Source organism: Pseudaquabacterium terrae, assembly GCF_013266755.1.
Lineage (GTDB): Bacteria > Pseudomonadota > Gammaproteobacteria > Burkholderiales > Burkholderiaceae_C > Pseudaquabacterium > Pseudaquabacterium terrae.
Map to the genome: position 1 here is coordinate 55,735 of NZ_JABRWJ010000002.1, position 56,196 is coordinate 111,930.

The 56,196-nt window shown below is 69.4% G+C and carries 53 protein-coding genes (2 of these 53 cut by a window edge); 25 read left to right on the forward strand and 28 right to left on the reverse strand.

The features are described from left to right. The 24 genes from rplN to tagF form a co-directional block, all read left to right on the forward strand. Nucleotides 1–31, forward strand: the 3' portion of a protein-coding gene (rplN, locus tag HLB44_RS05395; RefSeq protein WP_137945232.1) for a 50S ribosomal protein L14. Its footprint begins 338 nt before the window's first position; only the last 31 of its 369 coding nucleotides appear in the window; its start codon lies beyond the left edge, outside the window; its stop codon occupies nt 29–31. A gap of 23 nt (nt 32–54) precedes the next feature. Continuing rightward, on the forward strand, nt 55–372 hold the full coding sequence (gene rplX / locus HLB44_RS05400) for a 50S ribosomal protein L24 (protein ID WP_173121466.1): 318 nt from the start codon (nt 55–57) through the stop codon (nt 370–372). Between the two features lie 9 nt (nt 373–381). Then, nucleotides 382–921 carry a 50S ribosomal protein L5 gene (gene rplE, locus HLB44_RS05405; RefSeq protein ID WP_173121468.1) on the forward strand — a complete coding sequence of 180 codons (540 nt, stop codon included), beginning with the start codon at nt 382–384 and terminating at the stop codon, nt 919–921. Nucleotides 922–932: 11 nt separating this feature from the next. After that, nucleotides 933–1,238, forward strand: coding sequence for a 30S ribosomal protein S14 (gene rpsN, locus HLB44_RS05410; RefSeq protein WP_173121470.1), 306 nt, complete (start codon nt 933–935; stop codon nt 1,236–1,238). Nucleotides 1,239–1,265: 27 nt separating this feature from the next. Continuing rightward, the gene (gene rpsH / locus HLB44_RS05415) at nt 1,266–1,661 is read left to right on the forward strand and encodes a 30S ribosomal protein S8 (protein WP_173121472.1); all 396 of its coding nucleotides are present in this window, start codon (nt 1,266–1,268) and stop codon (nt 1,659–1,661) included. Nucleotides 1,662–1,676: 15 nt separating this feature from the next. Beyond that, nucleotides 1,677–2,210 carry a 50S ribosomal protein L6 gene (gene rplF, locus HLB44_RS05420; protein WP_173121474.1) on the forward strand — a complete coding sequence of 178 codons (534 nt, stop codon included), beginning with the start codon at nt 1,677–1,679 and terminating at the stop codon, nt 2,208–2,210. Nucleotides 2,211–2,220: 10 nt separating this feature from the next. After that, nucleotides 2,221–2,583: a 50S ribosomal protein L18 gene (rplR, locus tag HLB44_RS05425; RefSeq protein ID WP_173121476.1), complete on the forward strand. Its 363-nt coding sequence runs from the start codon at nt 2,221–2,223 to the stop codon at nt 2,581–2,583. An 11-nt stretch (nt 2,584–2,594) separates the two neighbouring features. Further along, complete coding sequence (gene rpsE / locus HLB44_RS05430; RefSeq protein WP_173121478.1) at nt 2,595–3,113, forward strand: 30S ribosomal protein S5; 519 nt, start codon at nt 2,595–2,597, stop codon at nt 3,111–3,113. Nucleotides 3,114–3,136: 23 nt separating this feature from the next. After that, entirely contained in the window at nt 3,137–3,319 is a 183-nt protein-coding gene (gene rpmD / locus HLB44_RS05435; protein WP_173121480.1) for a 50S ribosomal protein L30, read from the forward strand. Nucleotides 3,320–3,346: 27 nt separating this feature from the next. Next, on the forward strand, nt 3,347–3,778 hold the full coding sequence (gene rplO, locus HLB44_RS05440) for a 50S ribosomal protein L15 (RefSeq protein WP_173121482.1): 432 nt from the start codon (nt 3,347–3,349) through the stop codon (nt 3,776–3,778). A gap of 39 nt (nt 3,779–3,817) precedes the next feature. Then, the gene (gene secY, locus HLB44_RS05445) at nt 3,818–5,128 is read left to right on the forward strand and encodes a preprotein translocase subunit SecY (RefSeq protein ID WP_173121485.1); all 1,311 of its coding nucleotides are present in this window, start codon (nt 3,818–3,820) and stop codon (nt 5,126–5,128) included. 2 nt (nt 5,129–5,130) lie between these two features. Continuing rightward, on the forward strand, nt 5,131–5,349 hold the full coding sequence (gene infA / locus HLB44_RS05450) for a translation initiation factor IF-1 (protein WP_011830996.1): 219 nt from the start codon (nt 5,131–5,133) through the stop codon (nt 5,347–5,349). Nucleotides 5,350–5,368: 19 nt separating this feature from the next. Continuing rightward, nucleotides 5,369–5,482 carry a 50S ribosomal protein L36 gene (rpmJ, locus tag HLB44_RS05455; protein ID WP_035036301.1) on the forward strand — a complete coding sequence of 38 codons (114 nt, stop codon included), beginning with the start codon at nt 5,369–5,371 and terminating at the stop codon, nt 5,480–5,482. A 17-nt stretch (nt 5,483–5,499) separates the two neighbouring features. Next, nucleotides 5,500–5,865 (forward strand): 30S ribosomal protein S13, encoded by a 366-nt coding sequence (gene rpsM / locus HLB44_RS05460; protein ID WP_173121487.1) that lies wholly within the window; start codon nt 5,500–5,502, stop codon nt 5,863–5,865. A gap of 27 nt (nt 5,866–5,892) precedes the next feature. After that, on the forward strand, nt 5,893–6,297 hold the full coding sequence (gene rpsK / locus HLB44_RS05465) for a 30S ribosomal protein S11 (RefSeq protein WP_173121489.1): 405 nt from the start codon (nt 5,893–5,895) through the stop codon (nt 6,295–6,297). A gap of 208 nt (nt 6,298–6,505) precedes the next feature. Beyond that, nucleotides 6,506–7,129: a 30S ribosomal protein S4 gene (gene rpsD, locus HLB44_RS05470; RefSeq protein WP_173121491.1), complete on the forward strand. Its 624-nt coding sequence runs from the start codon at nt 6,506–6,508 to the stop codon at nt 7,127–7,129. A 152-nt stretch (nt 7,130–7,281) separates the two neighbouring features. After that, nucleotides 7,282–8,268 carry a DNA-directed RNA polymerase subunit alpha gene (locus HLB44_RS05475; RefSeq protein WP_173121493.1) on the forward strand — a complete coding sequence of 329 codons (987 nt, stop codon included), beginning with the start codon at nt 7,282–7,284 and terminating at the stop codon, nt 8,266–8,268. 74 nt (nt 8,269–8,342) lie between these two features. Then, on the forward strand, nt 8,343–8,741 hold the full coding sequence (rplQ, locus tag HLB44_RS05480) for a 50S ribosomal protein L17 (protein WP_173121496.1): 399 nt from the start codon (nt 8,343–8,345) through the stop codon (nt 8,739–8,741). Between the two features lie 106 nt (nt 8,742–8,847). Beyond that, nucleotides 8,848–10,626, forward strand: coding sequence for a protein-disulfide reductase DsbD (dsbD, locus tag HLB44_RS05485; protein ID WP_173121498.1), 1,779 nt, complete (start codon nt 8,848–8,850; stop codon nt 10,624–10,626). A 78-nt stretch (nt 10,627–10,704) separates the two neighbouring features. Next, nucleotides 10,705–11,199, forward strand: coding sequence for a type VI secretion system lipoprotein TssJ (gene tssJ, locus HLB44_RS05490; protein WP_173121500.1), 495 nt, complete (start codon nt 10,705–10,707; stop codon nt 11,197–11,199). Nucleotides 11,200–11,209: 10 nt separating this feature from the next. After that, nucleotides 11,210–12,547: a type VI secretion system baseplate subunit TssK gene (gene tssK / locus HLB44_RS05495; RefSeq protein ID WP_173121502.1), complete on the forward strand. Its 1,338-nt coding sequence runs from the start codon at nt 11,210–11,212 to the stop codon at nt 12,545–12,547. Nucleotides 12,548–12,580: 33 nt separating this feature from the next. Next, the gene (locus HLB44_RS05500) at nt 12,581–13,948 is read left to right on the forward strand and encodes a DotU family type VI secretion system protein (protein WP_173121504.1); all 1,368 of its coding nucleotides are present in this window, start codon (nt 12,581–12,583) and stop codon (nt 13,946–13,948) included. Next, complete coding sequence (tssM, locus tag HLB44_RS05505; protein ID WP_173121506.1) at nt 13,945–17,517, forward strand: type VI secretion system membrane subunit TssM; 3,573 nt, start codon at nt 13,945–13,947, stop codon at nt 17,515–17,517. The genes HLB44_RS05500 and tssM overlap by 4 nt, the downstream gene beginning before the upstream one ends. Before the next feature lie 25 nt (nt 17,518–17,542). Then, on the forward strand, nt 17,543–18,235 hold the full coding sequence (gene tagF / locus HLB44_RS05510) for a type VI secretion system-associated protein TagF (RefSeq protein ID WP_173121508.1): 693 nt from the start codon (nt 17,543–17,545) through the stop codon (nt 18,233–18,235). 9 nt (nt 18,236–18,244) lie between these two features. Here the strand turns inward: tagF and HLB44_RS05515 are convergent, their stop codons facing one another. Continuing rightward, entirely contained in the window at nt 18,245–19,042 is a 798-nt protein-coding gene (locus tag HLB44_RS05515) for a protein phosphatase 2C domain-containing protein (RefSeq protein WP_173121510.1), read from the reverse strand. A gap of 10 nt (nt 19,043–19,052) precedes the next feature. Beyond that, the gene (tagH, locus tag HLB44_RS05520) at nt 19,053–21,071 is read right to left on the reverse strand and encodes a type VI secretion system-associated FHA domain protein TagH (RefSeq protein WP_173121512.1); all 2,019 of its coding nucleotides are present in this window, start codon (nt 21,069–21,071) and stop codon (nt 19,053–19,055) included. A 317-nt stretch (nt 21,072–21,388) separates the two neighbouring features. Between tagH and HLB44_RS05525 the strand changes: the two genes are divergently transcribed. After that, nucleotides 21,389–22,249, forward strand: a complete 861-nt coding sequence (locus HLB44_RS05525; protein WP_173121514.1) for a LysM peptidoglycan-binding domain-containing protein — start codon at nt 21,389–21,391, stop codon at nt 22,247–22,249. Here HLB44_RS05525 and HLB44_RS05530 read toward each other — a convergent pair. The 26 genes from HLB44_RS05530 to tssE form a co-directional block, all read right to left on the reverse strand. Next, nucleotides 22,233–23,129 (reverse strand): tetratricopeptide repeat protein, encoded by an 897-nt coding sequence (locus HLB44_RS05530; protein WP_173121516.1) that lies wholly within the window; start codon nt 23,127–23,129, stop codon nt 22,233–22,235. The two genes, HLB44_RS05525 and HLB44_RS05530, sit on opposite strands and share 17 nt — an antisense overlap. Continuing rightward, a complete protein-coding gene (locus HLB44_RS05535) occupies nt 23,126–24,211 on the reverse strand; it encodes a polysaccharide deacetylase family protein (protein WP_173121518.1) in 1,086 nt (361 codons plus the stop codon). The genes HLB44_RS05530 and HLB44_RS05535 overlap by 4 nt, the downstream gene beginning before the upstream one ends. Nucleotides 24,212–24,222: 11 nt before the next feature. Beyond that, a complete protein-coding gene (locus HLB44_RS05540) occupies nt 24,223–26,094 on the reverse strand; it encodes a protein kinase domain-containing protein (RefSeq protein ID WP_173121520.1) in 1,872 nt (623 codons plus the stop codon). A gap of 105 nt (nt 26,095–26,199) precedes the next feature. Then, entirely contained in the window at nt 26,200–28,842 is a 2,643-nt protein-coding gene (locus HLB44_RS36720) for a serine/threonine-protein kinase (protein WP_217283549.1), read from the reverse strand. A gap of 154 nt (nt 28,843–28,996) precedes the next feature. Then, complete coding sequence (locus tag HLB44_RS05550) at nt 28,997–31,321, reverse strand: serine/threonine-protein kinase (RefSeq protein ID WP_173121522.1); 2,325 nt, start codon at nt 31,319–31,321, stop codon at nt 28,997–28,999. Nucleotides 31,322–31,528: 207 nt separating this feature from the next. Continuing rightward, nucleotides 31,529–31,708 (reverse strand): hypothetical protein, encoded by a 180-nt coding sequence (locus HLB44_RS05555; RefSeq protein WP_173121524.1) that lies wholly within the window; start codon nt 31,706–31,708, stop codon nt 31,529–31,531. 42 nt (nt 31,709–31,750) lie between these two features. Then, nucleotides 31,751–33,082 carry a hypothetical protein gene (locus HLB44_RS05560; protein ID WP_173121526.1) on the reverse strand — a complete coding sequence of 444 codons (1,332 nt, stop codon included), beginning with the start codon at nt 33,080–33,082 and terminating at the stop codon, nt 31,751–31,753. Further along, nucleotides 33,079–34,119, reverse strand: coding sequence for a DUF2169 family type VI secretion system accessory protein (locus tag HLB44_RS05565; RefSeq protein ID WP_173121528.1), 1,041 nt, complete (start codon nt 34,117–34,119; stop codon nt 33,079–33,081). Before HLB44_RS05565 ends, HLB44_RS05560 begins: the two co-directional genes overlap by 4 nt. A 5-nt stretch (nt 34,120–34,124) precedes the next feature. Further along, a complete protein-coding gene (locus HLB44_RS05570) occupies nt 34,125–34,895 on the reverse strand; it encodes an Imm49 family immunity protein (protein ID WP_173121530.1) in 771 nt (256 codons plus the stop codon). Between the two features lie 19 nt (nt 34,896–34,914). Beyond that, nucleotides 34,915–35,496, reverse strand: coding sequence for an imm11 family protein (locus HLB44_RS05575; protein ID WP_173121532.1), 582 nt, complete (start codon nt 35,494–35,496; stop codon nt 34,915–34,917). A 3-nt stretch (nt 35,497–35,499) separates the two neighbouring features. Beyond that, nucleotides 35,500–36,276, reverse strand: a complete 777-nt coding sequence (locus HLB44_RS05580) for a hypothetical protein (RefSeq protein ID WP_173121534.1) — start codon at nt 36,274–36,276, stop codon at nt 35,500–35,502. Between the two features lie 14 nt (nt 36,277–36,290). Next, nucleotides 36,291–37,475, reverse strand: a complete 1,185-nt coding sequence (locus tag HLB44_RS05585; RefSeq protein ID WP_173121536.1) for a hypothetical protein — start codon at nt 37,473–37,475, stop codon at nt 36,291–36,293. Further along, on the reverse strand, nt 37,432–37,893 hold the full coding sequence (locus HLB44_RS05590) for a DUF4150 domain-containing protein (protein WP_173121538.1): 462 nt from the start codon (nt 37,891–37,893) through the stop codon (nt 37,432–37,434). The genes HLB44_RS05585 and HLB44_RS05590 overlap by 44 nt, the downstream gene beginning before the upstream one ends. A gap of 18 nt (nt 37,894–37,911) precedes the next feature. Next, the gene (locus HLB44_RS05595; RefSeq protein WP_173121540.1) at nt 37,912–38,388 is read right to left on the reverse strand and encodes a DUF6484 domain-containing protein; all 477 of its coding nucleotides are present in this window, start codon (nt 38,386–38,388) and stop codon (nt 37,912–37,914) included. A gap of 2 nt (nt 38,389–38,390) precedes the next feature. After that, a complete protein-coding gene (locus tag HLB44_RS05600; protein ID WP_217283550.1) occupies nt 38,391–40,682 on the reverse strand; it encodes a type VI secretion system Vgr family protein in 2,292 nt (763 codons plus the stop codon). A 72-nt stretch (nt 40,683–40,754) separates the two neighbouring features. After that, complete coding sequence (locus HLB44_RS05605; RefSeq protein ID WP_173121542.1) at nt 40,755–41,192, reverse strand: hypothetical protein; 438 nt, start codon at nt 41,190–41,192, stop codon at nt 40,755–40,757. After that, on the reverse strand, nt 41,189–41,581 hold the full coding sequence (locus tag HLB44_RS05610; protein WP_173121544.1) for a DUF4150 domain-containing protein: 393 nt from the start codon (nt 41,579–41,581) through the stop codon (nt 41,189–41,191). Before HLB44_RS05610 ends, HLB44_RS05605 begins: the two co-directional genes overlap by 4 nt. Nucleotides 41,582–41,599: 18 nt before the next feature. Next, complete coding sequence (locus HLB44_RS05615) at nt 41,600–42,235, reverse strand: DUF3540 domain-containing protein (RefSeq protein ID WP_173121546.1); 636 nt, start codon at nt 42,233–42,235, stop codon at nt 41,600–41,602. A 30-nt stretch (nt 42,236–42,265) separates the two neighbouring features. Then, nucleotides 42,266–43,339: a pentapeptide repeat-containing protein gene (locus HLB44_RS05620; RefSeq protein ID WP_173121548.1), complete on the reverse strand. Its 1,074-nt coding sequence runs from the start codon at nt 43,337–43,339 to the stop codon at nt 42,266–42,268. Beyond that, nucleotides 43,336–45,948, reverse strand: a complete 2,613-nt coding sequence (locus HLB44_RS05625; protein ID WP_173121550.1) for a DUF2169 family type VI secretion system accessory protein — start codon at nt 45,946–45,948, stop codon at nt 43,336–43,338. The genes HLB44_RS05620 and HLB44_RS05625 overlap by 4 nt, the downstream gene beginning before the upstream one ends. Before the next feature lie 8 nt (nt 45,949–45,956). After that, a complete protein-coding gene (locus HLB44_RS05630) occupies nt 45,957–48,611 on the reverse strand; it encodes a type VI secretion system Vgr family protein (RefSeq protein WP_173121552.1) in 2,655 nt (884 codons plus the stop codon). Nucleotides 48,612–48,699: 88 nt separating this feature from the next. After that, nucleotides 48,700–50,031: a tetratricopeptide repeat protein gene (locus tag HLB44_RS05635; protein WP_173121554.1), complete on the reverse strand. Its 1,332-nt coding sequence runs from the start codon at nt 50,029–50,031 to the stop codon at nt 48,700–48,702. Further along, on the reverse strand, nt 50,018–52,756 hold the full coding sequence (tssH, locus tag HLB44_RS05640) for a type VI secretion system ATPase TssH (RefSeq protein WP_173121556.1): 2,739 nt from the start codon (nt 52,754–52,756) through the stop codon (nt 50,018–50,020). Before tssH ends, HLB44_RS05635 begins: the two co-directional genes overlap by 14 nt. Nucleotides 52,757–52,772: 16 nt before the next feature. Next, nucleotides 52,773–53,843, reverse strand: a complete 1,071-nt coding sequence (gene tssG / locus HLB44_RS05645; RefSeq protein ID WP_173121558.1) for a type VI secretion system baseplate subunit TssG — start codon at nt 53,841–53,843, stop codon at nt 52,773–52,775. Nucleotides 53,844–53,961: 118 nt separating this feature from the next. Continuing rightward, nucleotides 53,962–55,854, reverse strand: a complete 1,893-nt coding sequence (tssF, locus tag HLB44_RS05650; RefSeq protein WP_173121560.1) for a type VI secretion system baseplate subunit TssF — start codon at nt 55,852–55,854, stop codon at nt 53,962–53,964. A gap of 18 nt (nt 55,855–55,872) precedes the next feature. Continuing rightward, nucleotides 55,873–56,196: the 3' portion of a type VI secretion system baseplate subunit TssE gene (gene tssE, locus HLB44_RS05655; protein ID WP_173121562.1), read on the reverse strand. Its footprint extends 204 nt past the window's final position; 324 of the gene's 528 nt are visible here — the last part of the coding sequence; its start codon lies beyond the right edge, outside the window — the gene reads right to left on this strand; it ends in the stop codon at nt 55,873–55,875.

Consider the following 56,196-nt stretch of genomic DNA (forward strand, 5'->3'; position numbering starts at 1 on the left):
GATCGTGTCGCTGGCGCCCGAAGTGCTGTAAGCGCCCAGATCGAAGGACAGGCCATGAACAAGATTCGCAAGGGCGACCAGGTCATCGTGTTGACCGGCCGCGACAAGGGCAAGCGCGGCACCGTGTCGCTGCGCGTCGACGAGGACCATGTCGTCGTCGATGGCATCAACGTGGTGAAGAAGCACGTCAAGCCGAACCCGATGAAGGGCACGACCGGCGGCGTGGTCGACAAGACGATGCCGATCAACCAATCCAACGTCGCGATCTTCAATCCCGCGACGGCCAAGGCTGACCGTGTCGGCGTCAAGACCCTTGCCGATGGCAAGCGGGTCCGCGTCTACAAGTCCAGCGGCGAAGAGATCAAGGCGTAAGAGGTCGACATGGCTCGTCTGCAACAGTTCTACCGCGAAAAGGTCGTGCCCGACCTGGTCGCCAAGTTCGGCTACAAGTCGGTGATGCAAGCGCCTCGCCTGACGAAGATCACGCTCAACATGGGCGTTAGCGAGGCCGTCGCCGACAAGAAGGTGATGGACCACGCCGTCGGCGACCTGACCAAGATCGCCGGTCAGAAGCCGGTGATCACCAAGTCGCGCAAGGCCATCGCCGGTTTCAAGATCCGCGAGGACCTGCCCATCGGCTGCATGGTCACGCTGCGCGGCGTCCAGATGTACGAATTCCTGGACCGCTTCGTGACGATCGCGCTGCCGCGCGTGCGCGATTTCCGCGGCATCTCGGGTCGTTCGTTCGATGGCCGCGGCAACTACAACGTCGGCGTCAAGGAACAGATCATCTTCCCCGAGATCGAGTACGACAAGATCGACGCGATCCGCGGTCTGAACATCAGCTTCACGACCACCGCGAAGTCCGACGACGAGTGCAAGGCACTGCTCGCCGCCTTCCGCTTCCCGTTCAAGAACTGATAGGCGTCACCATGGCCAAACTGTCCCTGAAGCAACGTGAAGCCAAGCGCGAGAAGCTGGTCGCCAAGTTCTCGAAGAAGCACGCCGAACTGAAGGCCGTCGCCAACGACGCGCAGAAGTCCGACGAAGAACGCTACCTGGCCCGCCTGGAGCTGCAGAAGCTGCCGCGCAATGCCAACCCGACCCGTCTGCGCAATCGTTGCGAGCTGACCGGTCGTCCGCGCGGCACGTTCCGCAAGTTCGGCCTCGGCCGCAGCAAGATCCGCGAGCTCGCCTTCAAGGGCGACATCCCGGGCGTGGTCAAGGCCAGCTGGTAATCAGCGGCAGCCCGAAGGAGATACACAATGAGCATGAGTGATCCCATCGCCGACATGCTGACGCGTATTCGTAACGCGCAGATGATCGAGAAGGCGGTCGTCGTGATGCCGTCGTCGAAGCTGAAGGTGGCGATTGCCCAGGTCCTGAAGGACGAGGGCTACATCGACGGTTTCGCGGTCAAGGCCGAGGGCGCCAAGAGCGAACTCGAAATCGCGCTGAAGTACTACGCCGGTCGCCCGGTGATCGAGCGCATCGAGCGTGTCAGCCGTCCCGGCCTGCGCATCTACAAGGGTCGCGACGCGATCCCACAGGTGATGAACGGCCTCGGTGTGGCGATCGTCACGACGCCCAAGGGCGTGATGACCGATCGCAAGGCGCGCCAGTCCGGTGTCGGCGGCGAAGTCCTTTGCTACGTGGCCTGACGAGGAGAGACGAACATGTCCCGCGTAGGAAAGATGCCGATCACCGTCCCGAAGGGCGTGGACGTGCAGATCAAGGAAGACCAGATCACGGTCAAGGGTGCCAACGGCACGTTGGTGCGGGCGGCGCACGGCCTGGTCACCGTCACGCTGGACGGTGATCAGGTGAAGATCGCCCCGGCCAATGACAGCGTCGAAGCCAATGCGATGAGCGGCACGATGCGTGCGCTGCTCAACAACATGGTCAACGGCGTGAGCAAGGGCTTCGAGAAGAAGCTCAACCTGGTCGGCGTGGGCTTCCGGGCCCAGGCGCAAGGCACCAAGCTGAACCTGCAGATCGGGTTCTCGCATCCGGTGGCCAAGGAAATGCCCGCCGGCATCAAGGTCGAGTGCCCGACACAGACCGAGATCCTGATCAAGGGGGCGGACCGCCAGGTCGTCGGCCAGGTGGCTGCCGAAGTGCGCGCAATCCGTCCGCCCGAGCCCTACAAGGGCAAGGGCATCCGCTACGCCGATGAGCGCGTGGTGCTGAAGGAAACGAAGAAGAAGTAAGGAGCCGATCATGCTGACCAAGAAAGAACAGCGCCTGCGTCGCTCCCGCCAGACCCGTGCCCGCATCGCCATCCAGGGCGCGGTGCGACTGACGGTCTTCCGTTCCAACCTGCACATCTACGCCAGCGTCATTTCCGACGACGGCCAGCGCGTGCTGGCATCGGCCTCGACGGCCGAGAAGGAAGTGCGCGAGCAGATTGGCAAGGACAAGGGCGGCAACGCCACTGCAGCCGCCCTGGTGGGCAAGCGCATCGCCGAGAAGGCCAAGGCCGCCGGCGTCGAGAAGGTGGCGTTCGATCGCTCGGGCTTTGCCTACCACGGCCGCGTCAAGGCGCTCGCCGAGGCGGCGCGTGAAGCCGGCCTGCAGTTCTAAGGACCAAGCAAATGGCAAAGTTTCAACCCCGCGCCCAGACCGAAGGCAATGACGACGGTCTGAAGGAAAAGATGATCGCGGTCAACCGCGTCACCAAGGTCGTCAAGGGCGGCCGCACGCTGAGCTTCGCGGCGCTGACCGTGGTCGGCGACGGCGATGGCCGCATCGGCATGGGCAAGGGCAAGGCCAAGGAAGTGCCGGTGTCGGTGCAGAAGGCCATGGAAGGCGCCCGCCGCAACATGATCAAGGTGCAACTGCGCAATGGCACGGTGCATCACAACGTGCGCGGCGAGCACGGTGCGGCCAAGGTCCTGCTGGCGCCCGCGCCGGCCGGTACCGGCATCATCGCCGGCGGCCCGATGCGTGCCGTCTTCGAAGTGATGGGCGTGACCGACATCGTGGCCAAGAGCCTCGGTTCGAGCAACCCGTACAACATGGTGCGCGCGACGCTGAATGCGCTGAAGCGCTCGACCACTGCCGCCGAAGTGGCGGCCAAGCGCGGCAAGACGGTCGAAGAGATCTTCAACTGATCGGGCGGCGACGGAGTATTCCCATGTCGGACAAGAAAACCCTCAAGGTCAAGCTCGTCAGGAGCCCGATCGGCTGCAAGCAGTCGCATCGCGACACCGTGCGCGGCCTCGGCCTGCGCGGCGTGAACAGCGAGCGCGTGCTCGAAGACACGCCGGCTGTGCGCGGCATGATCAACAAGATCGCCTACCTGGTGCTGGTGCTGTAAGCACGGATTGCACAAGGACTGTCAACCATGCAACTCAACACGATCAAGCCCGCCGCGGGCGCCAAGCATGCCAAGCGCCGGGTCGGCCGCGGTATGGGCTCGGGCCTGGGCAAGACCGCGGGCCGCGGCCACAACGGCCAGCACTCGCGCGCCGGCGGTTACCACAAGGTCGGCTTCGAAGGCGGCCAGATGCCGCTGCAGCGCCGTTTGCCGAAGCGCGGCTTCAAGTCGAAGACGCTGAAGTACAACGGCGAGATCACGCTGGCCGATCTGCAGCGCTTGGGACTTGACGAAGTGGATCTGCTGACGCTGAAGGCCGCCGGCCTGGTCGGCGAGCTGATCAAGCACGTCAAGGTCATCAAGTCCGGCGAGCTGTCGCGCAAGGTGGCCCTGAAGGGCCTCGGCGCGACCGCGGGTGCCAAGGCGGCGATCGAAGCCGCCGGCGGCAGCCTGGCCTGATTGCCGTTGCGCTTAAGCTGACTGCGTAAGGCATCCACTTTGGCAACTTCGGCAAACCAGCTGGCCAAGAGCGGCAAGTTCGGCGACCTGCGTCGCCGGCTCGTCTTCTTGCTGCTCGCGTTGGTGGTCTACCGCGTCGGGGCGCACATCCCGGTGCCGGGCATCGATCCCAACCAGATGCAGCAGCTCTTCAGCGGCCAGCAGGGCGGCATCCTGAACCTGTTCAACATGTTCTCCGGCGGCGCCTTGGAGCGCTTCACGGTGTTCGCGTTGGGCATCATGCCGTACATCTCCGCGTCGATCATCATGCAGCTGATGACCTACGTGATCCCGACGCTGGAGTCGTTGAAGAAGGAAGGCGAAGCGGGTCGCCGCAAGATCACGCAGTACACGCGCTACGGCACGCTCGGCCTGGCGATCTTCCAATCGCTCGGCATCGCGCTGGCGTTGGAGGGCTCGCAAGGCCTGGTGATCTCGCCCGGGTTCGGTTTCCGCATCACCACGGTGGTCAGTCTGACCGCCGGCACGATGTTCCTGATGTGGCTCGGCGAGCAGATCACCGAGCGCGGCCTGGGCAACGGCATCTCGATCCTGATCTTCGGCGGTATCGCGGCCGGCTTGCCGGGTGCGATCGGCGGCCTCTTCGAACTGGTGCGTACCGGCGCGATGAGTCCGATTGCGATGATCTTCATCATCACCCTCGTGGTGTTGGTGACATTCGCGGTGGTGTTCGTTGAGCGTGGCCAGCGCAAGATCCTCGTCAACTACGCGAAGCGCCAGGTCGGCAACAAGGTCTACGGTGGCCAGTCGTCGCACCTGCCGCTGAAGCTGAACATGTCGGGCGTGATCCCGCCGATCTTCGCGTCGTCGATCATCCTGCTGCCGGCGACGATCGTCGGGTGGTTCGCCACGGGTGATGGCCTGCGCTGGCTGAAGGACATCTCGGCGGCGCTGTCGCCGGGGCAGCCGATCTACGTGCTGCTGTACGCAGCGATGATCGTGTTCTTCTGCTTCTTCTACACGGCGCTCGTCTTCAACAGCCGCGAGACCGCGGACAACCTGAAGAAGAGCGGCGCGTTCATCCCGGGCATCCGGCCGGGCGAGCAGACGGCACGCCACATCGACAAGATCCTGTCGCGCCTGACGCTGGCCGGCGCGATCTACATCACCGGCGTCTGCCTGCTGCCGGAGTTCCTGGTTCTGAAGTACAACGTGCCGTTCTATTTCGGCGGCACATCCCTGCTGATCATCGTGGTGGTCACGATGGACTTCTGGGCGCAGGTTCAGTCCTACGTGATGAGCCAGCAATACGAGTCGCTGTTGAAGAAAGCCAATTTCAAGGCAGGCTGAGGATGTCCAAGGACGACGTCATCCAGATGCAGGGTGAGATCCTCGAGAACCTGCCCAATGCCACCTTTCGCGTGAAACTGGAAAACGGGCATGTGGTGCTCGGCCATATCTCGGGAAAGATGCGCATGCATTACATCCGCATCCTGCCGGGCGACAAGGTGACGGTTGAATTGACGCCCTACGATTTGAGTCGCGCTCGCATCGTGTTCCGCGCGAAGTGAGTGCTTGAAGGAGAAGACGATGAAAGTCTCTGCATCGGTCAAGAAGATGTGCCGCAACTGCAAGATCATCCGCCGCAAGGGTGTGGTGCGCGTGATCTGCACTGATCCGCGCCACAAGCAGCGTCAAGGTTGAGATAAGAGGTTCAGAACATGGCACGCATTGCTGGCATCAATATTCCGCCGCACAAGCACGCCGAGATCGGCCTGACGTCGATCTACGGCATCGGCCGGACCACCGCGCAGAAGATCTGCGAGTCGGTGGGCATCGCCTACTCCAAGAAGATCAAGGATCTGACGGATTCCGACCTCGAGCGCATTCGCGAAGAGGTGGGCAAACTGACGATCGAGGGCGACCTGCGCCGCGAGCTGTCGATGAACATCAAGCGCTTGATGGACCTCGGCTGCTACCGTGGCCTGCGGCACCGCCGCGGCCTGCCGCTGCGCGGCCAGCGCACGCGCACCAACGCCCGCACCCGCAAGGGTCCGCGCAAGGGTGCCGCGGCGCTGAAGAAGTAAGCCCCCCGCATCTGATCGAGACATCACATGGCCAAAGCACCTGCCAATACCGCGGCGCGCCGCGTGAGCAAGAAGATCCGCAAGAACGTTGCGGACGGCATCGCTCACGTGCACGCCTCGTTCAACAACACCATCATCACGATCACCGATCGCCAGGGCAGCTCGCTGGCCTGGGCGTCGTCGGGCGGCCAGGGCTTCAAGGGCTCGCGCAAGTCGACGCCGTTCGCGGCGCAGGTCGCGGCTGAAGTCGCCGGTCGCGCGGCCCAGGAACAGGGCATCAAGAACCTCGACGTCAAGATCAAGGGCCCCGGTCCGGGTCGCGAGTCGTCGGTGCGCGCACTGGCTGCGCTCGGCATCCGCATCAACTCGATCAGCGACGTGACGCCGGTGCCGCACAACGGCTGCCGGCCGCAGAAGCGCCGCCGCATCTAAGGCAGCGTCATGACAGCGGCAGCGATGCCGCTATAATGAGCAGTTTTCCGTTCGCCGGCGGCGCCGAGTGTGCCTGCCGGCAATTTCGTTGACGGGCCCCGTTTCTCTGGTGCCCGCTGCGATCAAGCCCACCGTCTGAGCGTCTTTCACAACACCCGCCAGACTCGCGCGACTCTAGCCTCGCGTCAGATTCACCTAAGGAAGCAACGTGGCACGTTACCTCGGACCCAAGGCCAAGCTGGCCCGCCGTGAAGGCACCGACCTGTACCTGAAGAGCGCCCGCCGCGCCATCAGCGACAAGGCGAAGTTCGATACCAAGCCCGGCCAGCACGGCCGCACCTCCGGCGCCCGCACCTCCGACTTCGGTCTGCAGCTGCGCGAGAAGCAGAAGGTCAAGCGCATGTACGGCGTGCTCGAGCGCCAGTTCCGCCGTTATTTCGCCGAAGCCGAGCGCCGCCGGGGCAACACCGGCGCGAACCTGCTGTTCATCCTCGAGTCGCGCCTGGACAACGTCGTCTACCGCATGGGCTTCGGCTCGACGCGCGCCGAAGCGCGCCAGCTGGTGTCGCACCAGGCGCTGATGGTCAACGGCAAGGTCGTCAACATCCCGTCGTACCTGGTCAAGGCCGGCGACGTGATCACGCTGCGCGACAAGGCCAAGAAGCAGCTGCGCGTGACCGACGCGGTCAAGCTCGCCGAATCGATCGGCATGCCGGGCTGGGTCCAGGTCGACGCGGCCAAGCTCGAAGGCGTCTTCAAGAAGGTGCCCGACCGCGACGAGTTCGGCGCCGACATCAACGAATCGCTGATCGTCGAGTTGTATTCGCGATAAGACGAAGTCGCAGGCTGCCGCCCATTGGTCGGCAGCCCTTGCAGGTGATGCTCCGCGTGCCGGGCACGGAGCAATCACACACCCCAGCCCGGCAGGGTCCGTCAGCCTTATCGGTGTAACGAGCCGAGGGTATTGAGAGGAACTGAGACCAGATGCAAACCAACCTGCTGAAACCCAAAGCCATCCAGGTGGAGCCGCTCGGCGGCCACCGCGCCAAGGTCACGCTCGAGCCGTTCGAGCGGGGCTACGGTCACACGCTCGGCAATGCGCTGCGTCGCGTTCTGCTGTCGTCGATGGTGGGTTACGCGCCGACGGAAGTGACGATCGCCGGCGTGCTGCATGAGTACTCGACGGTCGACGGCGTTGCCGAAGACGTCGTGCACATCATGCTGAACCTCAAGGGCGTCGTCTTCCGCCTGCACAACCGCGACGAAGTGACGCTGGTGCTGCGCAAGGAAGGCGAGGGCGCGGTGACCGCGGCCGACATCCAGACGCCGCACGACGTCGAGATCATCAATCCCGATCACGTCATTGCGCACCTGGCGCAAGGCGGCAAGCTCGACATGCAGATCAAGGTCGAGAAGGGCCGCGGCTATGTGCCGGGCAACCTGCGCCGCTACGGCGACGAGCCGACCAAGTCGATCGGCCGCATCGTGCTGGATGCGTCGTTCTCGCCGGTGCGTCGCGTGTCCTACGCGGTCGAGAACGCCCGCGTCGAGCAGCGTACCGACCTCGACAAGCTGGTGATGGAGATCGAGACCAACGGCGCGATCTCGCCCGAGGAAGCGATCCGCGCGTCGGCCAAGATCCTGGTCGACCAGCTGGTCGTGTTCACCGGCCTGGAAGGCACCGAGCCGCTGACCTTCGACCGCGAGCAGCCGCGCAAGGACAACTTCGATCCGATCCTGCTGCGCCCGGTCGACGAGCTCGAGCTGACGGTGCGCTCGGCCAACTGCCTGAAGGCCGAGAACATCTACTACATCGGCGACCTGATCCAGCGTACCGAGACCGAGCTGCTGAAGACGCCGAACCTCGGCCGCAAGTCGCTGAACGAGATCAAGGAAGTGCTGGCTTCGCGCGGGCTCACGCTCGGCGCGCGGCTGGAAAACTGGCCCCCGCAGGGCCTCGACAAACGCTGAGCAACAGCTCAGCGCACGCGTGCACCCTCCGGTACCTGACACGGCCGGAGGTCTCATAAAGAAAGGCAAGCACCATGCGTCACGGACACGGACTCCGCAAACTCAACCGCACCAGCGAGCATCGCCAGGCGATGCTGCGCAACATGTGCGTCTCGCTGCTGCAGCACGAGGCGATCAAGACCACGGTTCCGAAAGCCAAGGAACTGCGTCGCGTCGTCGAGCCGCTGATCACGCTGGCGAAGACGCCGTCGCTGGCCAACCGCCGCCTGGCCTTCAACCGCCTGCGCGACCGCGACATCGTCACCAAGCTGTTCGCCGAGCTGGGCCCGCGCTACCAGACCCGTCCGGGCGGCTACACGCGGATCCTGAAGATGGGCTTCCGCGTCGGCGACAACGCGCCGATGGCCTTCGTCGAGCTGGTCGACCGCCCCGAGCCCGTCGCGCCGGAAGCCGTCGAGGCCAGCGCCGAGTAAGTTTTCAGCACCGCCAACGACCGATCAGGGCCAGCTTTCACGCTGGCCCTTTTTGTTCCAAGCCCCGCTCCGCGCACGAGACAACGTCGTGCGCGAAAATCCCGCGATGAGTTTCCGCGTCCACCGTCCGTTCCAGGCACTCGCCGCCCTGCTGTTGATCGGGTTGCTGCTGCTGACCGGCATGGCGCGCGCGGCCGACGACTTCCTCGAACCGGAAAAGGCGTTCCGCTTCACGGCACGCGCCTTGAGCGCCACCGAGGCCGAGCTCAGCTTCCAGGTCGCGCCGGGCTACTACCTCTACCGCGAGCGCTTTGCCTTCGCCGCTGACGGTGCGACGCTCGGTGAGCCGAACATTCCGGCCGGCAAGGTCAAGTACGACGAGAACTTCCAGAAGAACGTCGAGACCTTGCGCGGCGAGCTGCGCATCGTGCTGCCGCTGACAGCGGCCGGTCCGTACACGCTGCGCATCACCTCGCAAGGCTGCGCCGACGCCGGCCTGTGTTACCCGCCGATGATCAGCCAGGCGCGGCTCGACACGGCAGCGGTCACGGCAGCCACCTCGACGTCACCCGGCACCACGGCTGCCAGTTCGTGGGGCGACGGCTCGATGGTCGAGTCGGCGCTGCAGTCCGGGCACTTCTGGCGCATCGTCGGCGTCTTCCTGCTGGTCGGCGTGCTGCTGTCGCTGACGCCCTGCGTGCTGCCGATGCTGCCGATCCTGTCGTCGATCATCGTCGGCACGCAGCGCGCCCCGAGCCGAGGCCGGGGCCTGATGCTCGCCGCCAGTTATTCGCTCGGCATGGCGCTGGTCTACACCGCGCTCGGCGTCGCCGCCGGGCTGGCCGGCGAGGGCTTTGCCGCGGCGCTGCAGACGCCGTGGGCGATCGGCGCCTTCGCCGCGCTGCTGGCGGTTTTCTCGCTGGCGATGTTCGATGTCTACGAGCTGCGTTTGCCGGCCCGCTTCACGTCGCGGGTCTCGCACCAGTGCAACCGCCTGAAGGCCGGCCAGCTGGCCGGCGTCTTCATGATGGGCGGGCTGTCGGCGCTGATCGTCAGCCCGTGCGTCAGCGCGCCGCTGGCCGGGGCGCTGTTGTTCATCAGCCAGAGCCGCGATCTGGTCCTCGGCGGCGGGGCGCTGTTTGCGCTGGCGATGGGCATGAGCGTTCCGCTGCTGGTGCTCGGTGGTTCGTCGGGGCGCTGGATGCCGAAGTCGGGGCCGTGGATGTTCGGCGTCAAGCGCCTGTGCGGTGCGCTGATGCTGGCGGTGGCGATCTGGATCGCGCAGCCGGTGCTGCCGGCAGCGGCGGTGCTCGCGCTGTGGGGCGTGCTGCTGGTCGTCGTCGGCGTGCTGCTGGTGCGGCCCTTGGCTGCCGCGCCCGGCGGGGCTTCCCGGACCTGGCCTCGTCGCGGGCTCGGCGCCGCCGCGCTCGCGCTGGGTGCCCTGCAGCTGATCGCCGCGGCAACCGGCGGCCGCGATCCGCTGCAGCCGTGGGCGCACTGGACGGAAGCCGGCGCGCAGAGCCGAGAAGCCCTGCGCTTCGTCCGCGTGCGCAGCGTGGCCGAGCTGGATGCCGCGCTGGCCGGGGCCCAGCGCCCGGTGATGCTCGACTTCTATGCCGACTGGTGCGTCTCGTGCAAGGAGATGGAGCGCTTCACCTTCCGCAATGCCGAGGTCGCACGCCGCCTCGGGCCGGCGCTGCTGCTGAAGGCCGACGTCACCGGCAACACCGCCGAGGACCGCGCGCTGCTGCGCCGTTTCCGGCTGTTCGGCCCGCCCGGAACGCTGTTCTTCGACGCCGGCGGCCGCGAGATAGGTTCCGCGCGCGTGGTCGGGTTCCAGAGCGCCGGCCGTTTCCAGCGCTCGCTCGAACAAGCCGGACTTTGAACACGACACGGATTACCTAAGTCACCCCGGCCCCGACCGGGTGCTGCTTATCCTTGTCTTCGCTGACAGGAGTGAGCAGTGAACTTTGGTGTTCTCGCGGGTCTGCCCCGCAGCGTGTCGGTTGCTGCCGGCGCGCTCGCTTTGCTGATCGCGGCTGGCTGCTCGAGCCCGCCGAAGCCGCCGCCCCCGACGACCGTCGACGGCGCCATCCAGGCGTCGCCGCAATTGAACCTGAGCGTCAATCAGCGGCCGTCGCCCCTGCTGGTGCGCGTCTATGAGCTGAAGACAGCGTCCAGCTTCAACAGCGCCGACTTCATGGCGCTGTACCAGGGTGACCAGGCGGCGCTCGCCGCCGACATGGTCGCGCGCGAGGAGATCATGCTGCAGCCGGGCGAGAACCGGCCGTACAAGAAGACGCTGGGGGCCGAGACGAAATTCATCGGCGTCTTCGGTGCCTATCGCAACCTCGAGAAGTCGACCTGGCGCGTGGTCGTGCCGGTGCAGCCGAACAAGGCACAGAAGTTGTCGATCCGCGCCGGCGACCTCGCGCTGGCGGTCGAGGTCAAGCCGTGATCGCAGCCGTATGAGCTGGCGCAATCGGGTGGTCTGGTCGCAGGGCATGTTCCTGCAGCCGCATCATTTCCAGCAGGAATCGCGCTTCGTCGAACACCTGGTCGACAGCCGCACGCGTGCTTCGCATCCGTATGCCTGGGGCTTCTCGGAACTCGTGCTCGACGAGGCGCAGCTCGCGCTCGGCCGGCTCGGCCTGGTGCGCGGCAGCGGCATCCTGCCCGACGGCACGCCGTTCTCGTTCCCCGATGTCGATGCGATGCCGGTGCCGTGCGACGTCGCCGACGACATGAAGGGTGAGCTCGTCTGCCTCGCCGCACCGCTGGCGCGCGCCGGCGTCACCGAGGTCGACTTCGGCGATGGCCATGGCGACGACCTGTGCCGGCTGCGCGCGATCGACACCGAGCTGCGCGACCACACCAACGCCGGCGACGATCCCGAGCCGATCCAGACCGGCGCGCTGAACCTGCGGCTGCTGCGCGCGCGAGACGCCGGTGATGCCTACGCCGTGCTCGGCGTCGCGCGGGTGGTCGAGAAACGCAGCGATGGCCAGCTGGTGCTCGACCGCGGCTACTTCGCGCCGCAGACCCGTATCGAAGCCAGCGGCCAGCTGTCGGCGATGGCCGGCCTGCTGCACGGCCTGGTGCAGCAGCGCGCCCGCCTGCTCGCCAGCCGCATGGGCCAGCTCGGCAAGGGCGTCTCGGAAGTCGCCGACTTCCTGATGCTGCTGTCGCTGAACCGCGCCGAGCCGGTGTTCCGCCAGTACGCGGGCGCGCCGAGCGTGCACCCCTGGGACTTCTACCTCGGCTGCGTCGAGCTGGCCGGCGACTTGTCGACCTTCCAGCCGCCGCGCCGCCACCCGCCCGACTATCCGGTCTACAAGCACGACGACCTGCAGAGCGTGTTCGCGCCGGTGATCGAGCACCTGCGCGAGCTGTTGTCGGCCGAGCTGCAGCGCCATGCCGTGCAGATCGAGCTGACCGACCGCAGCCACGGCGTGCGCACCGCGGTGATCAGCGACGGCGAGCTGCTGCGCTCGGCCGGCTTCGTGCTGGCGGTCAATGCGCAGGTGCCGGCCGAGCAGCTGCGCCAGCGCTTCCCGGCGCAATCGAAGCTCGGTCCGGTCGAGCGCATCCGCGACCTGGTCAACCTGCAGTTGCCGGGCATCGTGCTGAACAGCCTGCCGGTCGCGCCGCGGCAACTGCCGTACCACGCCGGCTTCCACTACTTCGAGGTCGAACGCCAGGGCGAGATGTGGAAGCAGCTCGAACGCACCGGCAGCCTGGCGCTGCACGTGGCAGGCGACTTCCCCGGCCTCGAGCTCGAACTCTGGGCGATCCGTCAGGCCTGAGGGCCTGAGCGCGATTAGACGAAGGCCAGCCGTATGGACCCGTCCCCGATCAACGACCCGTTCGCCCAGCTCGACGGCCAGCGCACTTTCATCAAGCCGACACCCGGCGGCTGGACCGGCTCGCGGCCGGCCGAGAGCGCGACGGTCGTCGGCGATGCCGCGGCAGCTGAAAGCGCGCTCGCCGAGCACGGGCTGAATCCGCTGCTGGCGGTGGCCAACAAGCTGCTGCTGACGGTGCCGCAGCTGCGGCGCACGCGCCAGGTCGCTGACCCGGCGGCGCTGCGCAGCGCGCTGGCGCAGAGCGTGCGCGATTTCGAAGCCGCAGCCCACCAGCGCGGCATCCCGCCCGAGCGCGTGATGGCCGCACGCTACGTGCTGTGCACGATGCTCGACGAAGCCGCCGGCGACACGCCCTGGGGCGGCTCCGGCGTCTGGGGCCGCAACAGCCTGCTGGCGAGCTTCCACAACGAGGTCTTCGGCGGCGAGAAGGTCTTCCAGCTGATGGCCCGGCTGGCCGAGAAGCCCGACCAGAACCGTGACCTGCTGGAGCTGATCTACGCCGCCGTGGCCTTGGGTTTCGAGGGCCGCTACCGCGTGATCGACAACGGCCGCGCGCAGCTCGAGGCGGTGCGCGACAAGCTGGCGCAGATCATCCGCCAGCAGCGCGGGCCGTATGCGCCGGCGCTGGCCCAACACTGGCAAGGCCAGCCGATGCAGCGGCGCCGCGCGCTGAGCTGGCTGCCGCTGGCGGTCACTGCCGCATTGGCGCTGCTGCTGCTGGTGGGCATCTACACCGCGTTCGTCTTCGCGCTGAGCGGCCGCACCGACCCGGTCTACGGCCAGATCCAGAGCCTGCGCCTCGCCCCGCCGGTCGCGCCGGTGGCGCAGCCGGCGCCGGTGCCGCGGCTCGCGCAGTTCCTGCAGTCGGACATCAAGGCCAACCTGGTCGCCGTGCGCGACGAGGTCGACCGCAGCGTGATCACCGTGCGCGGCGACGGCCTGTTCGCCTCCGGCAGCGCGACGCTGGTGCCCGAACGCGAGGCACTGATGGGCCGCATCGCCGAAGCGCTGGCCAAGATCAGCGGCGCGGTGCTGGTCACCGGCCACACCGACAACCAGCCGCTGCGCACCGCGCGCTTCCCATCGAACTGGCACCTGTCGGAAGAACGTGCGCGCTCGGTGCGCGAGCTGCTGATCGCCCGCGGCGTGCAGGCCGAGCGCGTCAAGGCCGAGGGCCGCGCCGATGGCGAGCCGATCGCCGCCAACGACACGCCGGCCAACCGCGCGCTGAACCGCCGCGTCGAGGTGACGCTGCTGACGACCCGCACCGACAACTTCGCCGCCCGCGTGCCCGGGGCACCGGCCACGCCGGCGGCGCCGGCCAGCGGAGCCAAGAAATGAAGAAGGTGCTCGGCTGGATCTTCAACCGCTTCGTGCTCGGGGCGGTGCTGTTGCTCGCATTGAGTCTCGTGATCTGGTTCGTGGGTCCGATCATCGCGATCGGCGAGTCGCGGCCGCTGGACAGCGAACGCGCCCGCTGGATCACGATCGGCGTGCTGGTGCTGCTGTTCGTGCTGTGGGCGACGATCTCGATCATCCGCAAGCGCCGCGGCAACAACCAGGTCGTCGACCAGCTGCTCGCTGCGCCGCCGGCCGGCGCCGGTGGGCCCGCCAGCGCGCAGGAAAGCGCCGACATGAGCGCCGTGCGCCAGCGCTTCGAGCAGGCGCTGGGCACGCTGCGCAAGGCGCGCTTCGGCGGCGGCAAGGGCGGTGTGGCGGCGCGTTTCAGTGGCCGCTACCTTTACGAGTTACCGTGGTACATGATCATCGGCGCGCCGGGGTCGGGCAAGACGACCGCGCTGCGCAACTCCGGCCTGCAGTTCCCGCTCGCCGACGCGGTGGGTGACCACGCGGTGCGCGGCGTCGGCGGCACGCGCAACTGCGACTGGTGGTTCACCGACCAGGCGGTGCTGATCGACACCGCCGGCCGCTTCACGACGCAGGACAGCGACCAGGCCACCGACAGCGCGACCTGGACCGGCTTCCTCGGCATGTTGAAGCGCTCGCGCCCGCGCCAGCCGCTGAACGGCGTGCTGGTGACGGTGTCGGTCGCCGACCTGATCGCCAAGTCCGGTGCCGAGCGCGCGCGCCACGCGGCCACCGTGCGCCAGCGCGTGCAGGAGCTGCACGAGAAGCTCAACATCCGCTTCCCGATCTACCTGCTGGTGACCAAGTGCGACCTGCTGGCGGGTTTCATGGACACCTTCGGCTCGATCGACAAGGCGCAGCGCGCCGATCCCTGGGGTTTCACCTTCGCGCTCGACAAGTCGGGCCTGCCGAAGCAGCCGCCGACCAGCGAGCTGGGGCCGGAATTCGACCTGCTGCTGCAGCGCGTCAGCGACGGCCTGATCGATCGCCTGCAGGGTGAGACCGACCTGCAGCGGCGCGCCCGCATCTACGGCTTCCCGGGCCAGTTCGCGAACTTGCGCGCCGTGCTGCAGGAGTTCGTCGAATCGGTGTTCTCGCCGTCGCCCTATGAGGCACAGCCGCTGCTGCGCGGCGTGTACTTCGTCAGCGGCACGCAGGAAGGCACGCCGATCGACCGCATGCTCGGCTCGATCGCGCGCCAGTACCAGATCGAGCGTGCGGTGCTCGCGCCGCAGCAGGCCAGCGGCCGCAGCTACTTCCTGTCGCGCCTGCTGACCGACGTCGTGTTCGCCGAACAGGGCATCGCCGGCACGAACATCGGCTGGGAGCGCAAGCGCCAGGCGCTGGTGCTCGCCGCCTACGCCGGCATCGGGCTGCTGGCGGTGGGCACCATCGTCGCGTGGAGCATCAGCTACGGCAACAACAAGCGCTATGTCGAGCAGGTCGCCGCGCGCGTCGAATCGGTGCGGCGCCAGGTGCAGGAGACGCCGAACCGTGCGTCGTCGAACCTGAACCCGATCATCAATGCGCTCGAGGCCACGCGCGGCCTGGCGACCGCCGGCGGGGGTGTCGCCGAAGGCGATGTGCCGTGGTCCTGGGGGTTCGGCCTGTACCAGGGCAACCGGCTCGACAGCGCCGCGCGCTCGGTCTACGACCGCATGCTGATCGACGCGATGCTGCCGCGCCTGGCGATCCGCGTCGAAGAGCAGCTGCGCACCGGCGCGTCGCAGCAGGAGTCGCAGTACGAGGCGTTGAAGACCTACCTGATGATGTACGACCCGGACCACTTCGACACCAAGGCCCTGAAGGCCCACGTCGAGTCGGACTGGGATGCGCGCCTCGGCCGCGAGCTGTCGACCGAGCAGCGCGAGCAGCTGACGCGTCACCTCGACGCGCTGCTGGCACAGGGTGCCGCGGTGTCGCCGCTGCCGCAGGACAAGGGGCTGATCGACTCGACGCGGCTGCAGCTGGCCTCCGTCTCGTTGCCGCAGCGCGTCTACAACCGCCTGCGCACGCAGGGGCTGGGGGCCGAGTTTCCCGAGTTCACCGTCGTCAAGGCCGGTGGCGGCAATGCCCCGCTCGTCTTCACCCGCGTGAGTGGCCAGCCGCTGACCAAGGGCGTGCCCGGTCTCTTCAGCTACAACGGCTACCACAAGGGCTTCCAGTCGGTGGTCGGCGACGTCGCCAAGCAGCTCGACGACGAGCAGGAATGGGTGCTGGCGATCAAGACGCCGGTTGCGAAGTCCGCCGGCGCGCTGCTGTCGGACAAGCTGGTCGACGACGTGCGCCGCATCTACCTCAACGAGTACGCGTCCACGTGGGAAGGCTTCATCGCCGACGTGCGCCTGGTGCCGGTGACCAGCATCTCGCAATCGGTGCAGACCACGCGCCTGCTGGCCGCGCCCGACAGCCCGCTGCCGCCGCTGCTGAAGGCGATGTCGCGCGAGACCACGCTGCTGGCCGGCTTCGGTTCGCTCGACTCGGCGGCCGACAGCGCGCGCGCCAGCGTCACCGGCAAGATCCTGAGCAAGATCGGCGTGCGGCCGACGACCACCGGCGCGCCCGAGGCGCGCATCGAGAGCATCGTCGACGATCGCTTCATCGGCATGCGACGGCTGGTCACCGCGCCCGAGGGCGGCAAGGCGCCGCTCGACGGCGTCATCGCGCGGCTCGGCGAGCTGCAGGTGCTGCTGACGGCGGTGGAGTCGGCATTGAAAGGTGGCGCCGCGCCGCCGGCCTCGCCGCTGCCGAACCAGCTGAAGGCCGAGGCCGCCAATTCGCCTGAGCCGGTGCGTTCGATGCTCGACAACCTCGGCTCGGCGAGCTCGAAGGTCGCGCTGATCCAGCTGCGCGAATCGCTGGCCCGTGACGTGCGCTCGCAGATCGGCGAGTTCTGCCAGCAGGCGGTGTCCGGCCGCTATCCCTTCGACGCCAGCTCGACGCGTGACGTCACGCAGGCCGACTTCGCGACGCTGTTCGGCCCCGGCGGCAAGTTCGACCAGTTGCTGCAGCAGAAGCTGCAGGCCTACGTCGACACCAGCACGCGGCCGTGGAGCTTCCGCCCGGTCGACGGCACGCCGCTGGGCACCGACCACGGCCAGCTGCCGCAGTTCCAGCGCGCGGCGGCGATCAAGGAAACCTTCTTCGGCCCCGGCGGCCAGGCGGCGACCTTGCGGCTGGAGTTCAAGCCCGTCGAGATGGACCCGGCGCTGACGCAGTTCGTGCTCGACGTGGACGGTCAGATCGTGCGTTATGCGCACGGGCCGCAGATCCCGACCGTCGTGCAATGGCCGGGGCCGCGCGGCTCGGGCCAGGTGCGGGTGATGGGCACGCCTTCGGGCGGCATGGTCAACGACGGTCCGTGGGCGCTGCTGCGCCTGTTCGACCGGGTGGCGATCCAGCCCGGCGCGGCGCCCGAGAAGTTCCGCGCCACCTTCGACCTCGACGGCCGCAAGGCGGTGTTCGACGTCACCACCGGCAGCGTTCGCAATCCGTTCCGCATGCCCGACCTGCGGCAATTCGGCTGCCCCAACGGCCTGTGATCATGCCTGCCTTGGAGCCGGCCCGATGAACGGCAGCCCGCACGAGCCGCCCGGCTGGTGGGGCAAACTGTCGTCGCTGGGCGACTTCGCATCGCGCCGCGTCACGCCGGAGTGGGTGCGCGCCTGCGACGACTGGCTGGCACGCTCGATCGCCATCAGCCAGCAGGTGCTCGGCGCGCGCTGGCTGGAGGTCTACCTCGGCGCGCCGGTCTGGCGCTTCGCCTGGGCGCCCGGCGTCATCGATCGCGACTGGTGGTTCGGCGTGCTGATGCCCAGCTGCGACAACGTCGGCCGCTACTACCCGCTGGTCGTCGTGCAGCGGCGCGAGCGGCCGCCGATCGACCGCATCGGGTTCGACCACCTCGAGCTGTGGTGGATGCATGTCGCGCGCGCGGCGATGCAGACGCTGGGCGAGCCGTCGACGCTGGAGAGCTTCGAGGCCGCGCTCGCGCAGGCGCCGCCGTGGCCGAGCAACGGTCCGGTGATGGTGCCGCAGCAGCGCGGCGTCGTCGCCGGGCGTGAACGCTTCGCCATCGCCCCGGGCTGCTCGCTCGGCCAGTTGCTGCACGGCCTGTCGGTCAGCGAATTGCACGGCCGCAATGCCGGCCACAGCTTCTGGTGGCCGATCGGCGACGGCGCGCGCGAGGGCAGCTTCAGCCTCGGCAAGGGATTGCCGGACGCGAGCAGCTTCGCCGAGTTGCTCGCCGGCAGCTGGTAGCCGCGAGTCCTACCGCCTGAAGCGCGGGACCGTGTCGTCCGGCCGATAACGCGTGACATCGGTGGGGTCCCCCACCCACACCGCGACGGCGCTGTAGTTGTCCTGCTTCGGATTGGCCAACGCGACGATGCGCCGCTCCATCAGCTCGAGCCACTCCTGCGGCGTGCGCGAATGGCCGAGCGAATCGGCCAGCTGCAGCGCGTCGATCGGGTCCCACCAGCCGTCGGTGCACAGCAGGAAGGCGTCGCCGTCCTGCAGCTCGACCGGCCGCACGACGGTGTGCGGCTGCACGTCGCCGTCGATGCCCAGCGCGGAGAGCAGCTGGTTCTTCTGCGGATGCGTGCTGGCCTGCGCGGCGGTGATCAGGCCGGCCTGCACCATGCGCTGCACGACGCTGTCGTCGGCAGTCACGAGGTCGGTGACGCCGCGCCGGATGCGGTACAGCCGCGAGTCGCCGACGTGCGTCCACAGCGCATGGCCGGCCTGGCCGTCGATCCACAGCGCGACGACCGTGCAGTGCATGCGTGCGTTGAGGTCGGTCGAGTCCTGGTGGCTCTGCACCACGGCATGCGCGGCGCGTACGACCTGCGTCAGCCCGGCCGGCGAGAAGCCGAGCGCGCCGTCCGTCAGCGCCGACTCGACGCTGGCCACCGCGCGCTGCGCCGCCTCGGCACCGCGGCGGTGTCCGCCGGCGCCGTCGGCGACCACCGCGAACCAGCCGTTGCTGGTGGCGCCGTAGCGCAGGTCGTCCTCGTTGCCCTGGCGCGCGCCTCGATCGGTGCGGCTGGCGATGCGGATGGCAAGCACGGCCTGAGCCCTAGCCGCCGCCGTTGTTGCGCTTCAGCCGTTCGAGCTGTTGCTCGTAGGCCGCCAGGAATGCTTTGCCAAAAAGGTTGTGGAAGTCCTCCTGCGCCTCGTCGCGGATCGTTTCGAAGTGCTGCAGGTACAGCTCCCACAGCTTGGCTTTGCGGTTCATCGGCAGCACGCTGTCGAGCAGCGAGCTGCCGACGAGCTTGGATTCGAGCTGCTGCGGCGCGAAGCGGCCGAGCATGCCGTCCAGCGCTGCGCGCATGCCGGCCACCGTGCCGATCGAGTGGCCGACCAGGTCGTTCATCGCGTCGGTCATCGCCGCGGGTCCGGCCAGGAAGCCGCGCATCGTCGGCCTCAGCAACTGCTCGATGCCGGTGGCGGCGTCGGGCGAGAACTTCAGCGGGTTGTTGCCGCGCGCCTGGATCACGGTGACCGCCGCGCGCAGCTCGTGCTTGGTGGTGGCGCGCACGGCGATCAGCTGCAGCGTGCCTTCGATGGCCGCGCGCAGCACGCCGCCGACCTCGCGCATCAGCGCCGGCGTCAGCCCCGGCAACAGCTCGGGCGGGATCGCGGCGCCTTCGCAGAACGCGCGCCACAACGCGTCGGTGTCGGCCGAACCCGGCGCCATCGCCGCTGGCGGCAGCGCGGCCGCGGGCGGCTGCGGCGTCGGTGCATGGGCTGCGGGCGCCGGGGGGGCGAACGGCGGCGCGGCCATCGGTGGCGCCATCGGCGGCGCGGGGGGCCGCACCTCGCCGAAGTCGAAGTCGACCGCCGCCGCGGCGACCGGCGGTGACGCCGCAACCGGCGGCGCCTCCGGCTCGATGCGTGCGGCCGGCGTGGTGATCGGTGGTGGCGGCGGGCTGATCTGCCAATCGAAACGCGTCGGCAGCACCGGGTTCGCAACCTCGGGCGCCGGGGGCACCGCGCGCGGCGCGGGTGCCCGCGCCGGCGGCGGCACGACCTGCGGCGGTACGAAGCCGGCCATCAGGTCGGGCGTGTGGTTGGCCGCCGACGGCGCGGCGGCCGGCGCCGGCCGATCGCTGCCTCCGAACAGCGCCAGGGGATCGACCGACAGTCCACCCGGTCCGGCCGGGACCGGCGCGCCGGCTCCGGCCCCACCGGCCGGCAGACCGGCCATGAAGTTGGCCAGCGGATCGTGGCTGCCGCCCGACGCGGCGGCCGGGCGCAGGCCGAAGACATCGTCGAGCGACGACGGCGGGGCGCTCGGAATCAGATCGTCGAAGGCGCCACCGCTGCCGCTGCGCGCCGCCGGGGCGGGGGCGAACGGGTCCGGCCGCACCGCGTGCGGTGCGGCGAAGGGGTCGAAGTCATCGGGCAGCTTGCCGCCCGGTGCCGGCGCCGGCATCGCGGCGCCGAGCGCCTGCGAGCTGCGCGGGATGCCCGCCGGTGCCGGCATCAAGTCGGCGAAGGTGTCGCCAGACACCTTGGTGCCCGGCGCCGGCCGCGCGAATGCCGGCGGCGCTGCGACCGGTGCGGCGGCCGGTGGACCACCGATCAGGTCGGCGAAGGGATTGCTGCTCGACAGCGGCGTGGCGATGTCCGACAGGCCGGCGGGTGCTGCGCCGGGGCGCGGCGTGCTGACCGGCGGCGGCGTCGACGGCTCGCGTGGCCAGGCATTGCTGCGCAGCGCGGTCGGCTCGGCCGCGGCGATCGCCGCGCGGCCGCGGGTGATGTCGGCGCCGTCTTCCGCATCGACGACCACCTGCAACAGGTAGCCGCCGATGCGCACCTGGTCGTTGTGCGCGAGCAGCGTGCTGTCGCCCTGGACCAGCGTGCGGTTGCCGATGATGATCGGGTTCGCGGCGCCGACGTTCTTGATCAGGTACTGCGAGCCGGTGCCGATGATCTCGGCCTGCAGGCGCGAGATGTGGCGCTCCGGATCGGGCAGCGCCATCGTGTTGTGGTCGGCGCGGCCGATGGTGCCGCCGCTGGCATCGAAGCAGGCCGTGATCGGCTGGGTCAGCGGCTGCTCGTTGAGCGACACCGCGAGCAGGGTGAGGGTCATGGCCGGTGTGGGATGGGTGCCCGGCAGCGGGGTCCGCCTTCTTCGGGGCAGGCCATCGTCGGCGGTGGCATCGGCGAGAGCAATGACCGAAAGTCATCCCCGCCGTGGTGGACTTCACTCCCCCTTGCATGAGCGTGTTGCGCCGACGTGTTTCGAGCTGTTGCGCACGGTCGTTCGGCTTGTTGCCGGCTGCTTCGCTGGCCGATAATTCATTTCAATGGGTTGCGCGCCATAGCGGCGCGGCGCGCCGCCCCTCGTTGTGGGGCTGGCCGGCCGGCTCGCCTGGGACCTCGGACCGTTCAGGTGAGCAACAAAAGATGACTTCCCGCTGTGATCTCCGTCGGCTGACGGCCTTGCTGGTGGGCGTCGGCCTGGTGGCGGGCTGCGCCCAGCCGCCGGGCAGCGGCGCCGCTCCCCCCGCTCCACGACCCGCGGCGCCGGCGCCCGGCGGTGGCCCGGCCCCCGCGCCGGGCACTGCGCCGTCCGACACCGGTGCCCCCTCATCGGCCGCCGCGCCGCTGTCGCCGCAAGCCATCCAGAAGGCCGTCACCAGTTCCATCGAACTGCTCGAAGCCGGCCATGAAGACCAGGCCGCCGCCGAGCTGCAGCGCGTGCTGCAGAGCGACCCGGGCCACAAGCTCGCGCAAAGCCTGATGCGCCAGATCAAGGACGATCCGGTAGCGATGCTCGGACGCGAGTCCTTCAGCTACCGTGTGCAGCCCGGCGAATCGCTGTCGCGCATCGCGCAGCGCTTCCTCAACGACGTGCACCAGTTCTACATCCTGGCGCGCTACAACGACATCAAGGTGCCGCGGCAGCTGGCCGGTGGCCAGGTCATCCGCGTGCCGGGCAAGGCGCCGCCTCCGGCCGCGCCGGTGCCGCCGGCGCCCGCGCCCGTGGCCACGGCGCCGCCGCGTGTGCCGCCAGCGCCCACGCCCGCTGCGTCGGCGCCCACGGCGCCGGATCCTGCGGCCGAAGCCGACAAGGCGGCGCGTGCTCGCACCGAGGCGATCACCCGCCACACGCGCGCGGCGCGCTCGGCGTTCGCGAAGCAGGACCTCAACGGCGCGATCCGCGCCTGGGACAGCGTGCTCGAGCTCGACCCGAACAACCGCACCGCGCAGCTCGAACGCCAGAAGGCGATCGACCTGAAGGAAAAGCTCACGAAGGTGAAGTGAAGGGCAGCGGCTTGCGCAGCGGCACGGCCGGCGCGGGCAGCGTGCCGCCCTCGCGCAGCAGCTGCAGGCGCTGACGCACGGTCGGCTGCGCCGCATCGAGCTGCAGGCTGCGTTCGAGCGCGGCGATGGCGCCCGGGCGGTCGGTGGTCGCGATGCGCTCGGCCTTCTGCACCAGCAGCTCCGCCAGCAGCTTGCGCGCCGCCGGCGTGTCGCTGCGCTGACCGGCGGCGGGCGCCTGCAGCAGCGCGATCGCGTCGTCGAGCTCACCTTGCCCGGCCAGCATCGAGGCATGCTCGACGGCATTGCGGTCGGCGTCGGCGCGTGCGGCCGACGCGGGCACGGGCTTGGACGTCGGCGGTCGCGCCGCGGCATCGGCCGCCGTGCGGCGCGCCGAGGCTTCCCGGGCGAAGCGCGCTCCGGGCGGCTGGCGCTTGTTGCGATCGCGCTCGAGCTGGCGCAATGCGTCGGCGGCGCCTTCGTGCTGCGGGTCGATCACCAGCACGCTCAGGTACAGCTGGGTCGCGCCGTCCGAATCACCGCGCCTGGCTGCGGCATCGGCCTTGGGCAGGCGTTCGGCCAGCGTGCTCTGCACCAGCGCGCGCATGGCAGCCAGGCGCTCGCGGTAGTCGCGCTGCTCCGGGCGCAGCGCGACCAGCGCTTCCCAGGCCAGCACCGCCTCGCCGAGCCGGCCCTGGCGTGCCGCGACATCGGCTTTCGCGCGCTGGCGGCGCTCGAAGGCCTCGACGCCGCCGGTGGTCGCCGGCGCCGGCGCTGCAGTGGGTGCCGGTGCGCCGGCCGCCGCGGGCGGCGCCGGTGGCGCGCTGCCGCAGGCGGCGAGCAGCACGGCCAGCAGCGCGGTGACGGTGCACCAGATCCTCATGGCGCGGACACGCTGCGGCTGATCTGCAGCTTGGACTTGAAGCCATCGAGGTCGAGATCGCCGAAGATCATCGTGCGCTTCAGCAGCGTCGGCTGGCTGAAGAAGGCATTGCCGCCGGGCTGCACGGTGACGCCGAGCTGGTAGCGCTGGCGGCTCATCGCGTCGAGCACCACGTCGTTGGCATCGCCGAACGGATAGGCGAACTGCTGCACCTTGACCTTGGCTGCGGCGAGCCGCTTTTCCAGCAGCTCGCGTGGCGCGCGCAGCTCGGTCTCGATCGCCTGCCGGTAGCGCTCGTCGCTCTCGCCGGCGCTGCGGTCGGTCAGGTTGCGGTGGGTCTTCGAATGGGCCTGGATGTCGATCACGCCCGAGGCCGCCATCTCTTGCAGCTGCGCCCAGCTCAGGCCGTCGGCAGCGCCGATGAAGTCGGTGTAGACGAACAGCGTCGCCGTGAAGCCGTGTTTCTTCAGCAGCGGCCAGGCGTGGCGGTAGACCGACTCATAGCCGTCGTCGATCGTGATGACGACCGAACGGCGCGGCAGCGGCTCGCGCCCGGCGAGGAAGCCCGCCACCTGCGACAGCTTCAGCACCTGGTAGTCGTTGCGCGCCAGCCAGTCGAGCTGGGCCGCGAAATTCGCCGGCGAGACGACCATCTTCGCGCCGCCGGCGCCGAAGCGGTGATAACACAGGATCGGCACGGTCTGCAGCTCGCCGTTGCGCACGCCGGTCGGGTTCAGCGGCTGCAGCGGCACGATCAGCGGCTGGCCGGCCTCGGCGCGCGGCACACCGTTGGCCTCGGCGATCGTCCAGTGCTTGTCGGCGTCACCGAGGAAACGCGCGGCGATCGCCGGCAGCTGGTCACCGTCGTGCGGCAGGTAGATCAGCAGCCGCTCGCCGCGGCCGATCACTTCGCCGGCCGCTTGCGGGAACGGCGGCGTCGCCGCGCGGCCCTGCGCGCGCGCGGCTGGTGCCGCCGGCGGCTCGGCCGCGGCGGGCGGCGCCGGCGCGCGGCCGGCGCAGGCGGCCAGCAGCGCGAGGCTCACGAAACTGCCGCACGCGGCGGCGCCGACACGGACGGCCATCGGACCGCCGCTCAGGAGGAGGAAGCGTCGCGGCCGCTCGACGCGGCCGCGCCGCGGCCGATCGAGGTCGGTGGCAACGGCGTGTCGATGCCCGCGGCGTTGCGGTCCTGCAGCGCCTGGGCCATCTGGTCGAAGGCGACGTAGAGCTCGCCGAACTCGTCCTTGCGCTGCTCGTTGATGCGGTGGTCGAAGCGGCCCTTGCCGATCTCGGCCATCGAATCGGCGACCAGCCGGATCGGCTTGGCGAACCAGTTGGCGACGAAGTACATCGCGATCGCGACCGCCGCCACCGTGACCACCGCCAGCACGACCATCAGCGAGATCGACAGCCGCGCCACCTGCGTCAGCGGTTCCTCGGGAATGCCGAGCGCGACGCGGCCGACTTCCTTGTCCTGGAAGGTGATCGGCGCATCGAAGCCGAGCACCGGACTGCCGCCCACCTGGTAGCGCGATGCGGCGATCGAGCCGCGGACCTTGCCCATCGCCTCGGCGGTCTCGGCCTTGTACGGCTGGCCGACCAGCGCGGGCAGGCTGGAGACGCGCACGATGCCGCCCAGGTCGATCACCGTGACGCGCTCGAAATTGCGCGTCTTCATGATCTCCTGCACCGCGACGTCGACCGCCTCCCAGTCGTCGCCGAGCACCGATGCGGCGTTCTGCTGCGCGATCATCCGCGCCAGCGAGGCGCCGTAGTCGCTGACCTGGCCCATCATCGCGGTGTACTGCCGCTGCGTGATCAGCGCCGCGGTGAAGCCCATCACCACGGCGACGATCGCCGCCATCATGGCCGCCCACTTCAGGCGCAAGGGAACGATGCGCGGACGGTTCTTCTCGCGCGCGATCTCGTCGAGCTCGGCCAGCACCTTGGCCAACGCGTCGGACAGCTCGCGGCCGGTCTGGAAGCGGTTGCCCGGCTGCTTCGCGAGGCAGCGGTCGACGACGCGGCGCAGCGACGCCGGCACCTCGGGCCGCAGCTTGTTGATCGGCGGATGCTCCTCGTTGGCGATGCGCGTGGCCACCGCGACCAGGCTGTCGCCGCGGAACGGCCGCTTGCCGGTCAGCATCTGGTACATCACGATGCCGGTCGAGAACAGGTCGGAGCGGCCGTCGAGCTTCTCGCCGTTGGTCTGCTCGGGCGACATGTACTGCGGCGTGCCGAGCACGTCGCCGACGCGCGTGTGCTGGCCGTCGCCGATCTCGTCCATGTGGGCGATGCCGAAGTCGGTGACCTTGATCGTCTGGCTGGCCTTGACCCGCATGATGTTGCCGGGCTTGATGTCGCGGTGCACGATGCCGCGGCCATGCGCGTAGTCGAGCGCGCGCGCCAGCTGCATGCCCATCACGACGACGTCGCGGATCGGCATCACCTTGTGCTTCTCGATCTCGTCGGCCAGCGACACGCCTTCGATCAGCTCCATCGCCATGTACGGCCGGCCTTCGATCTCGCCGACGTCGTGCACGACGACGATGTTCGGATGCGACAGGCCGCCCGCGGCGCGCGCCTCGCGCAGGAAGCGCGAGCGGTATTCATCGTCGGCGCACAGCGAGGCGTGCAGGAACTTGATCGCGACGTCGCGGTTGATCGTCGGGTCATGGGCCTTGAACACGGTGGCCATGCCGCCGCGGCCCAGGCGCTCGCGGATCAGGTAGCGGCCGATCTCCTGCACCGTGCCCTCGGACCGTCCGGCACTTCCGGGCAGCGTCAGCGCGCGCCGGCCGTCATCGGTCACCGTCACGGGCGGTCGCTGGTCGGAGCGCAGCACCATCGTCGGCTCATAGCCGACCGCCGCCAGCGTGGGCGGCGCGATCGTCACGACGCGCGTCGCTTCGGCGTCCTCGTCGTCGATGGGGGGCGTCAGCGGCTCGGTGCCCTGCGGGGGCATGGCCGGGGAATCTTTGGAGCTCATGGGCACGCTAGGACTCGGGCCGATCCGGGATGGACCAAGCCGGCGCAGTATGCGCCCGCTTATTGTCGGCTGGCGAGTGAACTACTGAATGCCGGCTTGCAATGCGCGCTGAACGTCGCGAACAAATGCTTCTCGAACCTGGGTCTGGCTGCGGCCGCTCAAGCGGCCGGCGAACTCGATGAAGGCACCCGGGCGCAGGTTGCCGTCGACGCCGACGATCACGCAGGGGGCATTGCTGCCGCTCCTGCAATCGGCCAGCGCACGCTCCTCGGCCCACGAGCCGACGCGCTCATTGCTGCCGAAGCCGAAGCTGATGACGCCGCCGCGCTCGCCGACGGCCATCGCACTCTTCCAGCGCAGCTGCTTGAAGGCCCGGTTCAGCTGGGCCAGGCGCTCGACGTCGGCCGGGTCGCGGGCCTGCAGCAGCAGCTCGAAGGCGTTGCCGAGGTTCAGCCGGGACTCGTTGGCGCGCAGTTGCGCGATCGCGTCGGCCCATTCGTTGGCCGGGCGCGCGGCCGGTTCGGGCCGCGCCGGCGCGGTGGGCGCCGGGGCCGGTCGGGTCGGCTCGGGCGCCGCGACCACCTGCGGCGGATCCTTTGCCCGCTGATCGGCCAGCGCCCGGTCGAGCGTGCGCAGGAAGCGGCCGCGCACCGTCGGCACGTTCTGCGGGCCGAGCAGGCGCGCCACCTCGAGCAGGCTGTCGCGGCGCAGCTCGCCGTTGAGCACCACCGTTGCGCAGCCGCCGGCGGGGCCGGCGAGCTCGCGGCAGCGCTTCAATGCGGCATCCTGCGCCGCCGCGGGCGTCGGGCGGGCGACCTGCCAGTTGAAGCGCAGGTGGCCGTCGGCGACGCCGAGTGCGAACGCGCTGTTCGGCGCGCGCGACTTCAGCATCGTGTCGAGGTCGTTGCCGATGCGCCGTTCGTCGTTGCTGTTGGCGTCGAGCAGCAGCGCCAGCGCGGCCGACGGTGCCAGCGTCGTGCGCACCGCTTCGAGTCGGGCGATGCGGCTGCGCCAGTCGGCCGAGAAGTCGGCGGCGGGCGCGGACGGTGCCGCGCTGATCGGCGCGGGCGCGCTGGCCAGCGACGGGTCTGCCGCCGGCGGTGCAGGCGTTGCCGCGACCGCCGGCGGGGCGGGCGCGAGCACTGGCGGCGGTGCAGGCGCCGGCTCGACAGGCGCCGGTGCGGGTGCAGGCAGCGGTGCAGGCGCCGGCGGGACGGTGGCCACCGGCGGCGTGACGGTCGGCGCGCTGGCGCCGCCCGAAACCGTGCCACCCTCGGGCGTGCGGCCGGAGCGCGCCCACCAGATCCCGGCGAACAGCAGCACGGCGATCAGCGCGCCGGCGCCGGCGATCAGGGGCGTCTTCGAGCGCGACCGAGCGGCTGCTGCCGCGCTGCTGGCCGCGCCCGCGGCACCCGGCGGCCGCCAGCTGGGCGCGCCGGGCTTGTCCGGCGGCGGCGCGGGCACCGCTGCCGGCGCTCGCGCGGGCGGCGGCGCGGCGCTGGCCGGTGGCGAGCCGCCCGCCGTGCCGGCGCGCGGTGGTGCGATCTGGGTGCGGCCGAAGGCCGACGCCGCGGCGGCCGCTGCGGCGGCGGCGGCCGTGCCGGCAGCCGCCGAGGTGCCGGCATGCGTCGCGTCGGCCGTGCCGATGGTGGCCATTGGTGGCAGCAGACCACTGCCGCCGCCGGCGGGCGGCACCGTGGTTTCGCCGATCAGCAGGTCGATGCTGTTGTCGCTCGCCGTGGCGGCCTGCCGCGTGGCCGGCGCGACGGGTGCCATGCCGGCGCTGCCGAGGCCCGCCGTGCCGAGTGTTCCGTGGGTGCCGGCCGTGCCCATCGTGCCGCCGGCCGAGCCGGACTTCGAGGTCGGCAGCACGACCGTCGCCTCGTCGCCCTTGACCGCCGCGGCGGCGCGGATCGCGTCGGCCAGCGCCGAGGCGGTCTGGTAGCGGTCGGCCGGCTTCTTGGCCATGGCCTTGCGCAACACCGTGTCCCAGGCCGGGCTCAGCGTCGCGTTGAGCTGGGTCGCCGGCGCCGGGTCGTCGTGCAGCACGCGCTGCATCACCGAGGTCACCGAGCCGGTGAAGGGCTTCTCGCCGGTCAGGAACTGGTAGAGCACGACGCCGCAGGAGAACAGGTCCGAGCGGCCGTCGACCGGCAGCCCGAGGATCTGTTCCGGCGCCATGTACATCGGCGTGCCGATCATCGTGCCGGCCTGCGTCAATTGCGAGTTATCCAGCCGGGCGACGCCGAAGTCGGCGACCTTGATGCTGCCGTTGCGCAGCAGGATCACGTTGCTCGGCTTGATGTCGCGGTGCGTGACGCCGCGCTCGTGCGCATGCTGCAGCGCGGACAGCACCTCGCCCATGATGCGGGCGACGTCGGTGGGCAGGAAACGGTGCTTGCTGTCGAAGTAGTGCTTCAGCTCCTTGCCGTCGATCAGCTCCATCGCGATGAAGGCCACGCTGGTGCCGCCGACGCTGGCGTCCTCGCCGTAGTCGTAGATCGCGACGATGCCCGGATGGTTGAGCCGGCCGACGGCCTGCGCCTCGCGCTTGAGCCGCGCCATCAGCTCGTGCGATTGCGGCCCGAGCTGATCGGGCCGGATCACCTTGATCGCGACGGCGCGCTCGATCAGCGGGTCGAAGCCTTCATAGACCACGCCCATCGAGCCCTTGCCGAGCTCGCGGCGGATCTCGTATTTGCCCAGGCGGGTTGGAATCGGCATCGTGCTGGTGCTGCGTTGGCGCCGGACAAGGCGCCTCGTCCCCGATCATGGCCGAGGCGGTGCGGTCGTGGCAATCGACGCCAGGCGCCGAACCGCACGCTGGGGACGCATTTCGCCGCTCGACATGACTTTCGGCTGTGGGGGGCGGCCGCCGCTAGCGGACGTTCCTCTTCACCAGCCGCACGAAGGCCTCGCGCACCTGGGCGGGCGTCCGCTGCGCGCCGAGGCGGCCGGCGAGCTCAGCCAGGGCCTCGCTGCGCAGATCGGCATTGCTCATCACGACCACGCAGCGCACCGTCGACCAGGCGCTGCAGCGCGCCTGCGCCGCCTGCTCGGCCCAGTCGGCGCGGCGTTCGCCTTGCGCGAAGTTGTAGCCGAGGAAACCTTCCTTGTTGATGCCCATCGCCAGCGCGCTGTTCCAGGGCAGGCGCCGCACCTCGGCCTGCAGCCGCTCGAGCTGCGTGCGCTCGTCGGCGTCTTCGGCGTTCAGCAGCGTCTGCAGCGCCTGCGCCAGCGGGGTCGATGCGGGCAGCGCGCGCAGCCTGGCGATGGGGCGCTCCCAGCTGCCGCGCGCGGGCGCCGAAGCGGAAGCCGAAGCGGAAGCCGAAGCGGAAGCCGGGCTGCTCGCGGTCTTCGGTGCGGTTGCGGCGACGGCGCTCGCTGCCGCGGCGGCGCTGTCTTCCTTGCGCATCGCCTGCGTGCTTGCGGCCAGGAAAGGCAGCAGCATGCTGCGCACCTCGGCGACCGGCCGCCGGAATTCGGCGGCCGTGGCCGCCAGGGCTTCGCGGCGCAGCTCGGCATTGACCAGCGCCGGCCGGCAGGTCACGCCGAAGCGGTTGAAGCAGCGTTTGCGCGCGCCATCGATCGCTGCCTCGGCGCTGGCAGCCTGCGACAGCCACGAATAGACCGCGTGGCCGTCCTTGGCGCCGATCACCAGCGCGATGTGCGTCGGGCGCCGCAGCAGTGCGGCCTCGAACTCCGCAATCACCATGCGTTCCTCGGCGTTCAGCGGGCCGAGCAGCAGCGCCAGTGCGGCGCGCAGCGTGGTGGTGCTGCGCGATTGCTCGAGCAGCGCTGCGCGGCGGACCCACTCGGCGGCGGGTGCCGCCGGCGCGGGCGTCGCTGCCACGGGGGGCGGTGCCGGCGGCGGCGGGCTCGTTGCCGGCGGCGGTGCCGGTGTCGGGGCGGGCTTGGGGGCGGGGGGGGGGGCCGGCGAGGGTGCGGGTGTGGGGGCTCTTGCAGGAGTTGGTCGCGATGCGGCGGCTTGCGGTGGCGGCGCGGCGCGGGCGATCGATGCCGCAGCAGGCGCCGGTGCCGGTGCCGCCGACGCGACCACGACCGGCGCCGGTGCCGGTGCCGGCGCGGGCGCGGGCGTGGGCGTGGGCGTGGGCGTGGGCGCGGGGGGCACGGGCACTTGCATCGCCAGCGTCGACGCCGCCGCTGCCGCCGGTGCCACCGCTGACGCGGCCAAGGCGGGCGGCGCCGGGCGCTCGCCCGGCCGCGATCCGACGTAGAGGCCGGCCCCCACCACGCCGAGCAGTGCGACGCCAGCGCCGGCGGCGAGCAGGGGCGTGCGGCTGCGCCGCGCGGCCCGCGCCGTCGCGGCCGCGGCCGGTCCTTGCACCACCGTCGCGTCGTCGCGCTGCTGCGCCAGCGCCGCGCGCAGCGCTTCGGCCATGGCCCGCGCGTTTGCAAAGCGCGCTTCAGGTTTCTTGGCCAGCGCACGCGCGAGCACCGCATCCCAGGCCGGGCTCAGCGCCGGGTTGGCCTGCGAGGGTGGCGACGGCTGCTCGTTGAGCACCTTCTGGATCACCGTTGTCACGCTGCCGCTGAAGGGCTTGTGGCCGGTCAGCATCTCGTACAGCAGCACGCCGCAGGAGAACAGGTCCGAGCGCCCGTCGACCGGCAGCCCGAGCAGCTGCTCGGGCGACATGTACATCGGCGTGCCGATGATCGTGCCGGTCTGCGTCAGCTCGGAGGTGTCGATGCGCGCAACACCGAAGTCGGCCAGCTTGACGCTGCCGTCGTGCATCAGGATCACGTTGCTCGGCTTGATGTCGCGGTGCGTGACACCGCGCTCGTGCGCATGCTGCAGCGCGCCCAGCATCTCGCCGAGGATGCGCACGCTGTCCTCGGGGCTGAAGCGCTGGCCGCCGTCGAACAGCTCGCGCAATTCGCGGCCGTCGATCAGCTCCATCGCGATGAAGGCCACCGCCCCGCCGCCGATCGTCGCGTCTTCGCCGAAGTCGTAGATCGAGACGATGCCGGCGTGGCTCAAGCGCCCGGCGGCCTGCGCCTCGCGCTTCAGCCGGGTGATCAGCTCGCCGGCCTGCGCGGCGTTGAGCTCGTCCTGGCGGATCACCTTGATCGCCACGCGGCGGTCGATCACCGGGTCGTAGGCCTCGTAGACGACGCCCATCGCGCCCTTGCCGAGCTCGCGGCGGATCTGATATTTGCCCAGGCGGGTCGGAGCCGGCATCGCGGCGCTCGGCGGTTGTGGTGGTGGGGTCAGTGGCAGGTGCTGCGCCGGGTGGCGAACCAGGGCCGCGCGGTGGCCCCGGTGGCCGGCAGCGGTGAGGTCAGGGTGATCGGAAAGGGCATGACCAGCGGGTGCCCCGGGGGCATTCCGACGATTGCAATGGTCCGCATGGTCGGCGGGCGGCTGGCGGCGGGCCAGCGCCGAAAGTCACCCCTGGCCGACGCCGCTATGCAGGAAGGCCGACATCAGGATGAATATGGCACCGACTGTCATCCAGGTGATGCCGGGCGGTCGGAGCCGCAGGTCGCGCAGGCAGCGCACTGCGCCGAGCACGAACAGGCCGCTGCCCAGCAACGTGAAGAGCCATGCCGTGTCGATCGTGGGCAAGGGGATGCGACCGGCGAAGGGGCGCGGCAGCGAGCGCGGCAATCAGCCCTGTAGCTCGGCCTTCGCGTGATACCACGCGCCCGGTCGAGCGGTCGAGGCCTGGGCCTGTGCCGCCGCGGCTGTCAGGCGGTCACGCTGAAACGCCACCGGCAGATCGATGTCGAGGCCGGGATCGATGCCGTGGCGTGCCTGCAGCTCGTCGATCATCAGCTCGCGCCACGGCAGCGTTGGCAGCCCGACCAGCAGGGCCTGCAGCATGACCAGCGGCGTGCAGGGTTGGCCGAGCCGGTAGCGCTGGCCCGCACTGAACTGCCCGCCATGCTCGGCCAGCCATTCACCCCAAGCCACGGGGCTGCGGGACAGGCGCTGCACCCGCTCGCCGAAGGGCTCGCCGTCAGCGCGGCGTGGGGCTTCGCCGCTGTTGCGCCAGCGCCGGAGCTCGCCGTCGGTCAGCTCATCCTCCTGGACCGACTCGGGTACGAGGGTTTGCTCGAACAGCGGCGCACCCGTGATCACGAAGAGCGCCTGGGCCGCGACATCGGCCAGTGGCTCGTGCTCGAGCAGCGCCACCAATGGCCGTACCGCCGAGAGCTCGCCGAGCATTCCGAGCGCGATGGGTACGCGCAAGGGCGTGTCGGCCCCCCGCAGTTGCTCCACCCAGGCCAGTGCCAACCGGCGGCCGCCCGCCAGTGCCGCAAGCTCGGCATCGTCGGCTGCGAGCGCAGCGGCCTGGGGGTCGTGCAGCCGCAGCCCCGAGCGCAGCGCCGCGATTCGCAAGATCGGTTCGGGTTCCACGTAGTGCGTTTGCAGCAGGGCCGGTAGCCCGGCTTCTGTGGATCGTCCGGCCGCCCACAGCAGCGCGGGCAGGTGGGGTCGGCGGCCGCGCCTCAGCGCTGTCAGGAGCGCGCCGTCCGTCGTCAACCGTCGACGCGCAGCGACCACCGCCAGCATTGGCTCAAGCCGCTCGTCGCCATCGCCGAGCATGCGCACACAGCCGGGCTGCCAGGTCTGCGGCAACTCGAGTGACAGCGCATCGGCGATGGCGCGCAAGTGTTCCGGCGTACCAGGCAGGGCGGAGTCGAGCACGCGCGAGAACAGCGATGGTTCGGCGCGCCGACCGAACACGCAGGCCACGCCGAAGAGCTCACCCGCGTCGTCGGCCGCAGCATGCGCCGCGCACACCTCGAGCGCCAGGCTGCCGCCGACCACCAGTGCGTCGGTGTGCGCTTCAAGCCGCTGCTCGAAGTCCCCGGCCGTGGTCCAGGACTGCGCGGGCGCCCGGCGCAGTGCGTGTGCCTGCGCGTACAGGAACCCGATCTCCTCGAGATGCTCCTCGTAGAGGCCGATGCGAAAGCTGCGCAGCGACGTGGTCATGGGTGCACCGGCGCCGAAGGGATCTGCAGCTCGATCGAGCGCACGTCGTGCAGACCGTTGCGCGCTGGCATGTGCGCGCGCCACGTCAATGTCAGCAGCCGCAGGTCCATGTCGATGAGCACGGTGTCGAGTTGCGGCACCAGCGCCACCCGCCGGCGTGCGCGGGTCTCGACCCAGCAAGCGGGCGTGGCGCGCGCAGGCAGACGAAATTCAACGCGTCCTTCCGGCGCTGCACCGATCACGACAGCCGTCTCGTCACCGCGCAGGTGGCCCGGTGTGACCAGGCCGGGCGAGCCGGCGTTGAAGAAGCGGCGGTCGAAGTCGCGTGCCAACAGTGGCTTGCGGGTCTTGGACCACGCTTCGTCATAGGTGCCGCCGAGTGCGATCCGGGGCTGCCAATTCGGCGCGATGAAGCCGAATCCGACAGGAGGCAGCTTGTCGCCGTAACCCGTATACGGATGTGCCGGATCTTCGAAGTTCGGCAGCGCGGCGTCTTCCGGCGCCGGCAGCGAGGCATCGTGAAAGCCAACGCCCACGGGGTTCTGAGGTTCACAGCGGTGGCGGTCAGGGTCGGCATGGCGGCGATCCCAGCCGCCGAAAGCGCGCTCGTAACGCAGCGGCATGCGCTCGAATGGCCGCGGCGCGGTGACCGCCGTGCCGGCAATGCGCCGCACGAGCCGCCGGTCGCCGACCACGCGAACGACCTTCTGCACCGGCCCGACGCGTACGCCGACCTGGCCTTCGGTCGCGCCGGAATGCGGTGCGTGGGCATGGCCGAGCAGCACGACATCGGTCCCGACGGGTTTGACGAACGCAACCTGCGGCTCCAGCCGCATGCTGGCCACGGCCGGATCGCCCCACCATTCGCCGCTGATAGCCGGCTCCGGCTGGCGTTCCAGCCAGCGCAACTCGCCGCCGACGCCGATGTGCCACGTGCCTTGGATCAGCGGCACCACCAGGGGTACGCCTTCTTCGTCGGATAGCGCGAGTGGCGTCAGAACGAGGCCGGTCGAATTCAGCAGCGCGGGGTGCGGCATGCCGGTCACCACTCCGGTGCCAGCGGCGGCGCGGTGCCCTGGCGCGCAACCGACGGGCAGTAGCGGTACTCGCGCTGCGTCGGCAATCCGAGCTGCACCGCGATGCGCAGCATCGCCAGGCCCTCGACGAAGATCTGCCGGCCGGCGATCAAGGCCGGCTCCTCGATGCGCGCACGTGCGCGTTCAGCGTCGATCTGCGCCGTGCGCTGATCGAGCAGCGCTTCGAATGCGGCATCGAAGGCGGCGGCATCACGGTCGGCCAGCGCGCGCAGCACCGGCACGCGGGCCTCTGGCTGGCCGTCGAGCACCTGCTCCCAGCGCTGGAACAGCGACTGGATCCGGCCCACGTCCTGCAGCGGTGCCAGGAGGGCATGAGCGATCTGGGCATGACACCAGTCGTCCTCGTACTCGTGGCCGGGCCGCCAATCGCGCGGCGAGAGCGACGCAATGTCGCGCGCGAGTGCAAAGTCGCCCGCCGCCACGGCGTCCAGAAAGGCATCGATGCGCGCCGAGGCTTGGTGATGGTCAGGCTGCCCCGTCTGCCTGACGCGCTGCAGGTAGGACACGCGGCATCGCCCGCTGCGAATCAGGTTGTGCGCAAAGGTGTCGTAGCTCGTCCGGGACAGCAGCGCGATGATCGCCGCCGCGCGCAGCTTGGCGCAGACGTCGATGCAGGCCTCGCCGAGATCGGCGGTCGGGTACGACGGGTTCTGGAATGCCGTCAGCCAGAACCCGATGTCGTAGGCCACGATCTCGAGGTAGTCGGCGAGCTTCATGCGATTGCCGTACGGACGCTCACTTCTCCGGATAGTTCGCGATCTCTGTCCAGCCGATGCCGCTGAAGCCCTGCTGGTCGATCGCAGCCGTCAGGTCGCGGTGTACCAGCGTGATGTCGGAGAACGCCTGCAGCTTGAACAGCGGCCGGCCGGCCGGAATGCGCGCCGGATCGATCACGAGCCTGGACATCGAGTCGATGGCACCTTCGACGAGGTCGCTCTCCTCGAAAACCGATTGCGAACGATCGATGCAGTCGATCGGATCGACGGGATGGACGATGAAGTAGTTGCCCGCGCCGCGTCCCTTGTGGTCGATGATCTTCAGCGGCAGGAACTCCACGCTCGGGAGTTGCCGCCCGGCCAGGAAGTCGCGCAGCCGCGGCGAGACGACGTTGGATTGGTTGATGTTGAGCACGTTGTCCGCCAGCACCAGGTCATTCGGAAAGTCAGGGTGCATGTGGAAGGCGACGTCGTCCGGAAAGTCGGCCTGCAGCGGCACGCCGCGACGCAGCCGAAACTGCTTCTCCAGCCCGGTCAGCTTGTTCAGCACACAGGCGTGCGGCACGGACACGTACTTCCAGATCACATACTCGGCAGTCACGTTCTAGGCTCCATGGGAAATCGCGGTCGCGATGCGCTTGATCCACTTGGCGACCGCTTCATTGAAATTGCGTGCGGGAAAGCCCTTCGTCGATACCTTGCTGTCCGAGGCCATCGAGAACGGGTGGCACCACTGCGGATCAGGAGGCTCCTTGCCGCCCAATGCCCAGGCATTGTGCGTGCCCTCCTTGCGGTTGCCGCGCGTCGACAACTCGGTACGGAACTGACCGGACAGCTTGTTCAACTTGCCCTCGAGTTTCTCGCCTTTCAGTGCATGCCCGGACTCTTCAATGGCATCCGCAAGTTTCTTGCATTCCACTTCGATCTCGTACGTGTAGCCTTCCTTGCAGTTGTGGTCGTAGTCATGTTGCGGAATGTTGGCGAACGGCGGCGCATCGACGCCAGCGGCGGCCGATCCGCCGGCGGCGGTGATCGTGCAATACCACTTGACGGTGTGGCCCCACAAGGGCATCGCGATCATGTTGTCGGCGTTGTTGATGCACCACTTGGTCTGGCGGATGACTTTCTCGATCGCCGGCAGTGCGACCAGATGCTCCGACACCGGTGCGACGCACAGAATGTGATGCGCCTCGTATTTCTTGTCGAACGTGAATGCACCGGCCTTGGCCTTGACCAGCCGCTTGAAGGTGTGGCCGAACCAGTCGGTCGGCTTGCAGACCTCGATGTAGGTCTTGCTGCCCGGACAGTCATCGCACTTGGGGTTCGCCGGCACGGCGCAGAACTGGCCTTCGCGCTTGCCCCGGTCGTGGTCGCCTGCCATCGTCCTTCCTTCGCTCAGAGGCGCTGCAGCAGCAGCGCTGCACGACCACGACCGTCGGCGGCACAGCACACGAGCGCGCTGTCGGCCGGCGCATAGCGGCGCGAGCGCGCCTGCAGCGCCATGGCGATGGCCAGCGGTGCAGCGCACGTGCCGGTGTCGCCGAATGACAGCGCCGGATACCACACGATCGGAGCGGCAAAGCCGGCATGGCCGGCGCGCAGCCGCGTCAGCGCGCAGCCGAAGTCGTTCGCCCGGTAGACCTCGCCGTTGTGGTCGCTGAACAGCCACGGCGCCCCGTCGGCGGGTCGTGCGAGCGCCGCATCGACCACCCGCGCCAGTGCCTCGCCGCTCGAGACCTCACCCTCGATCTGCGCCTTGTCCTCGCTGTCGAACGCGAGGCGGATGAGGCGTAGCGCCTCGTCGGGCGCTGCTGCCGCGTCCTGTGCCGGCAACAGGGCCAGCGCGACCGCGGCCTCGCCGGGTTGCAAGCCTGCGGGCGCGGCGTCGCACTTCAAGCGCCCGGTGTGATGCAGCCACGTCAGCGTGTCTTCGTCAAGCAGGGAATCGACCGTCAGCACGACGGCGACGTCCACGCTGCGCTGCTGGATGTCGTTCGCCGCCGCGGCGATCAGCTCCGCGCCGGCGCACTGGCCACCGGTGCTGAGGTGCCGTCGCATCGGCGCGCCCGGCCAGTGCGCCAGCCGCAGCGCCTGGTCGAGCAGCCGTGCCGTCACGGCGGCGGGCGTTCGGCGTGCCAGCTCCTCCGGCTCCGGCGGGTCATCGTCCTCGCCTGCACCGGCCGGGGGCTCCGACATCAGCGCGACCCCGCCGGCAGTGCGCATCGGGTCCGGCAAGCCGACGTAGAGGCCGACACGACGCAGCCAGAGTGCCGGATCGAGTGCCCCGGCCAGCAGATCGGCCAGCGCGCCCTGCAGCAGGCGAAGCAGGCGCGCTTCGCCTTCGAAGCCTGCGGTGAACAGGCTTGCGGCGTGGCCGATGATCGCTTCCTCGTCGCCTTCGACGCCCGAGCGCGCGCGATAGTGCGGCAGAACGGCGGCGCGGCTCAACCCGGCCCGGGCTGCCGCGCAAGCCGACGCGGCGTCGTAGCCGAGCGCGCAGACCATGCCGGCAGCGGCGACGAGTACGCCGCCGCCTTCAATTGAGCGGCTTGCCACAGTAGTAGCAGTCGCCCTTGTCATCGCCCATCGCGATGACCGGCCCCTGGATCACGGGAAACGGCGGAGTGTTCTTGTCGTTGTGCAGCATCAGGTCCAGTGCGCGCGGCACGTTCTTGCCTTCGAACTTGACGTCGAACGAGAAGTTGACGAACTCGGCCTTGCCCTTGACCTTGTTCGAGACGACGCCGAACAGCGAACCGGGCTCGTCGCCGGTGCTGACCATGAAGTTCGAGTCCTTCACGCACACCGGATTGCCGTCGCACTTCACGGTCTTCGCGCCCTGCGCCGTGTCCGAGGACTTGGCGATGTTCGGGTAGGGGATCGGTATCGGCGGCGCGGGCGGAGCCGGCGTCTTGCAGACGTCGGGGAACGCCATCGTGACGCCGTTGCTGCCTGCATGCACGACCGACATGAAATTGACGCCGACGGTGACGGGCATGTTGGCCGGTTCGCCGCTTCAGTTGATCTGCACCGACGCGCCGCGGATCTTGTTGGTATCGCTCGCCCGGCTGACCAGCTGCGTGCCCTTGATCACCAGCCGACCGTCCGCGCGCAGCGTGATCGAAGCCTGGCCGCAGCGCAGCACGACCTCGTCATGGCCTTCGAGCACGATGCGATCCAGGTCCAGCACCAGGGCGCGGCCCGGCGCCTGCAGCGCAGGTGCCGCGGGTGCCGATGTCACGGTGTCGCGCACCTGGCCGACGACGATCGGCTTCAGCGGGTCTCCGTCCTCCAGGAACAGCAGCAGCGTCGCACCGGCGGCGGCATCCGCCAGCGCATCATCGACGACACGCGCGAACACCGGCTCTGCAGGGGCGCCGTCATGGCGGACGAGCGGGCGGCCGTCACGCAGTTCGACGAGTTGGCCGACGCACATCGGCGTGCCCCAGTCGGCCGACGGCGGCATGTTCATCAGGGCATTGCTGCGCTTCATGGTCAGTTCTCCGCGATCTTGCTGCCCTTGACGATGACGTCGCCACTGCCTTTGACCGTAATCTTGTTGCCCTTGATCGTGATGTCGCCATTCTTCTTCATCACGATCTCGGCGCTCCCGGTCTTGAAGCTGATCTCGTCGTCGGCGGTGATCTGAACCTTCTTGGCCTTCAGCGTCGCGTCCTTCTTCACCTCGACTCGGTGCTGGCCCTCGATCGTCTCGTTCAAGTCCTTGCCGACGGTGACGGTCTGATTCTCCTTGACCGACTCGGTCAGGCTCTTGCCCACGCTCTGCGTCTTGTTCGAGCCGATGCTCTCGGTCTTGCTGCCGCCGATCGACTCGGACTTCGTGCCGGCGACGTTCTCCGACATCGCCGCGCCGACAGTGATGGCGAGCGCCGCGCCCACGGTCAGCTCCATCGCGCCGCCGACTGTCTCGGCGTAGTTGATCAGCACCGTCTCGGTCAGGGTCTTGCCGATCACGACGCTCATCGCGCCGTCGATGTTCTCGGAATGATTGCCGACGATGTGCAGTTTCTTGTTGCGCTCGACCTTCTCGGACTTGTCGCGCTCGATGACCATCGTGCGGTCGCGTCCGATCGAGATCGTCTCGTCGTTGTCGACCCGCTCCTTGCGGTCATGGTGGACCGTGATCGTTTCGTCGTTGTCGACGGTCTCGGTGCGGTCGTGCTTGACGTGCACGGTCTCGTCGTGATCGATCGTCTTCGTGCGGTCGTGGCCCACCCAGTGCGTCTCGTCGTTCTCGACTTCGATGTCCTGGTTCTTCTCGGCATGCAGCCAGACTTGCTCGTCGCCCTTCTTGTCCTCGAAGCGCAGCGCGTTGGCATTGCCGTAGGCGCCGCCCTTGCTCGAGCGGGTGAGTACGCCCGATTGCGTCATGTTCGCCGGCAGCTCCCACGGCGGCATCTGCTCGGCGTTGTAGACGCGGCCGGTGATCAGCGGCTGGTCGGGGTCGCCTTCGAGGAAGTCGACGACCACCTCCTGGCCGATGCGCGGGATCTGGATGAAGCCGAAGCTCTTGCCGGCCCACGGCGACGACACCCGCATCCAGCACGAGCTGGTCTCGTTCTTCTTGCCCAGGCGATCCCAGTGGAACTGCACCTTCACTCGGCCGTACTTGTCGGTGAAGATCTCTTCGCCGGCCGGGCCGACGACGATGGCGGTCTGCGGGCCCTGCACGAAGGGTTTCGGCGTGCGGCGCGGCGGGCGGAACTGCTGGCCGGAGGGGATCGCCGCGAAGCTGCACTGATAGTCGCCGGCATCGTTGCCGGCCTCGAGCCCGTTGACCTGCGCGCTGACCTGGGCCTGCACGCACAGGTACTCGGCGTTCTGGTCCTCGCGCGGATGCCGCGTCAACGTGAACAGGTGGCCGCTGGCCAGGCCATACGCATTGCTGATGCCGCCGAGCTGCTCGTGCCGCGTCTGCAGTTCGTCGATGCGCATGTCGGCCAGGTGCTGGCCCTCGGGCTTCTTCAGGTAGTCGCCCTGGTAGTCGAACTGCTCGTGCTCGGCCTGATCGTGGCCGCGGCCGAAGTTGCGGCTCACCTCGAGGTTGGTCGAGGGCGTCTCGAAGTTGTAGCTGCGCAGCACGACCTTGCCGGTGCGCACGCCGCGGCTGAAGCTCCAGTTCGAGATGAAGTCGACGTCCGGCGACAGCTGGCCGGTGTTGGCGTAGTACGGCAGCTTCTCGTAGCCGGGCATCGCGGCGTGTGCGCTGGTCTCGTCGACGATGATCAGCTTGTGTGCGCCCTCGTCATGCTCGAAGTACCAGTAGATGCCTTCCTCCTCCATCAGCCGGCTGACGAAGTTGAAGTCGGTCTCGCGGTATTGCACGCAGTAGTCGCGCTTGCGGTAGCTGCCGGTCAGCTTGAGCTCGTAGGAGGCGATCGCGTCATGGTCGGCGAAGACCTTCTCGACGATCTCCGGCACGGTCATCTCCTGGAAGATGCGGCAGTCGGCGGTGCGCGTCAGGAACCACAGCCAGGGCACGACTTCGGCGCGGTAGCCGTGGTAGCGGCCCTGGTGGCGCCCCATGCCGAAGCGCGCGACATAGCCGCAGATGTGACGCTGCTCGCCGTCGCGCAATTCGATCTTCAGGTTCACCGTCTGGCCGAGCAGCTTGTCAGGCTCGATGTCGGCCTTCTCGCTCAGCAGGTTCAGCTGCAGCTCCTCGAGCATGCTCAAGCCCGAGGCGTAGCTCATCGAGTCGAACATCAGGTCGCCGTCGGGCAGGGGGCTCGTGAGCGTGATCGGCGTCGTCGGCATGTGGGGCATGGTCCGGTATCGACCCGGACGCGGACAGCGCCGAAAGTCATGCACCCGCCGAGGGCCGGCGGCCGAACGTGATCAGCGCCGCGCCGGCGCCGCCGCAAAGCCGGTGAAGGCGTTCAGCACCTGCCGCGTCAGCGGCTCATCCGCCGGCCAGTCGGTGAAGTACGCGACCAGTTCGCCATTGGCCTGCGGCAGGCTGGGCGACGGCATGGCGCGCAGGCGCTGCAGGTGCTGCTGCGCGATCTCCGGCGAGTGGCACCACAGCACGAAGAAGGCGCGCTCGCCCCGGCCGAGCAGCTCGAAGCGCGCATGCTGGTGCACACGGTCCCACGGGCCGCGCCGCACCAGGCGCCCCTCGGTGTGAATGCCTTGCTGGCGCAGGTGCGCCTGCAGCTCGGCCAGCGGCCCCGGCAGCGGCGGTGGGGTGCCGACGAAGCCGAAGCGGGCCGCCACCCACAGGCCGAGCGCGAGCCCGACCACTGCCAGCAGGACGCCCCAGACCACCCTGCTCACGGGGCGAGAACGAGCACGATCGGCTGGCTCGGCACGATCCGCGCGCCCGGTACGTTGGTGCTGTTGCCGATCGACACGCTGGTCAGCCGCGTCATCGGCATGCCGCCGACCAGCGTCGTGAAGGACGCGGTGACGTGACGCGCCGGACCCATCACCGTGCCGGAGGCGACACCCATCGAGACGCCGGCGTTGTCGCCGTTGGTCATCGGGATCAGCGTCGACATGTTGTGCGTCGGCATGCACATCGTCAGCACGAAGGGCACGAAGGACACGGCCATCGGCGCCATCGCGATGTTCGGGTAGGGGATCGGTGTCGGCGCCGGCACCGGCGTCAGGCAGACATCGGGGAAGCCCATGTCCATGCCCATCATCTGCGTATTGGCGAACATGATGCGGTCTCCGAAGGGTCAGCCGAAATGGATCTGCGCGCCGCGCACCTTCACGACGCGCTCGCCGTTGGCGAGCATGGTCTCGGCCTGCAGGTGCAAGAGCTCGCTGGCCTGCTGGTCGATCACCTGCGCCTTCACCGCGTCGATGCCCTCGACGGTGCGCTGGTGCTGGCGCGCATGGTGGGTCTGCTGGTCGAAGACCGTGGACAGCGACGCGCCGGCGATCCGCAGCTGGCCGATCGTCGCGCGGCACAGCTCGCCGATCGTCTGCAGCGAGCGGTAGACGAAGGATGCCGAGTCGGTGCGCAGCGTGAAGTCCTGCGCCACCACCTCGGCCTTCGGCGCCAGCTTCAGCCGCTGCACCGCCGCCGCGTCGGGCCGCGCCAGCACCGCGACGATGTGCACGGCGTCGCCCCCTTCGGGCAGCGCGGCGCGCCAGCAGGCGACACGGTCGCCCGGCGCCGGCTCGACCAGGCAGCTGAAGGCCGGCTGGGCGCTGAATCGCTGGCTGCCGGTGCGCACGCGCAACGTCAGGCCGTCCGCCTCCACGGCTTCGACCTCCGCACTGAAGCTGACCGCCAGCGCCTGCGCGCCGACGGCATCGTGAAAGCGGCCGGTGGCTTCGGCGGCGAGGTTCAGGTCATGGGCGCCCATGGAGTGCTCCTTTTGGTATTCGGTGAGGCATCAAGCCGGCGCGGCCGGCCAGGACTCGGCACGCGCCTGGACCGGATCGGTCTCCAGCGCGCGGCCGCGGTCGGTGAATCGGGCACCGGCGTCGTTGGCGCGGTGCAGCTTGGCGCGGAACATCGTCGCGCCTTCGAAATCGGCGCCGCTGATATCGGCGTGCGAGAAGTCGGCATAGGTCAGCTCGGTGTCGCGCAGCGAGCTGCCAGGGAGCTTGGCCTCCATCCAGTTCGTCTGGTAGAGGTTCGCGCGATCGAAGCGGCCCTCGGCGAAGCTGGCCTTGGCGAAGATCGCCTGGCGCAGGTCGGCGCCTTCGAAATCGCAGCCCTGGCCTTGCGCCTCGGGGAACAGCGCCAGCGCCGCGCGCGCGTTGCGAAAGCGCGCGCCATCGAGCTGCGCGCTCTTGAAGTTGCATTGTTCGATGCGGGCGTCGCTGAAGTCGGCGCCGGTCAGCTTGCAGTCGGTGAACTGCACGCCGTGCAGGTCCATGCCGGCGAACGAGCGGCCGGGCAGCGGCGTCTCGTTGAAGGTCACCAGCTTCAGCGTCGATTGCGCGAGGCTGGCCTCGTCGAGCACGCACTGGTGGAAGGTGACCTGGTGCAGCGCGATGCGCTCGAACGCGGTCTTCTTCGCCGAGACCTCGGCCAGCGTCGTGCGGTCGAGCCAGGCGGCGGCGAGGTTCGCGTCGTCGAGCGTGCACTTGGCGAACAGCGCGAGGTTGAAGTCGGCACGCTGGAAGTCGGCGCCCGTGAAGTCGCTGCTGACCAGCTTGGCGTTGCGCAGGCTCGCCGCCTGCCAGCGCGACGCGGCGGCGCGGCATTGATGAAAGGTGGCGCCGCGCAGGTTCGCCGCGTCGAAGACCGTGCCGGCGAGCTCGCAGCGGTCGAACACCGCCTCGCGCAGGTCGCTGCCGCTGAAGTCGCAGCCGCTGAAGTCCATTTCGCTGAACAGCCCGCCGGCCAGCGCCAGCTCGCGCAGCGCCAGCCCGGTCAGCCGCAGCTGCGTGATCGGCTCGCCGAACTGCACCTTCAGCACCAGGCGCTGGCCGTCGTCGATCGAGTCGTCGCCCGTCATGCCGTCGCCTTCGGTTCACGCATCGGATGCAAGCGCGTGCGCTCGAGGTTCGCGCCCTGCAGCCGGCTCGACGAATCGGCGTGCACGCGCGACAGGTCGCTGCCGTAGAGATTGGCCTGCGCCAGGTCGGCGCCGCGCAGGTCGGCGCGCTGCGCGATCGCGTTCATCAGGTTCGCGCCCGGCAGCGCGGCCTGGCCGAAGCGGGTCTTGATCAGCAGTGCGCCGCGCAGCGAGGCGCCGCCGAAATCGGCGCCGCTGCAATCGGCGTCGGAGAGGTCGCAGTCGTCGAGCAGCGCCTGGCGAAATTTCGCCTGCGCCAGCAGGGTGCCGCGCAGGTTGCTGCCGCGCAGCTGCGCTTCGGCGAAATCGGCGCCGGAGAAATCGCAGCCGTCGACGAACACCGAGCCCGGCAGCACGGCGCGTGCGAAGCGAATGCCCTGGCCGCGGCATTTGATGAACGTCGGCCGCTCCAATTGCGCGGCAGCGAAGTCGACGCCGCTCAGGTCACATTCGATGAACACCGGCTGCTGCAGCGTGCAGCGGTTCAGCACCATGTCCTTCAGCACTGCCTTGTGGAACAGCAGCCCGGCGCCGTGCACCGAGCGCCAGTCGGCCAGGCCGAAGCTCGCGCCGTGCAGCTTCAGCCCGTCGATGCGCGCGCCGCGCAGATCGGTCTGCGCGAGCTCGGTGTCGCTGCAGTTGGCGCCGGTGAGGTTGGCCTTGACCAGGCGCGTCGTCTTCAGGTTCGCGCGGCCGAGGTTGGCGCCGGACAGGTCGGCCTCGCTGAAATCGGCCGCCGTCAGGTCGGCATGCGCCAGCACCGCGTAGGCGAAGCTGGTGCGCTGTAGCTGCGCGCCGGCCAGGTTCGCGCCTTCGAGCCAGGCGTTGGTGAAGTCGGCGCCGGCGAGGTCCAGCCCCGACAGGTCGGCGCCGGTCAGGTCGGCGGCGAAGAAGCTCTTGCCCTCGGCATGTGCCTTGGCCACCGCGTCGCGCAGCACCTTGGCGCGCGCCGGCGGCATCGGCCTGGCAGGCGCCTGCGTGTGCGCGGTGGCCAGGTAGCTGGTGCGGGCCATCGCCTCGAGCTGCGTCAGCTTCGGACCGATCTTGGCGACGTCGAGCGCCGGCGGCGCGCCGGGCGCGGCCTTGGCGAGCGTTTGCAACTCGGCCATGTGAGCCGCCGCGCGATAGGTCGGCGGGCCGCGGTGCACCAGGCTCTCGGGGTCGATGCCGAAGGCCTTGGCCTTCAACTTCGCGGCGGCCATCTGCTCGGCGGCATCGAGGGCGGCGCTGACCTGCGCGTTCAGCAGCTCGGCGCGCTTCTTGAACAGGTAGTCGGGCAGGTTCTCGAGCGTCGGCGCCACTTCGGCCTGCGGGATCGTCAGGCCGAGCTTGGCCGGATCGATGCCCTTGGCCTTCACGTCGTCGATCGCCAGCTGCATCTTCAGCACCGCGCCGCGGCGCTGTGCCTGCGCGAACAGCCCGTCGGGCGCGAAGTCCTTCTGCACCGCGTCGAAGTTCGGGTCGGCGCTGCTCAGGCCGGCCGGCTTCAGGTCGCTCTCGCGCAGCGCGTGCAGCGCGCCGTCCTTCGGGTGCCGCCGGCGCGTCAGCGCATCGAGGTAGTGCTGCGTCGGCTTGGTCTCGGACAGGTGTTCGATCGCGCCGAGCAGCGTGTGGATGTCGCTGGCATCGTCCTCGTTGCATTCGGCCAGGCCCTGGAACAGCGCGATGCCGACCTCGTGGTGCGGGAAGAACCACAGCGTCGCCAACTTCAGCGCCACCTCGCGCAGCTTCGGCGTCTGGCCGTCGCCGTGGTCGGCGAAGCAGCGCACGCGCAGGCCCGGCAGCACGCCGCCGACCTGCGCTTTCGACGGATGCATGTTGACGAACTCGAAGTCCTCGTCGCCGCGCGGCGGCGCATCGAACCACTGGTCTTCCTGCGCCATGTTGAAGTAGCGCCAGTCGATGTCGCTCGCGAAGCCGGGCGATTGCTGCTTCAGCCACTGCTCGTCGTAGGTGCCGGCATGGCGCACACGCTGCGGCCAGGCGCAATCGATCGGGCGGAAGCAGGCGGCGGGCACGCTGTCGTCGGGATCGGCCGGATTGGCGCCCGGCACGACGACCTGCGGCAGGAAGTGCTCCGGCGCCGGCGCGCCCGGCTCACGCAGCGGCCGCCGGCCCATGCCGAGCGGGTTGTGCGGCCAGTCGGCGCCGCCGTAGGTGTGCTGCCAGTCGAGCGGCAGCGATTCGAAGAAGTCCGGCGCGCTCGCCTGGCCGTCGAGCCAGCGCCGCGGCCCGACCGCATGCAGCTTCTTCTCCTTGCCGGCCACCCGCGCGACCACCTCGACCGCCTTCGCGCGGCCCTCGGGCGCGAAGGCATGCGCGCGCAGCAGGTACTCGCTGCGCGGCTTCAGGTTGCATTCGTCGATGAACGGGCCCTCGGGCATCTCGGCGGCGAGGAACTTCCACATCGAGCTCTCGGTCCACACCGCGGCCTCGCCCTGCGCTCGGAACGGGAAGTACAGGCTGCCGGTGATGACGAGCCCGATGCGGCGGCGGAATTCGATGCAGCGGGACGTGATCCCGAGCGCCATCGGCTTGATGAGTTGCATCGGCTAGGTCAAGGGCCTGTGGGCGGCGCCGAATCGGCGGGCGCGCCGAGCGACGAAGTCGGGTCGTTGGCCGGCGACGCACCCGGCGTGCCGTTGGCCAGGCTGGCGGTCTGCGCATCGATCTGGCTTTGCGGGATCGTCGCGCTGTACTCCTCGGCGGTCGGGTGCGTGAAGCGCGAATCGAGCGCCTGCTTCAGCCGCTCGCGCACCGCCGGCGTCAGCTCGGGGTTGTTCAGCAGCGTGTCGACGTCGTTCTGGCCTTGCGTGCGCGCGTCCATCGTGCCGGCGCCGCCGAAGCCGAGCGCGAAGCCGCCGCCGAGCGCGGCCGCCAGCACCGCCGCGACGCCGGGCCCGGCCGACAGCGAGGCCGCCGCGCCGGCGCCCGAGGCGCCGCCGCCATTGAGCAGCTTGATCGCGTTGTTCTCCAGGCCCAGGCCGGACATCGTCAGGTCGATGCCGGTCATGCCGAGGTTGATGCCGGCGTTCTCGATCGACAGCGCCGCGGCGTTCGACATCGTCAGGCCGAGGAAATTCGACACCTGCATGCCCATGAAGCCGTCGATCGCGATGCCGGCGGCGGTCGAGTTCTTCATGCCCGAATAGACCTCGGTCGCCGGGCCCATCACCGTCTCGCGCGACACGCCGATGTAGGTGTTGGTATTGGCGCCGAGCACCGTGTCGTTGCCTTCGAAGATCGTGCGGTTGAACTTGTTGCCGGTGAAATCGAAGTTGCCGAGCGAGCTGAACTTGAAGTTCGCGGCCTTGTGGTTGTGGTCGCCGCCGGCTTCCATGAACATCGCGCCGCTGGCCTTGAGCTTGAACTCGGTGCCCTTGATGAACAGCAGCGGGCCGACGTCAAAGTAGGCCTCGGTCGACTTGAAGATGTACTTGCCCGAGGTCCAGCACTTGCGGTCGCCCTTGGTGTACTCGCCGCGCTCGTTGGTGACGATGGTGTCGTAGCCGTCGGTGACGGTCTGAACCTGGTGGCCCTTGACGAAGACCTTGCGCAGCCCCTTGACGTAGTAGGTCTCGCCGTCGTCCTCGACCGAGACCTCGCGGCCCTTCAGCACATTGATCTTCTGGTGGTTGCGCACGATCGTCGTCTGGTCGTGGCCGATCGAGCGCGACTCGTCGTTCTCGACCGAGGTGTCCATGTTCTTCTCGGCATGGAACCAGACCTGCTCGGCGCCCTTCTTGTCCTCGAAGCGCAGCGCGTTGGCATTGTTGTACGAGCCGCCCTTGGACGAGCGCGTCAGGATGCCGCTTTGCGTCGCATTGGCCGGCAGCTCCCAGGGCGGCGTCTGGTCGGCGTTGTAGACGCGGCCGGTGACCAGCGGCTGGTCGGGATCGCCTTCGAGGAAGTCGACGATCACCTCCTGGCCGATGCGCGGAATGTGGATCGCGCCGAAGCTCTTGCCCGCCCAGGGATGCGACACCCGCATCCAGCACGAGCTGGTCTCGTTCTTCTTGCCGTAGCGGTCCCAGTGGAACTGCACCTTCACGCGGCCATGGCTGTCGGTGAAGATCTCCTCGCCGGCCGGGCCGACGACGACCGCCGATTGCGGGCCCTGCACGAAGGGTTTCGGCGTGCGCCGCGCCGGGCGGAACTGCTGCGACGAGGGCATCGCCGAGAAGACGCAGCGGTACTCCCCGTCGTCGCCGTCGCTGCCGGATTCGCTGCCGGTCAGCGAGGCCTTGATCTGCGTCTGCACGACCAGGTACTCGGCGTTCTGGTCGCCGCGCGGATGGCGCGTCAGCGCGAACAGGTGGCCCGTCGTCAGCCCATGCGCGTTGCTCAGGCCGGTGAGCTGTTCGAAGCGCGCCTGCACCTCGTCCATGCGGTTGTCGATCAGCTGCTCGCCGTCGGCGACGGCCTGGTAGTCGCCCTGGAAATCGAACAGCTCGTAGTTCGACAGCTCGTATTCGCGCTGCAGCGCCAGCGCCACCTTCAGCGCGGTGCCCGGCTTCTCGAAGTTGTAGCTGGTCAGCGCGACCTTGCCGCTCTTGACCTGGCGCGAGAAGTTCCAATTGGTCACGAAGTCGACGTCGGGCGACAGCTGGCCGGTGTTGGCGTAGAACGGCAGCGCCTCGTAGCCCGGCACGGTGGCGTGCTCGCTGGCCATGTCGACGAGGATCAGCTTGTGCTGGCCCTCGCTGTGCTCGAAGAACCAGTAGATGCCCTCATCCTCGAGCAGCCGCGCGACGAAGTTGAAATCGGTCTCGCGGTACTGCACGCAGTACGTGCGCTTGCGGTAGACCCGCGTCAGCTTGAACTCGAAGCTGGCGATCGCCGCGTGGTTCTCGAAGACCTTCTCGACGATCTCCTTGACGTCGAGCTCCTGGAAGATGCGGCAATCGGAGCGCCGCGTCAGGAACCACAGCCAGGGCACGACCTCGGCCTGGTAGCCGTAGTAGCGGCCCTGGTGGCGGCCGAACGAGAAGCGCGCGCAGTAGCCGTGCAGGTGCCGCTTCGCGCCATCGCGCAGTTCGATCGCCACGTTGATCGGGTGGCCGAGCAGGTCCTCGGGATGCAGGTCGGGCTTGTCGCTCAGCAGCTGCAGCCGCATCTCCTCCAGCGTGGACAGGCCCGCCGAATGCGTCAGCGACTCGAAGCGCAGGTCGGCCGGCGGCAGCGGGGTGGTCAGCGTGATGGCGGTGGGCATGGGAGGGACTTCTTGCCTGGCGTGCAGATGGCGCCGATGGTCGTTTGCGGCGCCCTTGCGAGCCAGCGCCGAAGGTCACACTACCGTTTCAGCCGTGTTGCTTGCGCGCGCTGACCAGCCAGCCGGCGACGCCCTTGCCGCCCTCGGTGCGCAGCGTTTCCGCCTCGATCGCCTCGAGCGTGAGCCCGGCGGCGGCGAGCGCGCTTTCGACGTGATTGCGGTGGTGTGCATAGCGGCCATTCGGCAGCAGCTGGACCGGCGCGCCGGCCGCATCGGGCAGCGCCTCGACGGTGAAGATGAACCAGCCGCCGGCATGCAAGGCGACGGCCGCGTCGCGCATCACCGCGTGCAGGTCGCCGAAATAGATCAGCGTGTCGGCCGACACCAGCACGTCGAAATGGTCCGGCTGGGTGCGCAGGTAGTAGCCGAGCTCGGCCTTGTGCAGCTGGTCATAGGCGTGGCGGGCCTGGGCCTGGCGCAGCATGCCGACCGACAGGTCGCAGCCGGCCAGCTGCCGTGCGAAGGGCCGCAGCAGCGGCCCGCACAGGCCCGTGCCGCAGCCGAGGTCGGCGATGTGCAGCTCGGCCGCCGGTGCGCCGACGGCGCGCTGCAGCGCCTGCGCGACGAGCGCCGGCGCGCGGTAGTGCAGCGATTCGAGCTTGGCGTCGAAGGAGGCGGCGAAGCTGTCGAAGACCTGCTCCACGTAGGCGTCGCTGGCGCGCTCCGGCGTCGTTTCGCCCGAGCTGGCCGCCAGCAGGTGCTGCACGATCGGATTGTCCGGCTCCTCGGCCAGCCATTCGCGGTACAGCCCGACCGCGCGCTGCCGTTCGCCGAGCAGCACCAGCGCCCGCAGCACGTCGCTGCGGGCCTGCTGGTGGCGCGGCCACAGCGCAATCGCACGGCTGTTGGCGAGCAGGCCTTCGCGCACCTGACCTTGATCGAGCAAGGCCTGCGACAGCCGGTACCAGGCGTCGCCGTCATCCGGATTCAACGCGATCGCCTGCCGCGACACCCGTTCGGCATCAAGCGCCCGCCCCTGCTTGCGGTACAGCACCGCGAGGTTGTCCAGCGCCTGCGATGCCGCCGGCGTGCCGTGCGCGGCCTCGACGCTGTGCTCGTAGGCGTCGGCCGCTTCGTCGAAACGCTGCGCCAGCAGCAGGATGTTGCCGAGGTTGTTCCACGCGCCGACGTTGCCCGGCACCTGCGCGAGCGATTGGCGCACCAGCGCCACCGCCTCGTCGCTGCGGCCCTGCGTGTGGCGCAGCACGCCGAGAAAGTGCAGCGCGTCGGGCTGATCCGGCCAGCAGGCCAGCAGCGCGTCGAGCGCGCCTTCGGCCTCGGGCAGTTGTTCGCTGCGCAGCAGCTCGATCGCGGCGCCGAGGGCCTGGTCCAGGTCCGCCGGCCGGTCAGCCGAAGTCATAGGCGAAGTCCGCGTCGCGCACCGCGACGTGGACCTTCGTGATCGGCTTGCCCTCCATCATGCGTTGCAGGAACTCGCGGCTGATCGCCGGCAGCATCGTGTTGGTCAGGATCGCGTCGATCATGCGGCCGCCGGATTCGCTCTCGGTGCAGCGCGAGACGACCAGCTTGACCACTTCGTCGTCGACTTCGAACGGAATCTTGTAGCGCTGCTCCACGCGCTTCTTGATGCGCCCGAGCTGCAGCTTGACGATGCGGCCGAGCATTTCATCCGACAGCGGGTAGTACGGAATCGTCACCAGCCGCCCCAGCAGCGCCGGCGGGAAGATCTTCAGCAGCGGATCGCGCAACGCCTTGGCCATGCCCTCGGGGTCGGGCATCAGCTCGGGGTCCTTGCACAGGCTCGCGATCATCTCGGTGCCGGCGTTGGTCGTCAGCAGGATCAGCGTGTTCTTGAAGTCGATGAAGCGGCCCTCGCCGTCTTCCATGAAGCCCTTGTCGAAGACCTGGAAAAAGATCTCATGCACGTCGGGGTGGGCCTTCTCGACCTCGTCGAGCAGCACGACGGAATAGGGCTTGCGGCGCACCGCCTCGGTCATCACGCCGCCCTCGCCGTAGCCGACGTAGCCCGGAGGCGCGCCCTTGAGAGACGAGACCGTGTGCGCCTCCTGGTACTCGCTCATGTTGATCGTGATCAGGTTCTGCTCGCCGCCGTACAGCGCCTCGGCCAGCGCCAGCGCGGTCTCGGTCTTGCCGACGCCGGAGGTGCCGGCGAGCATGAAGACACCGATCGGCTTGTTCGGGTTGTCCAAGCCGGCGCGCGAGGTCTGGATGCGCTTGGCGATCATCTCCATCGCATGGTCCTGGCCGATCACGCGCTGGCCCAGCGCGACTGGCAGCTTCAGGATGGTGTCGATCTCGTTGGCCGCCATGCGGCCGACCGGAATGCCGGTCCAGTCGCCGACGACGCTGGCGACGGCCTGGTAGTCCACCGTCGGCAGGATCAGCGGGCTTTCGCCCTGCAGCGCATGCAGCTCGGTCTGCACTGCATGCAGCTCGGCCAGCGCCGCGCTGCGTTCTTCGGGCGTCAGCGCCGCCGGGGCCAGCGTGTCGGCGGCGGTCTTCACCTCCTTGGCGTCGCTGGCGGTCTTGGCTTCGAGCTTGCTGCCGGTGCCTTCGACCGGCTCGGTGCTGCCGCGCAGCTTGGCGCGCAGGTCCAGCAGCTTCTCGACCAGGACCTTCTCGGCCTGCCAGCGCGTCGTCAGCTTGTCCAGCCGCGCGCGCTCCTCGGTCAGCTGCTCCTCGACCAGCTTGGAGCGCTCCGTGGTATCGATGCCGATCGCGTTCTCGCGGCCGATGATGCCTTGCTCGACCTCCAGCGCCTCGATGCGCTTGCTGCAGTCGTCGACCTCGGGCGGCGTCGCGTGCAGACTGACGGCGACGCGCGCGCAGGCGGTGTCGATCAGGCTGACCGACTTGTCCGGCAGCTGGCGGCCCGGGATGTAGCGGTGGCTCAGCTTGACCGCCGCTTCGAGCGCCTCGTCGAGGATCTGCACCTTGTGGTGCTTCTCCATCGTCGATGCGACGCCGCGCATCATCAGCACCGCTCGCGGCTCGGTCGGCTCGTCGACCTGGATCGACTGGAAGCGCCGCGTCAGCGCGGGGTCCTTCTCGATGTGCTTCTTGTATTCGGCGAAGGTCGTCGCGCCGATCGTGCGCAGCTGGCCGCGAGCGAGCGCCGGCTTCAGCAGGTTCGCCGCGTCGCCGGTGCCGGCCGCGCCGCCGGCGCCGACCAGCGTGTGCGTCTCGTCGATGAACAGGATGATCGGCTTCGGCGAGGCCTGCACCTCGTCGATCACCGAGCGCAGGCGCTGCTCGAATTCGCCCTTCATGCTGGCGCCGGCCTGCAGCAGCCCAACGTCCAAAGTGAGCAGCGTCACTTCCTTCAGCGCCGGCGGCACGTCGCCGCGCGCGATGCGCTGTGCGAAGCCCTCGACGACGGCGGTCTTCCCCACGCCGGCCTCGCCGACCAGGATCGGGTTGTTCTGGCGCCGCCGCATCAGGATGTCGACGACCTGGCGGATCTCGTCGTCGCGGCCGACGATCGGGTCCATCTTGCCGCCGCGGGCCTGCTCGGTCAGATCGGTCGTGAAGCGCTTGAGCGCCTCCTGCTTGCCCATCGCCGCCGGGGCGATCGCGTCGCTGGCCTCGCCGGGCGCGGCGCCGGAGTCGCTGGCGGTCATCACGTTCTCGGGCGACTGCGCCAGCAGCGAGGCGAAGCGCTCGCTGAGGTCGTCGAGCTTGACGCGTTCGAACTGCTTCGAGATCGCCAGCAGCGCGCCGCGCAACGAGGGCGTCTTCAGCATGCCGACCAGCAGGTGGCCGCTGCGCACCTGGTTGTCGCCGAACATCAGCGAGCCGTAGACCCAGCCGCGCTCGACTGCATTGGTGATGAATTCCGACAGGTCGCTGATCGACGAGGCGCCGCGCGGCAGCCGGTCGAGCGATTTCGTCAGGTCGGCGGCCAGCGCGCCGGCATCGAGCTCGTAGTGCCGGATGATGCGGTGCAGGTCGCTGTCCGGCGTGTTGAGGATCTGCGCCAGCCAGTGCTGCAGCTCGACATACGGGTTGCCGCGCATCTTGCAGAACACGGTCGCGCCTTCGATGGCCTTGTAGACCAGCGGATTGAGCTTGCCGAACAGCGCGGTGCGGGAGATTTCAGCCATCGTGAACTCCTTGGGGTTATGCGCGCGCGCCGAGGCGTCGCATCAGGAAGGACGAGCTCGGGCGCAGCTTCAGCTCGTCACGGTCGGTGGAAGGGCCCTGGCGGCCGCGGCGGCCGAGCCAGCTGGTCAGCCCGAGGCGCATGCGGCGGTCGAGGTGCGGCTTGGGCACCTCGTCGCGCCTGAGCACCAGCTGCGCGTCCCAGCCGAGGTCCAGGCCGGCCAGCAGGCGCACCCAGTCGCCTAACGGATGGAGTGCGCGGCCTCCGGGCAGGAAATCGTTGTACTGCGCGAGCGTCAGCGGCCCCAGCCGCAGCCGGAACTTGTACTGCCGGTCCCAGACCTTGTTGCCGGCGTTGGCCGACAGACCCAGCTCGGCATGCGGCACCTGCGAGCGCTCGGTCCGGTTGCGCGCGAAGCCCAGGCGCGAGCGGTCCTCGCCGGCCAGCATCAGCCACTGGCCGACATGCGGCTCGAGCGCGACCGGCACGCCGAAGTACTGGCGCAGCACCTTGGTCAGCGCTTCGGGGTGGCGGCTGCGGCTGGCGATCAGCCCGGCCTGGTAGAGCTTGGCGTTGTCGGGGACGGCGTCGCGCCCGGCGCCGAGCCGGTTCAGCCCGAAGGTGGCGCCGAGCCAGGAGCCGTAGCGGTCGGTCTGCGGCCGGTCCTGCTGCACCACCGGCTGGGCCTGCGCCCAGGCCCGGTAGAACAGGCTCGTCATGCGGTGGTGAAAGACGTCGAGGAAGCGCGCGGCGGTCGGGTCGGCGCGCTGGTGCAGGCGCTCGCGCACGAACTCGGTCAGGTGCAGCGGCATCGGCCCGTGGGGCCCCAGCAGTCCGAAGAAGCGCACGCCGATCCGCGGCGCACCGTGGTCGTGGCGGTTGTCGAACTTGGCGATCGCCGCCGGCGCGAAATCGAGCTCGGGCACCTGGCCCAGGCGCACCGCTTCCTGCGACGGCCGCTGGCCGAGGCCGAGCGGCGGATGCTGCGGCCGCAGCGCATCGATGCGCCGCATCAGCGCATAGAAGTCGAAGGCCCAGGGCTGGGCCTCGACGGCGGCGAATAGCTCCTGAAGTGCGGGACTCGTCATTTGGGTGGGCGAGATCTCCAACAGCGCGAAGCGGGCCGAGCGCCGGGCCGCTCCCAAGCCGGCCCGCATCCCCTCGGGGGATCGGCCGATGTACTCATCGGACGAGGGGCTGACATGTTCACAAGGTGGACCGGTCGCCCAGATGCGGGGCCCAGGTCTTGACCAAGCCGCGCTGCTGGCTGCGCAAGCTCAATTGCGTGAAGCTGTTGATCGCAGCGTGGCGGGCGAAGAACTGCTCCAGCACCGAGGTCAGCAGGAAGGCGCTCGAGCCCTGGAAACGCAGCTCGTCGACCTCCAGCGTCAGGTCGATGCCGCTGCCGAAGGACAGCGGGCCCTTGAACGGCAGGCGCCGCACGATCGGCTGCGCCCGCAGGCTCAGCAGCCCGTCGACCTGGTGGCTCCAGGCCAGGTCGGCCGGCGGGCCGTACAGACGCAGCGTGTCGCGCAACCCGGCGGCGGCCTGCTCCGGTGTGCCGGAGAGCGACAGGTGGTTCTGCGTCAGCTGGCTGACCAGGCTCCAGCCGACATCGCCGGTCGGCCGCCGCGACACCGGCCGGGTCGGCCCGCGCATGCAGGTGACGGTGGACACCGGGCCCGGCGCATCGAGCTTCCAGGCATCGGCGCCGCTGGCGCCGGCCTGCGGCAGCAGCGCCGGCAGGTCGCGGTTGCTGCACCAGGCGATGACCGACAGTTGCCGCAGGTGTTCTCGGTAGGCGCCGTGCTGGGCATCGACCAGCGACAGGAACAGCTCCTCGCCGATGTACGACGAGCGCGGTCCCTGCTGGCGCTGGCGCTGCGACATCAGCCGTGGCTCGCGCCGCACGGTGAAGTAGCCGTGGCCTTCGAGCGGCGCTTCGTGGTGTGTCGTGAACAGCGGCTTGAATTCGCGCTGCGGCTCGCGGCCGGTGCCGTGGCCGACCACCGCTTCGACGCTGTGCACTTCCATGTCCATCGGCCGCGTGCGATCGGGCACCAGGTGGTATTCCCAGGCGCCGGGGCCGAGTTGCACGCGATCCAACCGTTTCTGGAACAGGTTGATCGCGGGCGTGCAGAAAAGCGCGAGGGTCCCGCCGTCCACCAGCGTTTCGAGTGCAGGATCCCCGCGTGAAAAAAGGATGACCAGCTCGGCCGCATCGCCGGCCACCTGGGCCAGGCGGGTGCTGAGTTCGGTCAGGTCGAAGAACAGCAGCCGCTGCGGCAGCGCGGCCAGCTCCTGCAGCAGCCGGTGGCCTGAGAAGGCGCGCAGCGTCTCCGGCAGCAGCGCTTCATCGGCCGTGAAGCCGGCCGGCTGCACGCTCGCCGGGCCGCGCCATTGGCGCGCCAGCTCCGACGGTGCGCCGGTATTGGCCGTGCCCGGCACCACCAGCGTGCCGAGCGCGGTTCCGAGCACCAACTCGTGGAGCCGGAACGCGATGTCGTCGGGCGCTGCGATGTAGAAACCCAGCCGGTCGAGCTTCAGCTGGTCGAAGCGCAGGCCGCCGCCGGCGCGCAGCTTGATGCGCAGGCCGCCCTTGGTCGGCTTGGCCTGCGGCAGCCGGCCCAGCGAGAGGTCCGGCGCGTGGGTGAAGTACTGCACGCCGGCGAGCTCGATCGGCCACAGCGTCACCGCCATCGCCGTGCGGAACTCGCAGTACGTGTCCTGGCCGCGCGGCTGCAGCGATTGCAGCGAGGCACCGCGCGGCACCAGGTGGCCGCGCGCGAGGTTCGGGTCGGCCGGATCGGCGCCGAGCCGCGCCACCATCATCGAGGGCACCGGCGCGAGGAAGTTCGGGTAGATCGATTCGAGCAGGTGCGCGATCAGCCGTGGCTGTTCGGCTTCGAGCTTCAGCTGCACGCGCGCGGCGAGAAACGCGAACCCTTCGAGCAGCCGCTCGACGTAGGGGTCGGAGACCTCCATGCCTTCCATGCCGAGCCGCGACGCGATCTTCGGGAACTCGGCGGCGAACTCGCCGCCGACCTCGCGCAAGTGCGTCAGCTCATCCTGGTAGAGGCGGACCAGTCGCGGATCCATGGCTGGTCCTTGAGGCTCTCAGCGCGCCCGCGAGGGCGCGCTGCTGCTCGCATCGCGCACCTCGACCTGGCCGGCTTCGAGGTCGAGCTTGGTGCGCAGCAGCACTTCCAGCGGCACCGGCTGGGCCCACAGGTGGCCGCGGATCTCGAACTCGATCGTGTTGTGCGTGTCCAGCACGTGCGTGGCTTCGAGCGCGATGACCTTCAGCGATTCGGGCAACAGGCGCGGCTCGAAGCGCAGGATCGCCTGGCGGATCGAACGCTCGAGCTGGCCGACGTCGACCCGGCTGACGAGCTGCCCCGACAGCGCCGGCAGCCCGTAGTTCAGCACGCTCTCGGCGAT

Excerpts from the sequence above, each read along its gene's own strand:
- rplX (WP_173121466.1), top strand. The coding sequence starts at position 55 with ATGAACAAGATTCGCAAGGGCGACCAGGTCATCGTGTTGACCGGCCGC.
- rplE (WP_173121468.1), top strand. The coding sequence starts at position 382 with ATGGCTCGTCTGCAACAGTTCTACCGCGAAAAGGTCGTGCCCGACCTG.
- rpsN (WP_173121470.1), top strand. The coding sequence starts at position 933 with ATGGCCAAACTGTCCCTGAAGCAACGTGAAGCCAAGCGCGAGAAGCTG.
- rpsH (WP_173121472.1), top strand. The coding sequence starts at position 1,266 with ATGAGCATGAGTGATCCCATCGCCGACATGCTGACGCGTATTCGTAAC.
- rplF (WP_173121474.1), top strand. The coding sequence starts at position 1,677 with ATGTCCCGCGTAGGAAAGATGCCGATCACCGTCCCGAAGGGCGTGGAC.
- rplR (WP_173121476.1), top strand. The coding sequence starts at position 2,221 with ATGCTGACCAAGAAAGAACAGCGCCTGCGTCGCTCCCGCCAGACCCGT.
- rpsE (WP_173121478.1), top strand. The coding sequence starts at position 2,595 with ATGGCAAAGTTTCAACCCCGCGCCCAGACCGAAGGCAATGACGACGGT.
- rpmD (WP_173121480.1), top strand. The coding sequence starts at position 3,137 with ATGTCGGACAAGAAAACCCTCAAGGTCAAGCTCGTCAGGAGCCCGATC.
- rplO (WP_173121482.1), top strand. The coding sequence starts at position 3,347 with ATGCAACTCAACACGATCAAGCCCGCCGCGGGCGCCAAGCATGCCAAG.
- infA (WP_011830996.1), top strand. The coding sequence starts at position 5,131 with ATGTCCAAGGACGACGTCATCCAGATGCAGGGTGAGATCCTCGAGAAC.
- rpmJ (WP_035036301.1), top strand. The coding sequence starts at position 5,369 with ATGAAAGTCTCTGCATCGGTCAAGAAGATGTGCCGCAACTGCAAGATC.
- rpsM (WP_173121487.1), top strand. The coding sequence starts at position 5,500 with ATGGCACGCATTGCTGGCATCAATATTCCGCCGCACAAGCACGCCGAG.
- rpsK (WP_173121489.1), top strand. The coding sequence starts at position 5,893 with ATGGCCAAAGCACCTGCCAATACCGCGGCGCGCCGCGTGAGCAAGAAG.
- HLB44_RS05475 (WP_173121493.1), top strand. The coding sequence starts at position 7,282 with ATGCAAACCAACCTGCTGAAACCCAAAGCCATCCAGGTGGAGCCGCTC.
- rplQ (WP_173121496.1), top strand. The coding sequence starts at position 8,343 with ATGCGTCACGGACACGGACTCCGCAAACTCAACCGCACCAGCGAGCAT.
- dsbD (WP_173121498.1), top strand. The coding sequence starts at position 8,848 with ATGAGTTTCCGCGTCCACCGTCCGTTCCAGGCACTCGCCGCCCTGCTG.
- tssK (WP_173121502.1), top strand. The coding sequence starts at position 11,210 with ATGAGCTGGCGCAATCGGGTGGTCTGGTCGCAGGGCATGTTCCTGCAG.
- HLB44_RS05500 (WP_173121504.1), top strand. The coding sequence starts at position 12,581 with ATGGACCCGTCCCCGATCAACGACCCGTTCGCCCAGCTCGACGGCCAG.
- tssM (WP_173121506.1), top strand. The coding sequence starts at position 13,945 with ATGAAGAAGGTGCTCGGCTGGATCTTCAACCGCTTCGTGCTCGGGGCG.
- tagF (WP_173121508.1), top strand. The coding sequence starts at position 17,543 with ATGAACGGCAGCCCGCACGAGCCGCCCGGCTGGTGGGGCAAACTGTCG.
- tagH (WP_173121512.1), bottom strand. The coding sequence starts at position 21,071 with ATGACCCTCACCCTGCTCGCGGTGTCGCTCAACGAGCAGCCGCTGACC.
- HLB44_RS05525 (WP_173121514.1), top strand. The coding sequence starts at position 21,389 with ATGACTTCCCGCTGTGATCTCCGTCGGCTGACGGCCTTGCTGGTGGGC.
- HLB44_RS05530 (WP_173121516.1), bottom strand. The coding sequence starts at position 23,129 with ATGAGGATCTGGTGCACCGTCACCGCGCTGCTGGCCGTGCTGCTCGCC.
- HLB44_RS05535 (WP_173121518.1), bottom strand. The coding sequence starts at position 24,211 with ATGGCCGTCCGTGTCGGCGCCGCCGCGTGCGGCAGTTTCGTGAGCCTC.
- HLB44_RS05540 (WP_173121520.1), bottom strand. The coding sequence starts at position 26,094 with ATGCCCCCGCAGGGCACCGAGCCGCTGACGCCCCCCATCGACGACGAG.
- HLB44_RS36720 (WP_217283549.1), bottom strand. The coding sequence starts at position 28,842 with ATGCCGATTCCAACCCGCCTGGGCAAATACGAGATCCGCCGCGAGCTC.
- HLB44_RS05550 (WP_173121522.1), bottom strand. The coding sequence starts at position 31,321 with ATGCCGGCTCCGACCCGCCTGGGCAAATATCAGATCCGCCGCGAGCTC.
- HLB44_RS05560 (WP_173121526.1), bottom strand. The coding sequence starts at position 33,082 with ATGACCACGTCGCTGCGCAGCTTTCGCATCGGCCTCTACGAGGAGCAT.
- HLB44_RS05565 (WP_173121528.1), bottom strand. The coding sequence starts at position 34,119 with ATGCCGCACCCCGCGCTGCTGAATTCGACCGGCCTCGTTCTGACGCCA.
- HLB44_RS05570 (WP_173121530.1), bottom strand. The coding sequence starts at position 34,895 with ATGAAGCTCGCCGACTACCTCGAGATCGTGGCCTACGACATCGGGTTC.
- HLB44_RS05580 (WP_173121534.1), bottom strand. The coding sequence starts at position 36,276 with ATGGCAGGCGACCACGACCGGGGCAAGCGCGAAGGCCAGTTCTGCGCC.
- HLB44_RS05585 (WP_173121536.1), bottom strand. The coding sequence starts at position 37,475 with ATGACAAGGGCGACTGCTACTACTGTGGCAAGCCGCTCAATTGAAGGC.
- HLB44_RS05590 (WP_173121538.1), bottom strand. The coding sequence starts at position 37,893 with ATGCCCGTCACCGTCGGCGTCAATTTCATGTCGGTCGTGCATGCAGGC.
- HLB44_RS05595 (WP_173121540.1), bottom strand. The coding sequence starts at position 38,388 with ATGAAGCGCAGCAATGCCCTGATGAACATGCCGCCGTCGGCCGACTGG.
- HLB44_RS05600 (WP_217283550.1), bottom strand. The coding sequence starts at position 40,682 with ATGCCCCACATGCCGACGACGCCGATCACGCTCACGAGCCCCCTGCCC.
- HLB44_RS05610 (WP_173121544.1), bottom strand. The coding sequence starts at position 41,581 with ATGTTCGCCAATACGCAGATGATGGGCATGGACATGGGCTTCCCCGAT.
- HLB44_RS05615 (WP_173121546.1), bottom strand. The coding sequence starts at position 42,235 with ATGGGCGCCCATGACCTGAACCTCGCCGCCGAAGCCACCGGCCGCTTT.
- HLB44_RS05620 (WP_173121548.1), bottom strand. The coding sequence starts at position 43,339 with ATGACGGGCGACGACTCGATCGACGACGGCCAGCGCCTGGTGCTGAAG.
- HLB44_RS05625 (WP_173121550.1), bottom strand. The coding sequence starts at position 45,948 with ATGCAACTCATCAAGCCGATGGCGCTCGGGATCACGTCCCGCTGCATC.
- HLB44_RS05630 (WP_173121552.1), bottom strand. The coding sequence starts at position 48,611 with ATGCCCACCGCCATCACGCTGACCACCCCGCTGCCGCCGGCCGACCTG.
- HLB44_RS05635 (WP_173121554.1), bottom strand. The coding sequence starts at position 50,031 with ATGACTTCGGCTGACCGGCCGGCGGACCTGGACCAGGCCCTCGGCGCC.
- tssH (WP_173121556.1), bottom strand. The coding sequence starts at position 52,756 with ATGGCTGAAATCTCCCGCACCGCGCTGTTCGGCAAGCTCAATCCGCTG.
- tssG (WP_173121558.1), bottom strand. The coding sequence starts at position 53,843 with ATGACGAGTCCCGCACTTCAGGAGCTATTCGCCGCCGTCGAGGCCCAG.
- tssF (WP_173121560.1), bottom strand. The coding sequence starts at position 55,854 with ATGGATCCGCGACTGGTCCGCCTCTACCAGGATGAGCTGACGCACTTG.